Origin of the sequence: Halomonas sp. AOP5-B2-8 (assembly GCF_052376475.1) — a bacterium.
Classification (GTDB): domain Bacteria; phylum Pseudomonadota; class Gammaproteobacteria; order Pseudomonadales; family Halomonadaceae; genus Vreelandella; species Vreelandella casei.
Genome location: NZ_JBQSVS010000008.1, coordinates 1 through 56,869, shown reverse-complemented (window position 1 = coordinate 56,869; position 56,869 = coordinate 1). Strand labels below are relative to the sequence as shown.

Sequence of the window (56,869 nt, the reverse complement as noted above, 5' to 3'; positions counted from 1 at the left end):
AGCAATCACGCTGGCCCAAGCGACGCCGTTGCTGGTCATGCCTAGTCCCATCACAAACCATATATCCAGCGTGATATTGACACTATTGGTGAGTAGCAAAATCATTAGGGTAACGCGCGAATTTTGCTGGCCGAGAAACCACCCTAAAATCGCATAGTTAGCGAGAACGGCTGGCGCCGACCAGAGGCGTATTTGGGCATATTCACGGGCTAGGTGGGTGGCCACGTCACTACCATCTAATAGCCATAACCCTAGTGAGATTAGCGGGGATGCAAATAGAATAAGCAGGACGCCGATCACCATTGCCATGATCAGCGACTGGCCCAGCAGGTTGCGCACGTCAGTGTCATTCGCGCGCCCCATGGCTTGAGCAACCAGCCCTGTGGTGCCCATGCGTAAAAAGCCAAACCCCCAGTAAAGGAAGCTAAATAGCATCGCGCCTAGCGTGACGCCTGCTAAATAGCGAGAGTCAGGCAGGTGTCCAACCACGGCGGTATCCACCAGGCCCAGCAATGGGACGGTGATATTAGATAAAATGATTGGCCAGGCGAGGGCCCAAATACGCACGTTAAGGGCTGAGCCGCTTAAGCGGCAGTGATGATGCGGTACTTCGTCATCAGCTGTTCTTGGCTTTCGTGGCGCTCAGGATCGAGTGGAATACAGTCTACCGGGCATACTTGCTGGCACTGCGGCTCGTCAAAATGACCGACGCACTCGGTGCACTGGCTAGGATTGATGACGTAAATCTCCTCGCCTGGGGAAATAGCGTCATTGGGACATTCGGGCTCGCAGACGTCGCAGTTAATGCACTCGTCGGTAATCATCAGGGCCATGGGCGTACCTCGCGGATGGCTGGCGCACTCAAGGGATCAATACCTGAGTGTTTTACTCAACAATGGCGTTGGCTAGTTAGTGTAATGCTTACGCAGCGCCTCGGCGACCTGCGGATGAACTAATGGTGAAATGTCGCCGCCGAGCTTGGCAATTTCCCGCACAATGGTCGAAGAAATATACGAATTTTCTACCGCAGGCGTGAGGAACACGCTTTCGAGCTCCGGATTTTGAGCGCGATTCATATTGGCAAGCTGCAGCTCGTACTCAAAATCGGATATCGCGCGCAGGCCGCGCAGTATGATCGATGCACCCTGTTCGTGCATCATGGTGGTGAGCAGGTTTGAAAAGCCAATTACCTCAACGTTAGGCAGCGCCTCACAAACCGTTTGCGCTAGGGCTATACGCGTTTCCAATGAGAGGTTCGGCCGTTTCCCTGGGCTTTCTGCGACCGCAATCACCACCTTATCGAACAGTCGTGCACCGCGCTCAATTAGGTCGAAATGGCCGTTGGTGATCGGGTCGAAGGTGCCTGGGTAAACGGCGATATTGGCATTGCCGATACTCATGACGACGTTTCCTCATCCAGCCGGCCAAACGGATTGTCGCTGGTTAACGAGATAGCGTGATCGTAGCCGGGAATGTGAATTCGGTCAGCATGGATATCCAGCTCTGGGCCTTCAAGCACCGCTTCGCCAAATTGATAGCGTGGGGCGTAATGGCCAGAATCAGCCTGGGCAAGATAGGCCGCCGCCGTTAGACGAGTTGTCTCGCGACGCTCTTTCCAGGCGCTCACTGCAGCGGCGCCATGGCGCTGAGTCAGCAGGCGCTCAGTCACCGCAGGGGAAAGCACCACGCCGGTGGCATTGTTGCCCCCGAAGCCTTTGGCATTGATAAAGGCGGCATCGGCATGAAATGCCTGCGTCGTTTGCGACAAGCGCAGCCGCTCGGCATAGACATCGTCGGCCACCGCGTCAAGCGTGGGGATTCCCGGTAGCAGGCCGTGGGCAAAGCTGCCTAAGGCGCTCGCTAGCTGGTCGCCTGCAGCTGAACCTTGCGAGTGGCCGATAAACGCTTTAATGGCGACCACGGGCCAATCGGTGATCCCGTTGGCGCGAGCAATTTCATCCAGGACATGAGATTCAGTGGTGCGATTTTTGGGCGTGCTGGTGCCATGGGCGTGCACAAAACTGCGTTCTTTCAGCGCTTTTTCACCAAGCATGTCGCGCACTAGCGCGGCCGCTTTACCCAGGGTGATGTAGTTGCCAATGCCCGGTGCGGAGATCGAGCGCTTATAGCCATCAGCATTGACGAATACATCGGGCACAGCGCCCAAAATGTCGGCGCCGACATCCATCGCTAACGTATCGTCCATTAACATTACGAACTGGCTGGCTTCTGCCATTGTAAAGCCGCAGTTGCGTGCAAACGGCCGACAGGCGCGCTGGTAGTCAGCATCAGTGAGCAGCTCCAGAGCATCTAGCGCTTTCAAGCCTGCATCGTCAGCCAGCGCGCCCATGGCCCGAAAGCCTTCAATAATTTCTGGCGTAATGGGGGCATCGGCGGTGCCTACCATCACTACCCGCCGGCGTCCGGAGCGAATGTCGTCAATGCCAAGGCGCAGGTTATAAAGGAAACTAGCGCAAGCGCCTAATGCTGCGCCGGTGCCGCCTACGCTGCCAAGCACGTAGGCGTTTAAAAAGTCGGCAGGCATTTGGCCATAGCCCAGCGGCATCTGCTTAGACGTAGCGCGTTGGCCGCTCACCAGGCTCTTCAGTAAGCCACCCCAGCCTTGATCGTCCAATTGACCAATAGAGTTCCCAGCGTACACGGCAATATGATCCGGGCTCAGCTGCTGTCGTAGTGCTTCCCAGGAAAGGCCGCTGGCGCCTAAGCAGTCGCTGGCGCCAAACACCGCTAGAGATAATCCGCGAGGGTGGTGCACGCTGCGGTAGAGGCTGGCGGGGTCAAAGCCGCTGGGTAGCTGGGCCGCTGCACGTACTTTAGGAACCTGTGCATCGGGCAGCAGCACCTCTAGCACGCCTGCGGGCACGCTGACCTCTACCTCTCGGGCATCAATGTCGCGCACCTGCCAGTCAGCCGGCAGGTGGTCGGGCAGTTGGCGTCGACGCAGCGTAAAGCGCATCGGCTCAGCAAGATGCATGCTGGCTTGCCGATTAGACGGCATCCCCGGGGCGAGAAAGCGCGGGTCTTCATTGCGGCGGATCAGGGTATGGTTAAGCACCTGTTCACGCAGCGACTCAGCAGGGGCATCTACAGACTGGCCAGACTGATCAAGCCATCCTTTGTCGGAGTGCTGAACAAGACGCATAAGCGCCGCTAAGCCTTCCAGTGTCTGGCGTTGCTGGTCAGCAGGAAGAGCATCAAGCACGGTGCGGCGGAAGGCCTGATGGCCAGATGTTCTGCCTGCGGGATTGATGCCACCCATGCCGACAATCACCGGTAAGTGTGACAAGCCGGGTTCCTCGTGGTGCGATGGTGGTAATAACGGTTTTTGGCAATACTCGGACCGTATAATGACCAGAGTCATGCGCTTCATAAGCAATTAAGGCGTGATGATAGCACCGGGCGCGCAATGGCGTCATGCCGCAAGCGTTCTAGACTGATAGAATCACTGCTTTTCAGCCGAGAGATGGCATGCAGCATAATTCTCGATCAGTGATTTCTAATCAACCTGGCCCTCATCACGATCTAGCGCGCCAAGTCAGCCGAGCGTTAGCGTATCCGCTGCGCAAGCCAATTGCCGACCATACCAAGCGCAGTTTTGCGCAGGCAGCCGAGTGGTTTCAGGCCCGCCAAACGCCGCTGATACTTGATTCAGGTTGCGGTGTGGGTATATCGACACGTCAACTGGCGCTCCAGTTCCCAACCAGAGCGGTGATTGGCGTTGATCGTAGTGAGCATCGGCTGGGTCGTGATCACGGTGACCTGCCGGCGAACGCTCTGCTGGTTCGGGCGGACCTTGTCGATTTCTGGCGACTCGCCCACCAGGCTGGCTGGGCACCCGAGCGTCACTATCTGCTTTACCCTAATCCTTACCCTAAGTCTGGCCACCTAAAAATGCGCTGGCATGGTCATCCTATTTTACCCACACTGTTGGCCCTTGGGGGATGCCTTGAGTTGCGCTCCAACTGGCCAATATATGTTGAGGAGTTTGCTTCAGCGGTGGCTCAGGTGACCGGTAAGCAGTCGAGCATTGCCGAAATTTTCCCCAATGGTGATTATTTAACCCCGTTTGAAGCTAAGTATTCGCAAAGCGGCCAGGCGCTGTGGCGTTTACGCGTTGATTTGGAGCGAACATGACGCATTTTTTTAACCTAGCTGCGCGTCTGCAGCGTGGTATTTCTGTTGTTAGCATCACCACCGCGGCACTGCTGGTCAGTTCCCCGCTGCTTGCCGACTTTAATCGTCTCGGGCAATTAGAAGATAAAGGATTCTCGATCAGCGCTGAGGCGCGACTACTTGACGCTGACTCAAACGCCAATGCGCTGCTGGGTAGTTTGAATCCTGACCGTCAGATGTCTCCAGCGTCGGTGACCAAAACGTATTTAGCCGCTGCGGCGCTGAATCGTTTTGGCCCCCAGCATCGCTTTACTAGCCAATTAGTGAGCTCTGGCCGGGTGGATAATGGCGTGCTGCATGGTGATTTAGTGTTTGAGGGCGGGGGAGACCCGGGCCTGACCACTGAAAATTTATGGCGCCTGGTGCAGCGTTTGCACCTAGCGGGGGTTCGCGACGTTGACGGTGCATTGGTGGTTAGCCAGTGGCGCTTTGGGCCTGTCGATTGCATTACCACTGATCGCTGCAATGCCCTGACCCAGGTCACTAACGCCTATAGCGCACCGCTTTCTTCGGCAGGCGTTGATTTCGGCACCTGGTGCGTTAATGTTGCCCCCGCCGCCGTTGCCGGTGAGCCTGCACGCGTTGGCCTGTGCGACAGCCAGGCACCGTTGATCACCATTGATAATCAGGTGACGACTCGCCCGGCGAACAGCGGCACAGAGATCAGTGCTGAGCGGGTGACGGATGAGCGCGGCGATGTCATGCGTCTCACCGGGCAGATTTCAACCAATGCCAACGCCCAGGATGTCTATCGCGGCGCGGGCGATGCTGCCGAAAAAACAGCACAAGTATTGCTGAGCATGCTCAATCAGGCGGGTATTCAAGTGCGTGAGCCGTGGCGGGTTAGCTCCACCCAGCCGCCCAGCACGGCCCAGCGATTGGCGGCGATCGACGGTCAGCCGCTACAAGAGATACTGCTGCGGATCATGAATTACTCCAATAATTATATGGCTGATGTGCTGGCGCTGGATCTAGTTGAGACGCCACAAGCGCAGCTGCGCCAAGCGGGCCAAGCGGTCGAAGCATACGCTCAGGGTCTGCCTGGGCACGGGCCGTTAACGCTATACAGCGGCAGTGGACTAACGACGGAAAATCGGACGTCTGCGCAAGGTGTGAACGTGATGCTAGAGGACATGTTTCGTCAGAGCGCTCTTTTTCCAAGTTTTGTAGCGGCGTTTCAATCGCCGGCTAATGGGGTGATGCGTTTTATTCGACGTGGCTCAGCGACGTTTCAAAACAATGTCATGTTAAAAACAGGCACGCTAAACCAACCGTTCGCAGTTCGCGCTGCCGCGGGTTACTTTCGTACGGCGGAAGGGCGCTGGGGAGTGTTTAGCGTCCTGGTCAACGGTAACGGCAGTACGCCTTACCTAAGCTGGCCCGAGGTGCTGGATCCGCTGTCTCTTGATCTAGATGCAATGATTTTAGCGAACTGATTCAACTTTACGCTCACAGGGTGAGGCAACGTGTATGAAACCAGGGCATACCGGCTTAACACATTTGGTTCACTCCATGCGTTATTCATGGAAAGGCCTTAAAGCTGCGTTTAGAAACGAATCGGCTTTTCGTCAGGAAGTTGGCATCACGGCGGTTATGCTGCCGTTTGCTTGGTGGATTGGTGAGGGCCCCGTTAGCTGGCTGCTGCTAGTGGGAAGCCTGTTTTTGGTGCTGATAGTAGAGCTGCTCAATAGTGCGATTGAAAATGTGGTCGATCGCATTGGCACCGAGCACCACGAGCTTTCTGGGCGGGCTAAGGACATTGGCTCTGCGGCGGTTATGCTGTCGCTGATTATGGCCGGACTTACCTGGGGGCTGTTAGGTTGGGAAAAATTCTATAGCTAAGTCGGGGTTGGAAGGCCAAGTTTAATAACTAGCTAACTAGGCGAACTTTTTCAACGCTGATAAACGTGCTTGGCAGCGAGGTGATTATGCAAGTGAACAACGATTTTTTACCGTTGTCGACGCTGCCAGCGTCGTTACAAACAGTGGCCCAATCTGCTTGGCAGCGCTTGGTTGAGGCGCTAGCCCAGGCGGATAATGTCGCCGAGCTGACTCAGCAGGAGCTGCCTTCAAGTAGCTGGCAGGGGCTTTCTGAAGCCCGCCGCGAGGCCCTGGCTAGAGTGCTGTCGATCTCAACCTTCTTTGTGGATAGCCTTGCCCGATACCCGCACTGGCTGACTGAGCTTGATGTCGCCGGCGAGCTAGACGCAAATCCAGGGCGCGAGGCGCTGGAAAACTGGCTGAATGAGTCGCTTGAGCGTATCGATGACGAAGAGGGTATGCAGCGAGTAATACGCCGTTTTCGCCGTCAGCGTATGCTGGGCATTATCTGGCGTGATCTTAACCGAGTGCCCAACCACGCCATGTGGGATACCGCCACGGCGGTGTCTGAACTTGCCGAGCTATGCCTTGAAGCTGCGTTAAGCTGGCTTGAGCAGTTTTACGCCACGCGTTGGGGCACGCCCGCTCCACGCAAAGACGGGACGCCCCAGCGTCTGGTGATTTTGGGGATGGGCAAGCTGGGGGCCGGGGAGCTTAATCTTTCCTCTGATATTGATCTTATCTTTGCTTTTCCCGAAAAAGGCGAAACCCAGGGCGGGCGCAAGCCGTTAGAGCATCAGGAGTATTTTACTAAGCTGGGCCAAAAGCTAATTGCCGCGCTGGATGCTATGACCGCCGATGGTTTTGCCTTCCGCGTTGATATGCGCCTGCGGCCACTAGGCGATGGAGGCCCGCTAGTAGGCAGTTTTGCGATGCTTTCCAGCTACTATCAAGATCAGGGCCGCGAGTGGGAACGTTATGCCATGCTGAAGGCACGCCCGGTGGCGGGCGGTGTAGACGCAGGGCGTGAGCTGCTAGCAGGGCTGCGTCCCTTTGTGTATCGCCGCTATCTGGATTTTGGCGCGATTGAGTCGCTGCGCGAGCTGAAAGCGATGATTAATCGCGAAGTAAAGCGCAAAGGTATGCAGAGCAATATCAAGCTTGGCCCTGGCGGCATTCGCGAGGTTGAGTTCGTAGTGCAGGCCTTTCAGCTAATTCGCGGCGGTCGCGATACGGAGCTGCAGGTGACGTCGCTGAAAACCGCGCTCAACCGATTGCCCGAGCTAGGCTTGTTGCCTCAAGCTGTGGTTGATGAGCTACTGCCCGATTACGCTTTTTTACGCGATATTGAGCACGCACTTCAAGCGCTGGAAGATCGCCAGACACAGACCTTGCCTAGCGATGATAGTGATCGTGAGCGGGTGGCCTTTGCCATGGGCCATGAAGATTGGTCTGGCTTGATGGCGCAGCTTGATGAAGTGCGTGAACGGGTGCGCCAGCACTTTGATGCGGTGATCGCGGACCCCGAAGACGATGTCGACGAGGCAAATGATGCCAGCCAGTTGGGTTTGGCTCAGTGGCGGCTAATGTGGCGCGGCGAGTTAGACGCAGACGAGGCCATCGCGCATCTTACCGAGGCAGGTTTTCACGAACCCGAAAAAGCCCTGAAGCGGCTGCAGAGCCTGTATCACTCGCGCCAAGTACAAAGCATGCAGCGGATTGGCTTTGAGCGGCTGGACGCACTAATGCCGCTCTTACTGGATGCCGTGGCGAGTAACGATGCGCCGGACACGGCCCTTGTACGCGTGCAGCCGTTGATAGAAGCCGTCCTACGGCGTACCGCTTACCTTGCGCTATTGCGTGAAAATCCGCATGCGCTTGAGCACCTTATGCACCTGTGCGCTGCCAGCCCCTGGATTGCCGAACAGCTGTCGCGCTACCCCATTTTGCTCGACGAGCTGTTGACGCCGGAGACGCTATATACGCCTGCCGATAAGGCACGCTTGGCGGACGAGCTGCGCCAAACGCTGAACCGCTTGCCCGAAGATGATGAAGAGGCGCAGCTGGAGGCGCTGCGGGTCTTTAAGCATGCCAAAACGCTGCACGTCGCTGCCTCCGATGTTGCGGGTACTCGGCATTTGATGAAAGTAAGTGATTACTTAACCTTTATTGCCGAAGTGATTCTTGACGCGGTGCTGGCGATGGCGTGGAAGCACATTACGCGTAAGCACGGCGTGCCTGAGGGGGTCAATGCCAGTGAGGCCGAGTTTTTAATTATTGGCTACGGCAAGCTGGGTGGCATTGAGTTGGGCTACAGCTCCGATTTAGACCTGGTGTTTTTGCATGATAGCGACGGCAAAGGTGCGACTGACGGCCCCAGGCCCATTGATACAGCGATGTTTTTTACCCGCCTGGGTCAGCGCATTATTCACCTGCTGACGGCGGTGACGCCGGCGGGCAGTCTTTATGAGGTTGATATGCGCCTGCGACCTTCGGGCAATTCAGGGCTACTGGTCACATCATTGAAAGCCTTTGCCGATTACCAGCATCAGAATGCCTGGACCTGGGAGCATCAGGCATTAGTGCGCGCACGGGTCGTGGCAGGCAGCGGTTTACTCGCCGAAAAATTTGGCAGCCTTCGGGGCGACATTTTATCTCGTCAGCGTGATAACGCCGCGTTGCGAGACGAAGTCGTCAAAATGCGTCAGAAAATGCGCGATCATCTGGGCAGTAAAGCCACCAGCGATACGTTCAATGTTAAGCATGATGCGGGCGGGATGGTCGACATCGAGTTTCTTTGCCAGTACGCGGTATTAGCGCTTGCTAACCAAACTCCGGCGCTGCTGACCTACAGTGATAATATTCGGATTTTAGAGAGTCTGACAGAGAGTGGGTACTTACCTTTCGATGAAGCAGAGCGTCTTCGAGAAGCCTACCTTGCCTATCGTAGCGCTACTCATCGTGCAGCGCTGACCGGTGAAAAAACGCGTAGCGATGGTGAGGAATTTAGCCGTCAGCGTGAAATAGTGACGGCCCTTTGGCAGCGTTTTCTTGAGCCGCCCATGGCTAACGATCTCTAGCCAGCCGTCGCTATCAACATAATCTGGAAGAATAAATGATGCTAAGGCGCAAGGCAGGGCGAGCCACATGATTGGGCATATTCTGGGCACGCTGCTGCCGGTGTTTTTGATCGCCGGCTGTGGCGCTGTTTACGGGCGCTACCGCACGCCGGATATTCGCAGCCTCAATACGCTAAACATGGAGCTGTTCGTCCCTCTACTAGTGTTTGCCGTGCTGGCCGACCGCCAGGCGCCGCTAGCCGAATACGCTTGGCTCGCCACGGCGGCAGTTGCGGTGGTGCTAGGGTCGGGGCTGGTACTGTGGCCACTGGCTAAATGGCTATCGTTAGACATCAAAACCTTCCTGCCTCCGATGATGTTTAATAATGCAGGCAATATGGGCGTGCCGCTATTGGTGCTGGCCTTTGGTCCTGAGGCGCTGCCCGCGGCGGTCGTGGTATTTATTGTCGAAATGCTGCTGCATTTTTCGATAGGGATTTACATGCTCAATCCGCGCACGTCGCTGTGGCGCATGCTGCGCATGCCGATTGTCTTGGCGAGTGTGGCGGGCTTAGCCGTGAATATTGGTGATTTAGCGCTGCCGGGCTGGCTGCTAGAGGCCATGCATATGCTGGGCGGGGTATGTATTCCGCTCATGCTGTTTGCATTAGGGGTCCGGCTGCTGGAAATCGACTTTAGCGATTGGCGCACGGGCATGCTGGGGGCGGTGCTGTGTCCGCTTTCCGGATTAGTGATTGCCTTGCCGTTAATGTGGCTGCTGCCACTGAATGCGCTGCAAACGGCCGTGCTGCTAGTGTTTGCAACGTTGCCACCTGCAGTATTGAATTACTTGGTTGCAGAGCAATACCAGCTGGCACCGCAAAAGGTAGCTTCGCTGGTGCTGATTGGTAATTTAGGGAGTTTGGTCGTAATGCCGCTAACGTTAGCCGCGGCATTTACCTGGATATACGCACCCGTATCATAAGGCCTATCTCATAAGCCCCGTGTCATAAAGCATCGCTGCAAGCACGATAACCAATAACAGCGATGCCTGACGCTTAGATGCTTAAAGTGACAGGCTAATTAGCGATCATCTTTTACTTCATAACTACCGTCTAATGCGTCCTGGTGGCCTGGGCGCTGTGATGGCGCATGTGGGTTAGCATAGCCGCCACCGATGTCTTGCGCTTGTTCTGCGCGCATTTGCTCCATGCGCTTTTTCATCTTATGGCGCATAAACGGCATCATCGCCCAGCCAATCAATAAGAAAAACAGACCAAGCACCACGCCGACGATCATTAGCGCTCCAAACGCCAGCCATGTAAAGAGCAGCTTTAAACTGCCGGCTAAACCGGTGGGCTGAGTTTGCGTTGCGCGAGCACGCCATTGGTTAGCCGCTTGCCATGCAGCATTACGTTGGTCGCGATTCATCTGTGGCATTAGAGCCTCCATCATTGACTTGCACAATTGAGTGCACAGTACGCTTTGGAGGCCAGCTTAGCGAATAAGTTCACCTCGGTATGTTGGGCGTATACACAGAGACGTTGCGTTTTACTGAGAGCGCAACTTTGCCAAAAGTTAGCCATTGCTATGTTTGTTTCCATGTGTGAATATAAATTGCTTGAGCTTATCTTGTTGCGAGTTGTTGACTAGCCTCAACGTTCTGGTTTCAGCATCGAGAGCTTTATCGATGTGTTGTGAACATAAGATTTGGACATTCTTGGGGGAAGAGAGCGATGAAGCGAGTAGTAGCTTTACTGGGGATGATGTCCTTTGCACCCTTAATTTCAGCCAATGAGTCACCGCTAAACGTGGTGACAACTATTGGCATGATTGCCGATGTTGCCCAAGAAGTGGGTGGCCAATGCGTTGAAGTAGAAGCGATGATGGGCCCTGGCGTTGATCCCCATCTGTATCAAGCGAATGCCAGCGATGTCGCCATGCTGAGACAAGCAGAGCAAATTCTCTATGCAGGCTATTCCTTGGAAGGCCAGTTAGGCGCTGTGCTGGAAAACTTTTCGCACAGTAAACCGACGCTAGCGGTAGGGCCCTCAGGTATTGATCCCGCTGAGCTTATGACGTCTCAAGATGTGTACGGCATTGACCCCCACTTGTGGATGGACGTTTCGCTTTGGGCGCAAACAATACCTGCAATCAGCGACGCTTTTACGACGGCAAGGCCTGAGTGCCAAGCATCTATCGAAGCCAATGCCACGAAATACGAAGAACAGTTGAACGCGCTGCACGCGTGGGTGGCTGAAAGTATTGAAAGCATTCCAGAGCGTCGGCGCATTTTGGTAACCGCCCACGATGCCTTTGGCTATTATGGGCGCGCTTACGGTATTGAGGTGGAAGGTATTCAGGGGATTAGCACTGAAACCGAAACCGGTATCGCAGATATTCGGAGCATGACCGATGTGGTGGTGGAGCGTGAAGTCCCCGCTATCTTTGTAGAAAGCACGATTAATCCGCGTACCATTCAAGCGGTCATTGATGCAGCTCGCCAGCGCGGGCATGAGGTTGCTATCGGCGGCGAGCTGTATTCCGATGCAATGGGCGATGCCAATACCGCAGACGGTACTTATATCGGCATGATCTACGCCAACACTCGACATATTGTAGACGCGCTGGGAGGCACCTTAGCGCCCATGCCAGACGCGCTTTCTGAATGGGCAAAGCGTTGGGAGATAGCCGAGTGAGGGCACGCAACAGTTTAGCTGCGGAGAGCGTTTATGGTGCGTGATGAGCGTGTCGCGTTAAGTGTTAATGATTTGACTGTCAGCTATCACAGCCAGCCCGTGCTGTGGGATATCAATATCGATATTCCATCAGGTGTTATGGCCGGTATTGTCGGTCCTAACGGTGCGGGCAAAAGCACACTGATTAAAAGCCTGCTGGGATTGGTGCCTTCGCTTTCCGGGGAGGCCTTTATAGATGGAAAATCGTATAAGTCGCAGCGCAAGCGCGTGGGCTATGTGCCCCAGCGTTCAAGCGTTGACTGGGATTTTCCGACCACCGCACTCGATGTAGTGACGATGGGCCTATATGGTCGGCTGGGGTGGTTTAAACGGCCCGGACGCAAGGAACGCGAAGAGTCGCTTGAGGCGCTCGATATGGTGGGGATGCGCGCGTTAGCGGATCGTCAAATCAGTCAGCTATCCGGTGGCCAGCAGCAGCGGGTTTTTCTCGCTCGCGCCCTGGTTCAGAAGGCTGATGTTTATTTTCTTGATGAGCCAATGGCCGGCGTTGATGCGACCACCGAGCGTGCCATTATCGATATCTTGCGGCGTTTACGTGATGAAGGTAAGACCTTGATTGTGGTTCATCACGACCTGCAGACAGTGCGCCGTTATTTTGACTGGCTGCTGCTGTTAAATGTTAGCGTTGTGGCGATGGGTAATGTTGATGACGTCTTTACCGCCGATAACTTACGCAAAGCCTATGGCGGGCAGATTGCCCTGCTAGATGACAGCAATTCACTGATGTTTGCTGCCTCAAAAAGGGATAATTGACAGTGCAGTGGCTAAGCATTTTGCACGACTATACGTTTCAAAACGTGGTGATTGGGGCTGCGTTGTTAGGCCTGATTAGCGGACCGCTGGGAAGTTTTGCAGTGCTGCGACGCCAAAGCCTGCTAGGCGATGCTATTTCTCACGCGGCACTGCCGGGGGTTTGCCTGGGTTTTATTATCGCGGGCAGCCGCGAGATGGGCAGCATTATTGTAGGCGCAATGGTGACGGGCGCGTTAGCCGCGCTATTGATGCTCGTTTTAACGCGTATGAGCAGGCTTAAAACGGATGCCAGTATCGGTATCTGTTTGAGCATTTTTTTTGCGATCGGTCTGGTGCTGCTTACCTATATTCAGGGCAGCAATAACGCATCGCAAGGCGGGTTAGAGTCCTTTCTTTTTGGCCAGGCTGCCGCGACGCTGCGCTCAGATTTATGGCTGATGGGGGGCATTACGTTGTTTTCATTGACGCTGCTTGGCGCTCTATGGAAACAAGCCAAGCTGGTGACGTTTGACCCTGAGTTTGCGCATACCGTAGGGCTGCCAGTGTCGTTGATAGAAGTGCTACTGACCACCATGGTGACGTTGGCCGTGGTGGTCGGGCTACAAATGGTAGGCGTGGTGCTAATGGCCGCCATGATTGTGGCGCCAGCCGTTGCTGCTCGTCAGTGGAGTCGTCATTTGGGAGCCATGGTGTTTATTGCCGCCGGTGTCGGCGTGGTAAGCGGTGTTTCTGGGGCATCGATTAGCGCGCTGTCTCGCGGGCTAGCAACAGGGCCGCTAATTATCCTATCGGCGTCTATTATTGTGCTAATTTCGCTGGCGATAGCGCCACAGCGTGGATTGTTATGGGGGCTGCTTCAGCATCTTCGCCAAGTGTCTCAGCTGCGTCGGCGCCAAATTCTTTATACCCTCTATAAAACCCAGTCAACGCGTGATCAAGAGGTTCACAACTTGCCGTTTAGGCTGAATTTTTCCGCCGCGATAGCGCTTTGGCAGTTACGTCGAAAGGGGTTTTTGGTTAGTCAAAAAACGCCCTGCCTGCCAATGTCGGCAGGGAATCGGTGGCTGTTAACGTCATTGGGCGTTCGCGAAGCACAAAGCGTGATGGCTGAATTGAATGGGAAGACCACCTGATGCTGGACGTGTTTTTCAGTAGCATTGAGCTACAGATAATGGCCGTTGGCGCACTGGTGGGCATTGCATCATCCGCCGTTGGAACGTTTTTAGTGCTCCGCGGGAATAGCATGCTAACCGATGCGATCAGTCACTCCATTGTCTTTGGGATCGTCATTGTGTGGCTGCTGACGCATCAGCAAAGTGGCTGGTTTCAACTGGTGGGAGCTGCGCTGACAGGCCTACTCACGGTGTTTTTAACGGAACTTTTGGCCAATACTAAGCGCGTTAAACAAGATGCGGCCATTGGCCTTGTCTTTCCTGCGCTATTTTCGATCGGCGTGCTGCTGTTAAATCTGTATGCCAACGATGTTCATATCGATACACACACGGTTTTGCTCGGTGAGATTGGCTTCATATGGCTGGATACCACCACGATAGCTGGCTACAACGTGCCGCAAGCCTTGGTGTCGATGGGTATAGTGACGGCTATTAATTACCTGTTTATTATATTGTTTTATAAAGAGCTAAAGCTGGCAACGTTTGACCCTGCATTGGCTAAAACACTGGGCTTTGCCCCGAGTATTCTTTTTTACGTTCTACTGATGCTGACCAGTACCACTGCCGTCGCGGCTTTTGATGCGGTAGGTGCCGTGCTCTTTATTGCCTTTGCCATCGTTCCACCTTCTGCCGCATATCTTCTAACCGACCGTCTGTGGCTAATGTTTCTAATCGGAGCCTTTATCTCGATTGCCTCGAGCGTTACCGGCTACTATCTCGCGGTGCGCTGGAACGTTTCGATTGGAGGCATGATGGCGGTAATGACCGGTGCTTTCTTTGTGTTGGCGTTTATTGGCGGCCCACGCTACGGCATTGTGAGTCAAAAAATTCGCCTCATGCACGCACGTCGCGCGAATGCTCTTTGATACAGGGCGTATCGCGTTACTAAGAAAATAGTGGAGCACGCCTCTTATAGAATGATTTCAGCTTGCCTTGCCTTGAAATGCGCCTGCCATCCTAAAATGTTAGCATTTAACTGTACAAGCACTCTCTTTGTGCACAATGCTTATCTAACAGGAAGGTTATATGGCCAATCATGGAGGCAAGTCGGTTTTCATCGCATCAGTGGTGATTATCTTGGGCTTGGTAATTGTGGGAGCGTCGTTTCCTGAAGGTTTTGCAAGCCTCGCAGAAAGGGCGTTATCCACGGTTACCGAGATTTTTGGTTGGTTTTATTTATTTTCTGTCTTCGGTTTTGTGATTTTTTTGTTCGGCTTGGCGCTGAGTAAATATGGCAAGGTCCGCTTAGGGCCTCAGGACAGTCGACCCAGCTATAGCTTTTTCTCATGGATTAGCATGCTGCTGGCCGCGGGGTTTGGCGTAGGTTTGGTTTTTTATGGTATGGCCGAGCCAATGTCTCACTACATTGAGCCACCTTATGGTGATGTCACTGCGGAGACTGAAGCAGCGGCACGTTACGCCATCCAGTACAGTTACTTTAACTGGGGGATCCACCAGTGGGCGGCGTTCTCGATCGTGGGTTTAATCATCGCCTACTTTCAGTTTCGTAAAGGCCAGGCTGGGCTTGTTTCTTCAGTACTTTCGTCGGTCACCGCCAAAAACCCTAAGATACGCCCCTATGCCTCATGGCTAGACGTATTTGCGGTAGTTGCCACGGTAATGGGCGTTGCTACCTCACTGGGGCTAGGCGTGCTGCAGATGAACGGTGGCTTAAACGCCGTATTTGGCTTGCCTGAAAACGGCTTATGGCAGTTTGTTATTCTCTTCGTTATGTTCTGCGCCTATATGGCATCCACTTGGTCGGGTTTGGATAAGGGCATTAAGCGTCTATCTAACCTCAATATGATCTTGTGCATCGGGTTGATGCTGTATGTGCTCATTACTGGCCCTACGCTTGCGATATTGGAAACGATTACCGTCGGTATCGGCGATTATCTGCAGAATTTTATTGGCATGAGCCTGCGTATTTCTCCCTATAGCGATAATGAGTGGGCGAGCTCTTGGACAATTTTCTATTGGGCATGGGTTATCGCCTGGTCGCCCTTTGTGGGAACCTTTGTCGCCCGTGTATCCCGTGGTCGTACTATCAAAGAGTATGTGTTTGGGGTGTTGCTAGTACCGCCGCTGCTTGCCTGTTTATGGATTGGCGTATTTGGCGGTGCGGCGCTGCATATGGAACTTAATGGTACTAATATCGGCCTAGCCGCCGCGACGCAGAATAATATCACCGCCGCACTGTTTGAAATGTTTGATTTAATGCCATTTTCCGGCGTGCTGTCCGTTGTGGCAATGATGCTGATCTTTATTTTCTTGGTGACATCCGCTGATTCGGCCTCGTATATTGTGGCGCAAATGACGGATAATGGTTCCATTAATCCGCCGTTGTACAAGCGCGTGGTTTGGGGTGTATTGATTGCCGCTATCTGTTTCACCTTGATTGCGTCGGGAGGGTTAGCCGGGCTTCAGTCTGCTGCTGTGCTGTCAGCGCTGCCGTTTACCTTTATTTTGTATATGATGATCTTTGTATTGGTGAAAGAGCTGCGAGCAGATCGTAAAGCCATGTTGATGCAACTATACCGTCGCCATGGAGATACGCCAGTGGGTGCCGATGCCTTTGAAGCGGAGCTATTAGGTGAAGAGGAGCGGCTGCGTCGCGCGCCCAATGTGGTCAATCGGCGCATTAAATAGTCAGCATCAATAGAGATAAGAAAGCTTTCTATTGCGGGAGCTAGCGTTTAAAGCGCTAGCTATTCTAGGAGCAAACCCACATGCGGCAAAGATGCTAATGGCTCGGCAAGGACGCCACGGGGCGACTAGAAGGCAGCCTAAAGGGGCTGCCTTCTCTAAAGGAATAGCCTTTGATCGCTGGCTTGATCGGGTAGTGACCATTGCGGTCGTTACGGCGATGGCCATTGGTTTTGCCGCGGTTATTGCGCACTGGTTGCTCTAACGTTAGCGATAGAGCTTGTTCTCTTTGCCCATGCTTTTCGTGACGCCCAGCGATGCTGGGCGTTTGCGTAGCGCTGAAGAATGTTAATCAAACACCTGCTAGGCTTACGATTCCCCCTGCGAGAGAGACCCAATGCTGTCAGCTAACACTGCTAAGGTGACCGGTGCCTATGCGTCGCGCCGAGAAATATTCGGCTGGGCGATGTTTGATTTTGCTAACCAGGCCTACACGCTGCTGATTATTACGGTGGTATTTGGCGAGCTTTTTACCACCGTGATTGTCGGGGATCGTGGCGACAACTTCAGGCTGGCTAATTTTTTATGGAGTCTTGGCCTGGCGATCAGCTATTTGATGGTAGTGGTGACGGCACCACTGTGCGGCGCGATTATGGACTATCGGGCGGAGAAAAAGCGTTTTCTGCTGGTGAGCTACCTAGCCACCGTGGTGACCACGGCGATGCTTTACTTCGTTGAGCCAGGCTACGTCATTATGGGGCTGCTATTAATTGTGCTGTCTAACTACGCCTATTCTATGGGCGAATCATTTATTGCCGCCTTTTTGCCCGAATTAGGGCCACCTGAAGCGCTGGGCAAAATTTCCGGATTTGGCTGGTCGTTAGGGTACATTGGCGGGCTATTTGCCGCGGGATTTACGTTGGTGGTACTGGGTGAGGCCAGCGCAGAGAACTTTGAGCGCATCCGCTGGGTGGGTCCCTTTGCTGCAGGGTTTTTTCTGATTACCGCAATTCCTACCTTCCTCTGGCTGAAAGAGCGCGGCACGCCTCAGCCATGTGGCGTGTCTTATCGCCACATTGCCCTGAACCGCGTGACGGTGACGTTTCACGAGTTACGCCATTTTAAAGACCTGACGACCTTTTTGATTTCACTGCTTTTCTCAATGGCCGGTGTGTACATCATCATTGCGTTCGCTTTCATCTATGGCGCTCAAGTGATTGGTTGGGAAGAAAGCGTGCGCAACATCATGTTCATTATTGTTCAGATCACCGCCGCCGCAGGGGCATTAGGGTTTGGCTGGCTGCAGGATCGGCTAGGCGCCAAGCGCACCTATCAAATCACGCTGGCGCTGTGGGTGCTGGCGATTATTGCTATTTGGGCAACGCCTGAGGTAACGCAATGGGTGAACGGGCATTTTGAGGTGCAGTGGCAGGCTCAATACGTCTTCCTGGTCGTCGGTTGCTTAGCGGGAGCGAGTCTAGGCTCTAGCCAATCGGCAAGTCGGGCGCTGGTAGGCTTATTTTCACCGCTGGAAAAGTCAGCGGAATTCTTTGGATTTTGGGGGCTGGCGAATAAATTAGCGGGCGTGCTGGGCATCGTAATGCTGGGCGTGCTGCAAGCGCTGATTGGCCTACAGGCATCTATTTTATTATGCGTTGCCTTGTTCGTTATCGCGATGTTGATTTGTGCCAGAGTCAACGAGCGCCGTGGCCGTGAAGCTGCGCTGGCTTGGGGAAAATAGCGGTAATGCCCATAACGACCAAGCCTATAAAGGAGCCCTTATTTCAGTGAGGAGGCATATGGTCTCGCAGTCGGCACAGCGCGGCGGCATTGGAATGATGCTGCTCTTTTGGATACTGTTAATGGCGGTTGGCACCTGGTGGATACACGGTGGTCTGGATGCAATGATGCGTCCTAATGCCAACATTGTGCACACGCTGCCTGCGGGTGAGCCTGTCACGTTAAAGCGAAATCGCGCAGGGCATTTCGAGTCCCCTGGGCGCATTAACGGCTCGCCCGTCACTTTTTTACTTGATACTGGTGCCACTTACGTAGCAGTGCCCGCCGACTTAGCGGCAGAGCTAGGTTTGGAGCCAGGGCGTAGCGCTTGGTTTAATACCGCCAATGGCAGAGTTGAAGGAGCGTTAACGGAGTTGGACGAGGTGTCGCTGGGAGGGCTCACCGTACAAAATGTTCAAGGCTCGATTAGCTCGGGCATGGAGCGCGATACCGTATTGCTTGGAATGAGTTTTTTGAACCTTTTCTCGATTGAAATGCATGCAGGTGAGATGAGGCTGAGCCTTCCAGAGTAATGATTTCCACTTTATTAGGTAACGTTAATATGCGCTATAGTGTTACTATTTTTCCCGATGGTTGGCTTAATCTCGTGACTAAGTAAAAAGGCAGGCCTGTGATGGCCTGCCTTTTTAGTATTATGAGTATTCGTTACTCAATGGCGTCGCTTGCATCGCCCGGTGGTGATTTGTAATGCCCGGGAGTTTTTAATTTTTCCCCGTTGGGCAGATCGCGTACCTGGGCAGGCACATACACACGCTTAATGACACTTTTCGTATTATTACTTTTCATGGCAGGATCCTCCTGTCAGATTGTCGACAGTTAGCGCTTCTACATTAGCCCTCGTGGGTAGGGGAATCAAGTGCCCGGCCGCACGCATTCGCCAATAAGCGTAATGATTATGACATTAGAGGGCATTTTCATGGTTTTGAGTTATCCTTAGAGCCAACAATATATTATCTGTGCTGATGCTGGGTTAACCGGTGAAAACAGACAGCCTAAGTAGAGTGAGTAAAGAGGATGATTGATCACCTGGAACAGCAGTTCCAGGCGCTTGAGTCCCAAGCGCCTGTCGTGCCTGATTACCCCGATCAAGATCATGTTCTGATCATTGAAGATGATAAGCGCCTTGCCGAGCTAACCCGCGAATATCTGCAAGCGAACGGCTTCCAGGTCTCGTTGGAAGCCGACGGTGCTAAAGCGGTTGATCGTATTTTAACCTTGCAGCCAGACCTAGTTATTTTAGATTTAATGCTGCCTGGCGAAGATGGTTTAGCGATTTGTCGCCGCGTCAGGCCCAACTTTTATGGCCCTATCATGATGTTGACGGCACGCACCGATGACCTAGATCAAGTCTTGGGGCTTGAAATGGGAGCCGACGATTACGTACCCAAGCCCGTTCAGCCCAGGGTGCTGCTTGCCCGCATGCGGGCATTGCTACGCCGCGCTGAAGGCCCTGCGCCCAATGGCGAAATACGGCTACGTTTCGAAAATCTGGAAATAGACAATGCGACGCGTGAAGCGTGGCTCTCCGGTGAACGTATTGATTTAACCAGCGCTGAGTTTGATCTACTTTGGCTGCTAGGCCGCAACGCAGGTCGTGTCCTTACCCGCGAAGAGATATTCAGCGATTTGCGGGGAATTAAGTACGACGGCCAAGATCGGTCGATTGATGTGCGTGTATCACGAATCCGGCCCAAAATTGGTGATGATCCTCACCATCCACATCGCATCAAAACGGTACGCAGTAAAGGCTATCTCTTCGTTAAAGACAGTTAATTTTAGAGGCGGTGTCATGCGGCGGGTGTTCAGCAGCGGGTCGTTTTTGCGCTTCTATGTGCTGCTGGGCCTCGCGCTACTGGTGATGTTGGCGATGGTATTGGCCGGGTGCTCGTTTATCGAACAGGTGCGCCGCGAGGACTATCGCGAGCAGCTCGCCGCGCTGCCGATGTCACTGATGACGCGCCGGCTAGCCGACACGCCTGTAGAGCAACGCGGTGGCCTGCTGGATCGCTTTTCAGAGCGGCTGGATTTACAGCTTACGCTATTGCCCATCGCCGATGCTGATCTTGGCTACTTTGAACGCTCCCGCTTAGAACAGGGCAAAATACTGGTTGCAGAGGATCCTTGGCGGTTGCAGCAGCGTTTGCCGGAAAGTAACCAGCTGTTACAGGCTTGGCTGGCGGACGACTGGAGCGAGCACCAGTGGCACGGCAGCATTTCATTGCTAGGCGACTGGCTTGCGGTAACCCCCTTGAATGAGCGTGAAAGTCTTATAGAAGAGCTGCGTTCGGGGAGCTGGCCGCTGCAGCTACTGGCCACCGTGCCGGACCGGCTAACTGCTGAGCAGAAAACGCTGTTGGTTAGCGGTGGTATCGTGACGCAATTAGTGTCCGACAAGCTATCGATTACGCTGCTTTATCAACTGCCCGGTGAATCGGCGTGGCTACAGGCGGGCCCCATTTCCCGTGGCGATACCTTACCGCTGAATTTACACCTTCCCCTATTAGTTGGGCTGATGATCGTACTCAGCCTTATCATCTATTTAATTATGCGTAGCATTGAAGAGCGCATGGCAAGGCTTGAGCTGGCCGCTACACGGATTGCTAGCGGGCGATTAGAAACCCGAGTAAAAGTTGAAAGCGGTGATTTTCTAGGCCGGTTGGGAATGGCCTTTAATGGCATGGCTAATCAGGTGCAGAGCCTGCTGCGGGGGCAGCAAGAAATGATTCGCGCGGTTTCTCATGAACTGCGCACCCCGGTGGCGCGCATTCGTTTTGCCGTCCAAATGGTCGAAGATATGACTGACCAGCCCGCTATCCGGCGCCAACTACAGGGTATTGATGCTGATATTACGGAGCTTGATGAGCTGGTCGATGAAATTCTGACCTATGCAAGATTAGGCGGCGAAACGATTAACGGCGCCGAGCTTGAAACCGGGCTGGTCGAGTGCCGGGCCATGGCAGAGCGCGTGATTGATACACTCTCGCCATTGCACGAAGGCTTAACATTCACACTACTGCAAGGTGACGAAGTCGAGCTTCTGGCGGAGCCTCGCTATTTACAGCGTGCGCTGCAAAACTTAGTGGGTAATGCCTGCCGTCATGCCACGGCTCAGGTGGTCGTCCGGCTATGGGATGAGCCCAGGCTCGTCCGCATTGATGTAGAGGATGACGGTCCGGGTATTCCACCTGAAGCGCGTGCCGATATTTTCAAGCCATTTGCCCGGTTGGATGACAGCAGGGCCAGGAGCTCCGGCGGCTACGGGCTGGGGCTTTCGATTGTGCAGAAAGTTATGGCTAGCCACGGCGGTAGCGTTACCGTCGATAATAGCCCCCACTTGGGCGGGGCGCGTTTTACGCTGCTGATTCCGCGTCGAGATCCGCCGGCTTAATCCCTGAGAGCACCGCAAAAGATGTCTCGCGAGCAGTGCGTAAGAAATCCTGCATCCAGGGTGCTTCCCGCGTTTCTTCGCGAATCGCCGCGTAAAGTGTGCTCCATACTCCGTGCTCGCCCAGTTTCACCGCGCTAACATAATCACGCTCCAGGTACTCGGTTAGCGCCCAGCTAGGCAGTGCGCATACGCCGCGTCCGCTCGCAACCAGCTGCATCATCATAATGGTTAATTCTGCTGTACGGATTTCACGCGGGCGGACGTTGGCTGGATGTAAAAATTGGCTGAAAATATCCAGACGCGACTGCTCGACGGGATACGTGATCAGCGTTTCATCCGCGAGCGCCTGAGGTTCAATAAACCCTTGGCCCGCAAAAGCATGCTGTCGAGCGATAGCCAGTAATCCTTCATAGCGGAACAGCGGGGCATAGTGAATGCCGTCAAGCGGCTGAGGATCAGCGGTGATGACGAGGTCTAGCTGCTCCCGGGCGAGCGCCGGTAGCGGGTCGAAATGATGGCCACTGGGGATGTCGATTTCAACTTCTGGCCAATGGTTGCGAAAGTAGTCCACCGTCGGCATCAGCCATTGGAAACAGCTGTGGCACTCGATTGCCATATGCAGCCGGCCCTGCTCGGTACCCGCTAAGCGCGCTAAGTCCCGTTCTGCCTTACGTACCTCAGGCAATAACTGATCAGCCAAGGCGAGCAGGCGCAGTCCCGCGCGCGTAAATTCCACCGGGCGCGTTTTTCGTATAAATAACGCGCTGTCGACACGGCCCTCTAAATCTTTGAGCTGGTGAGACAGCGCCGATTGAGTCAGATGGACGCGTTCGGCAGCATCGACCAGCGAGCCAGTTTCGCGCAGAGCAAGCAGCGTGCGAAGGTGGCGCAGTTCAATCATGGCTTAACCTGTTTGTGTGAATAGATTTCATCTTTGTCATTAAAAGCGTTAGTTTAGTTCATTTTTGTCTGGCGACCAGACTATGTGAAATTATTCACGTTGGCAGGTATCATCATGACAGCTTCTCATGTTCTCGGCTATCCCCGCATGGGGGCCTAGCGGCGAGCCCGCTGCGGCTGGGTGCAAAGCTATGGGGCACGGTGCGTAAGGCCGCCGGTTATCTTTGATGATGTGCCACGCACTACGCCAATGCGTTCGTTATCTAGCTTTTGACGCATAGGCGTAAAGCAGCGTTTCTTGAGCACTGATGGGGTTACTCTCGCCAGGGTTTTGGAGCTGGTAGCTGCCGTCGGTTTGTAGTAGCCAGCTCTGGCAGTTGTCGACCAGATAGGTTTCAAGGTCTTTGCGCACGCGGATAGCGAGTTTTTTATCTAGCAGCGGAAAGCAGGTTTCCACTCGATGAAACATGTTGCGTGACATAAAGTCGGCGCTTGAACACCATGTTTCTGATTTGCCGTCATTGTGAAAATGAAATACGCGGGTGTGTTCCAGCAACCGGCCAATAATGGAACGCACGCGGATATTGTCTGACACGCCGGGCACGCCGGGTTTCAGGCAGCACATGCCACGAATAATCAGGTCGCACTCTACGCCCGCTTGGGAGGCGCGATAGAGTGCTTTAATTAATTTAGGCTCGGTTAACGAGTTGCATTTGATAATGATGTGTCCGCGTTCTCCTTGACGCGCAATGTGCGCTTCACGGTCAATCATTTCGACTAACCGCTCGTGCAGCGTAAAGGGGGCGTGGAGCAGCGTATCAATTTTACGCGCGCGGCCCATTCCCGAAAGCTGCTGGAACACTTTATGTACGTCAGCGCACAGCAATTTGTTCGCGGTCAGCAGGCTATAGTCGGTATAGAGCTTGGCCGTTTTGGAGTGATAGTTGCCGGTGCCAAGGTGCGCGTAGTAGCACAGTTCGCCCTTTTCACGGCGCACGATATGCAGCATTTTAGCGTGGGTTTTATAGGCCATAATGCCGTAAACGACGATGGCGCCGGCTTCTTGAAGGCGTGAAGCAAGCTGCAGGTTGTCGGCTTCATCAAAGCGTGCTCGCAGCTCAATCACCACGGTGACCTCTTTACCTTGGCTGGCCGCCTCCACTAGTGCACTCACAATAGGCGAGTCTGCCCCGGTGCGGTAAAGGGTCTGCTTTACCGCCAACACATGGGGGTCGCGAGCCGCTTCGCGCAGCAGGTCTTCAATCGGTGAAAATGACTGAAAGGGATGATGCAGCAGAATGTCGTTCTTCGCGATGGCATCAAAAAGACTGCCTGCCTTGAGTGCTTTGGGAATGCTGGGAATGAACGGGCGATAAAGCAGCTCAGGGCGGTCAACGTCGCCTAAGGCTGACATCATGCGCGTTAAGTTGACCGGACCTTTAACGCGGTACAAATCATCATTTTCAAGCTCAAACTGGCGCAGCAGAAAATTGGCTAAGCCATCCGGACAGTTGTCGGCTACTTCCAGCCGTACGCCACTGCCATAGCGCCGCGCCAGCAGCTCACCGCGCAGCGCTGAGGCTAAGTCAGACACTTCTTCGGGGTCGACGCTCATATCGGCATTGCGGGTCAGGCGGAATTGATAGCAGCCGCGTACGCGCATGCCGGGAAATAGCTCATCGGCGTGGGCATGAATCATCGATGATAAAAACACATACTCTGAAAAGCCTTCTTCGCATAGCTCCTTGGGCAGTGCCATTAGCCTTGGTAGCGAGCGCGGAGCAGGCAAAATCGCCATGCCGCCTACGCGGCCAAAGGCATCCTTGCCTTCCAGTTCAACAATGAAGTTGAGGCTTTTATTTACCAGCCGTGGGAAAGGGTGCGACGGGTCAAGGCCAATCGGGCTGATGACCGGCATAATCTCGTTATCAAAAAAGGCTCTGCCCCAGGCTTGTTGCGCTCTGGTCCACTGATCTCGCCGGCGAAAACGTAGCCCCTGAGCTTCCAGTGCGGGCAGCAGCATTTCGTTGAGAATTTGATATTGTCGGACAATTTGCGCATGGGCGAGCTGGGATATTTCCGCTAGTACTGCTTTGGGCAACCGGCCATCGGCTGCCGTGGTTGTATCGCCCAAGGCAATTTGATGTTTGAGGCCTGCGACGCGAATTTCGAAGAACTCATCCATATTAGAGGAAAAAATAAGCAGGAACATCAGCCGGTTGAGTAACGGATGCGCATCGTCTAGCGCCTGTTCCAATACGCGGATATTAAACTGTAAATGCGACAGCTCGCGGTTGAAGTAGAGTTGGGTGTCGTCAAGATCGGTTTCAGGCAGCGCTTCACGCGCCTGGACGCCGGTGGGCGTACGATTTATACGTAGCGGCATATCGCCGTCGCTGCTGGTTTGATCGGTAGGTGATAATGGTGGACTGGAAACGTGCTCGTCCATGGTGGATCTCCCCGCGTCGATGGCTCGAACGTATCATAGCCTGATACTGATAGATCAGCGCAGTATGCGGGGAGAAGATGACAAATACGTGTCACTGGATTGTCATCTTGTTCAACATCATGCCAATAAGCGGCTTAGCGACGCTGTACTTCATTAGCCTTGCTGCAATAGCCGGGCCGCCTCAAGTGCGAAATAGGTCAAAATGCCGTCTGCCCCGGCGCGCTTAAAGCACATCAGTGACTCTAGTATGACGGGTTCTGCTTCCAGCCAACCGTTGTCGAAGGCTGCGCGATGCATGGCGTACTCACCGCTGACTTGATAAGCAAAGGTGGGAACCTTGAGTTCATCCTTTACCCGGCGCACCACGTCTAAATAGGGCATGCCTGGTTTGACCATGACCATGTCGGCGCCTTCGCTGATGTCCATGGCCACTTCATGCAGCGCTTCATCGCTATTGGCGGGGTCCATTTGATAGGTGCGCTTGTCCGCTTTGCCCAGATTAGTGGCCGACCCAACCGCATCCCGAAATGGCCCATAGTAGTGCGATGCATACTTCGCGCTGTACGCCATGATCCGCACGTTGTGTAAGTTTTCTTGCTCCAGTACTTGGCGAATTGCGCCAATGCGTCCATCCATCATGTCAGAGGGCGCCACCACGTCGGCACCGGCTTCTGCATGGGAAAGCGCCTGTTTCAACAGCGTTTCTACGGTGCGGTCGTTTTGCACGTAGCCTTGCTCATCTAAAATGCCGTCTTGACCATGAATGGTATAGGGATCAAGCGCCACATCCGTAATAATACCAAGCTCAGGCAGCGCTTCTTTTAGCGCGCGCACGCTACGCTGCACCAGTCCGCTGGCGCTATAGGCCTCTTCGGCTAGCTCACTTTTTTGCTCAGGGCCGACGACCGGAAACAGTGCCAGAGCGGGAATGCCCAATGCAAACGCTTCGCGAGCTTGCTCAATGAGTAGGTCGATTGAAAGCCGTTCCACGCCGGGCATCGAAGCTATGGGTTCACGCTGATTTTTACCTTCAAGAACAAAGACCGGCAGTATGAGATCGGAGGGCGTCAGCGTTTTTTCTTGCATTAAGCGGCGTGAAAAATCATCACGGCGCATGCGGCGCATGCGCGTGGCAGGAAAGTGGCGGGGAGTAAGTGCACTCAAAGGTTGTCTCCATTAAGGATCGCAAATGAGGGTGTTAAATAAGAGTGCCCGAAGGCCTGCCGGCAGTATATCAGCCATACCCTGCGGCGAAAGACGCCTTGTGGCAAACAACCACACTGACTAAAGTGGGCAACAGCTTTGCGGTAGTGCGTTCGGCAAACTCTACGTGGTTTCGGATAATAAGGAGATAGGCATGGCCAAACAGGTGGCAGTCATTTTAGCCGGATGCGGCGTTTACGATGGTTCTGAAATTTATGAGACCACGCTGACGCTGCTGCGCTTAGACCAGTTGGGTATTGAGTATCGCTGCTTTGCCCCCGATATCGATCAGCAGCATGTTGTTAATCATCTTACGCAAGAGGTTGTTGAAGGCGAGCAGCGTAACGTGCTGCTAGAGTCTGCTCGCCTAGCGCGGGGGGAAATAAGCCCCCTAGAGGCGTTGGATGCGGATAACTTCGATGCGGTGATTGTGCCCGGTGGTTTTGGCGTCGCCAAAAATCTTTCAGACTTTGCCAGTGCCAGCGATAATATGCAGGTGCTAGACGCGCTGAAAGAGGCGCTGGCGGGCTTTCGTCAAGAAGCCAAGCCTATCGGCCTGATGTGTATTGCTCCGGTACTGGTGCCCCGCCTGCTGGGGGATGGTATTGCCGTCACGGTGGGGAATGACCCGGCGGTATCCGGTGCTATTAGCGCCATGGGCGGGCTGCACCGCACCTGTAGCGTAGAAGATATCGTGGTTGATTTTGAGCACAGCGTGGTAACGACACCCGCGTACATGCTGGCAACGCGCATCAGTGAAGCTGCCACCGGCATCTTTAAGCTCGTCGATCGTATCGCAGAAATGATGGATTAAGGACTATTGCGAGGTTGTTAACGGTAGATATAAAAAGCCGCCGCCATGATTAATGGCGGCGGCTTTTCGATATCTACGTCATTAGTGCCTTCGCTATAGCATGTCTTCTTGCTCTTCCGCCGCCTCTTTCTCCGCTTTGCGCTTGCGTACTAGGCGACCAAACAGCAGACCAACCTCGTAAAGCAGGTACATCGGAATCGCCAGCAGGCTCTGTGAAATAACATCCGGTGGCGTAAGCAGCATGCCCACCACGAAGCAGCCCAGCAGGATATAAGGACGCTTCTTGGACAGGCTTTCTACTGTGGTGGCGCCAGAAAGAATTAGCAAAAAAGTCGCGATAGGAATTTCAAACGCTACGCCGAAGGCAAAAAATAGTTTAAGAACGAAGTTCAAATACTGGTTGATATCGGTCATCACTGCGACGTTTTCCGGCCCTGTCTGGGTGAAAAACTCAAACAGCAGCGGGAACACCACGTAATAAGCAAACGCCGCACCGCCATAGAAGAGCGCAATGCTTGAGACCAGGATAGGAATAGCGAGGGCTTTCTCATTATCGTAAAGCCCCGGTGCAATAAACGCCCACGCCTGATGCAGTACAAAAGGAATGGCAATAAACACGGCCACGACTAAGGTCAGCTTAAACGGTGCTAAGAAGGGTGAAGCCACTTCAGTCGCGATCATCTGCGAGCCTTCGGGCAGCAGCGCCATCAATGGCTCAGCGACAAAGGTATAAATGTCGTTGGCAAAGGCATAGAGGCCCAAAAAAATCACCAAAATAAGAGCCACGGCGCGTATTAAGCGTGAACGTAGTTCGATTAGATGCTCAATAAGAGGGGCTTGTGGTTGATCTTGCTGAGGCTCCTTTGAATCGCCAAACATACTCATTGGTGATTACTATCCTTATTAAATGCAGCCCGCTCAGCTTCAGTGGCGTCTGTTTTGACTGAGGATGCGGCCGGGGGAGGCGCTGGGGAGGATGCAGGTGCCTCTTCGCGCACCGTTTCCAGCGCGTCATCTAAGTGAGAGTTGGCCTGGGCAGCGCGCTGCTGCATCTCGCTCTGCGGTGTTTCAGGCTGTGATGTTTCGCGTGGCGTTGCTGCGCTAGTCGGTTTAGCCCGGGTTGTCGTGGGTTTATCGACAATGCTTTCTACATCCAGCTTCGCTTTGTGCAAGCTGTCGTTGAGCTTTTTCTGCTGATCGTTAAGCTTTTGACGCAGCTCTTCCGCTTCCAACTGGGCGCTGATTTCGCGCTGCATACCAGATACCGTGCGCTTGATTCTGCCGATCCATAGACCCGTCGTACGGGCAGCGCGTGGCAGGCGCTCTGGGCCAAGCACCAGCAGCGCGACAATGCCAATAAGCATGAGCTCAAGAAAGCCGATATCTAGCATGCGTTACTTGCGCTCTTCGTTGCGTTCAGCGGCACGCTTCTCTTCAGCCTGCACATCGTACGTATTGCCAGGCTCTTCGTGGCTGACTTTGGCATTCGGCTGATGGGGATCTTCGCTATCAGCCTCTTTGTTTTTTTCTTCGTCGTGCATGGCTTTCTTGAAGCCTTTGACCGCCCCGCCGAGGTCGGTGCCTACATTGCGCAGCTTTTTGGTGCCGAAAATTAGGATGATGATGCCCAGAACAATCAGCAACTGCCAAATACTGATACCACCTAACATATGCGTTTCCTCATGGGTACAGGTTAACTTTCTTAGTCACTATATGCTTAGGCGACTGAATGCTCAGTAGCTACATGCTTCCTGACTACTGGTGCCGGTAAGCTAAGCCTACGCCAAGCGTAGCCATAACGTCGATATTATTGCTAGCGAGAGGCTTTTTCATCGTGGCCTGAAATGCCAAAGCGTCTTGCCAACTCGTCTAAAACGGCTTGATGATCAAGATCCAAATGAGACAGCATCACCAAGCTATGAAACCATAGGTCGGCCGTTTCAGAAATCAGCGCTTGGCGCTCAGCCTCACCGCCGTGCTCTGCATCTTTGGCCGCCAGCACAGTTTCAGTGGCTTCTTCGCCCACTTTTTCAAGTATCTTGTTCAAACCCTTGTGATGCAAGGACGCAACATAAGATTCTTCTGCTGCTGCATAACGTCGCTGCTTGAGTACCCCATTGAGAGTATCCAGCACATACGCATTGCTAGTCGATGATGCGTCGGTGTCCATGAAAATCCTTATAATCGTTGAGTCACGCCGCTTTATTGCCAGACTAACAGCAATAGGCCGATACCGGCGGCGGCCAAGACCGGCCACTCCTGGAGCTCAATCCAACCGCTTAACGGCTGCCAGGCGAGCGCCAGCGCCAGCACTATTAAACCTAACCGTAAGCGATACAGGCGCTTGCCTTGACGAGCCATGTGCTGGCGCATGGCGCTAATGGCATCGACCTGCTGATGCCGCTGGCGATGCTCATGCTCCATGCGGCTGAGCGCCTGATGGGCGAGTACGGGTAATTCAGGTAGCTGGCGCGAAAGCTCCGGCGCCTGGCGCTTTAACGACTCCCACAAGCCGCCGACGCCCGCGCGCTCTTTCATCCACTGCTCTAAATAAGGCTTAGCGGTGCTCCATAAATCTAAGTCAGGATAAAGTTGGCGACCTAGTCCTTCAATATTCAGCAAGGTTTTCTGCAGTAGGACGAGTTGCGGCTGCACTTCCATATTGAAGCGACGCGCGGTTTGAAACAGCCCTAGCAGCACCTGGCCGAAAGAAATATCTTTTAGCGGTTTCTCTAAAATAGGTTCACACACCGTCCGAATCGCGGCGGCAAACTCATTAGCACGCGTGTTTTCGCCCACCCAGCCAGACTCAATATGCAGGGCAGCGACTTCGTAATAATCCTGATGAAAAAACGCCAGCAGATTGCGCGCCAAATAGTCTTGATCTTCGCGTGTTAGGCTGCCGACAATGCCGCAGTCGATGGCGATGTACTGGGGGTCTTCGGGATTGTCACAATTAACAAAAATATTGCCCGGATGCATGTCGGCATGAAAGAAGTTATCGCGAAATACTTGCGTGAAGAACAGCTCAACGCCACGCTCGGCCAGCTTTTTCAAGTTGGTGCCGCGGGCGATTAGGCTGTCCAGGTCGGCGACCGGAATGCCACGAATGCGTTCTTGTACCATGACGTGTCGGCGCGTAAAAGGCCAATAAATGGTCGGTACAAACAGCAATGGTGAGTCTTTAAAATTACGCTTCAATTGCGAGGTGTTGGCGGCTTCTTTATACAGGTCAAGCTCATCAAACAGCGTCGCTTCGTAGTCACGAATGACTTCTACCGGACGCAAGCGGCGCGCATCAGGCACCTTGGACAGCAGTTTGGCGACTTGATACATCAGCGCCATATCTTGGCGCATCACGCGGTCTATGCTCGGCCGAATGATTTTAACCACCACGTCTTCGCCGCTATGCAGCCGGGCAGCATGCACTTGAGCAATAGATGCTGAGGCCAGCGGCACATGGTCAAATTCAGCAAACGCTTCCGCCAGCGACATTTCCAGCTCTTTCTCGACGCGAGCAGCAGCCTGGTCACCCGGGAAGGGGGGCACCTGATCCTGAAGGCGTTTGAGCTCATCGGCGATATCCGCCGGCAGTAAATCGCGGCGGGTCGAGAGCATTTGCCCAAATTTAATGAAAATTGGCCCTAAGGCTTCTAAAGCGAGGCGTAAACGCTCGCCGCGTGAGCGTTTGCCGATAGGCACTAAGCGTAGCGGCGAAAACCAAAGCAGCGCCCGCAGCCACCAAGGGAGACGCTCTAGCGGGAGTAATGTATCTAGCCGATGACGGCTTATCACCCAGCTAATTCGCAGCAGGCGCAGGCTCATGGGTGCGGCTCCTGCACCAGTGTCTGGCGCTGTGTCAGTAGTCGTTCTAAGCGTTTAAAGCGTGCTTCCAGGCGATCTGTTGCCACTTCTAGTTCGGTGAGGTGCTCGCGCAAAACGTTGCGCTGCTGTCGCCCTGGCAGTAGGCGCGCCTCTTCAAAGACGTACTCAGAAACGTCCTGGATCAGCTCATCTTTGGCGCGCAGCCCCCAGCGAGCCATGCGCCGCAAGCCCTCCGCTAGCGAGTGTGCGGGCATATCGCCCAGCCAATGGGCGAGTTCGTTTTCCCAATCAATATCCAGATCGAAAAGAAGCTCGCGGGTGGCTTCTAGCAGATGAATATGACCACGCACAGCAAGCTTACCGTCAAACATTAGCCGCTCAATTGAGGCGCCACTAATCCATTCGGACAATGTTTCGGGAGTAAGTTCAACCACCGCATTAGCGTCGGCTTCTTCAGTGTCGTCGCCCCGCAGTAGATCTACCCCGGCATGATGATAGTGGATAACCACGGCCAGATGCGGCTGCTCGAAGCGTACCAGCAGGCGGCTGCCCGCAAGCTTCGCCAAGCGGCCAGGGGCTGCCGGGTCACGGGCAAGAAGAGCATTGAGCGTGCGTTCACAACCGGCCAGCAGCAAGGTTGGGGTTACCAGCATGCTGACCCCTTGATGGAAAACGCCACGGGAGAGAGCGTCATAACTTAATGCCGCGGTGCAGTGCAACAATGCCGCCGGTCAGGTTGGTGTACTCAACGCGTTCAAGGCCTGCGGATTCCATCATCGCTTTGAGCGTTTCCTGATCTGGGTGCATACGAATGGATTCTGCCAAATAGCGGTAGCTTTCGCCATCGCCGGCTACCAGTTCGCCCATTTTGGGCAGCAGGCGGAAAGAGTACTCGTCGTAAGCTTTTGAAAGAAGGGGATTATTTGGCTTGGAAAACTCCAGCACTAAGAGGCGACCGCCGGGCTTGAGTACGCGTGCCATGGAGCGCAGCGCGGCGTCTTTGTCGGTAACGTTGCGTAGGCCAAAGGCAATCGTAATGCAGTCGAAACTGTTATCGGGAAACGGCAGGCATTCGGCGTTGGCCTGAACATATTCAACGTTGCCGCCCACGCCGTTATCCATCAGCTTATCGCGGCCTACTTTCAGCATCGAGGCATTGATATCGGCCAACACCACTTTGCCTCGTGGCCCCACAAGACGGGAAAATTTTAGGGTTAAATCACCCGTGCCGCCGGCAATATCTAGTACATGATGGCCTGGGCGCACGCCTGCACGCTCAATCGTCATGCGCTTCCATACTCTGTGAATACCCATCGACATAAGGTCATTCATCACGTCGTAGCGGGCCGCAACGGAGTGGAATACATCGGCTACTCGCGAGGCTTTCTCGTCAACCGAGACTTGCTGAAAACCAAAGTGAGTCGTGCGTTTTTCTGTGGGGCTCATGGCGTAGTAGCTCCCGAATTCGAGGCGGTGGCGAATCGACCCTGAGTCTTTTGACTGAGTGGCCGGTGCGATTAAAAAGTTAGCGCCATTGTAGCCTTGTCCGCCCTGGCTTGTCTGCCCAGACTGATGAGTGCCTTGGGTTGAGTGACGGTCACAGCTGCTTGAATTGAATACCCGCAGGCTCACGTGAGGCGCCGACGTCCTGCAGGCGCTGCAAGTAGTTGTTCCAGTAGTCCTGTTGATGGAGGGCGAGATCATGCAGGTAGTTCCAGCTAAACAAACCGCTGTCGTGGCCATCGTCAAAATGCAGCTTAAGCGCGTAGTTGCCAGCTTGGCTAATGTTTTGCAGGCCGACGTCTTTTTTACCTACCTGAAGTACGGCGCTGTCGCCGCCATGACCACGCACCTCTGCAGAGGGAGAGTAGACGCGCAGCAGTTCCACCGGTAGGCGGAAGGTTTCGCCAGTGGCATAGCCAAGCTCTAACTCGCGGGCCTGCTTATGGTAGTGAACGCGGGTAGGCGTAGGAGCAGTCATAACAAACCTCTAAACAGGTGGGGCGCAGGCAGCCAATCGCCACCTACGCCCCGCTTCGGTTATGTAAAGATGCGGACGCTTATAAGATATAGCGCGATAAATCTTCGTCAACTGCCAACTCGCCAAGCTGTGCATTGACGTAGTCGCCGTCAATCACCAGCGGGCCTTCCATGTCGCCACCTTTGAAGGAGGCCTCTTCTAGCAGCCGCTCCATCACGGTGTGCAAACGGCGAGCGCCGATGTTTTCAGTGCCTTCGTTGACCTGCCAGGAGATCTGCGCGATGCGCTCGATACCGTCTGGCGTAAACTCAATGTCGAGACCCTCCGTCGCCAGCAGCGCTTTATATTGCTTAGTCAGCGAGGCGGAAGGCTCGGTCAGAATGCGTTTGAAATCATTGGGCGTGAGTGCATCGAGTTCAACGCGGATCGGCAGACGACCTTGAAGCTCCGGAATCAGGTCCGACGGACGCGCCAGATGGAAAGCCCCCGAGGCGATAAACAGAATGTGATCGGTTTTAACCATGCCGTATTTGGTTGAAACGGTTGAGCCCTCAATGAGCGGCAACAGATCACGCTGCACGCCTTCGCGAGACACTTCACCACCGCTAGACTGGCCGCTGCCTTTGGCAACTTTGTCGATCTCATCTAAAAACACGATGCCGTGCTGCTCAACTGAATACACCGCACGCGCCTTGATCTCTTCTTCATTGACCAGCTTGCCGGCTTCTTCGTCGCGCAGCAGTACGAGCGCTTCTTTTACCGTCACACGACGGTTTTCGCGCTTTTGCTGGCCCATGTTGGAGAACATGCTTTGTAGCTGATTGGTCATCTCTTCCATGCCCGGCGGGGTCATGATGTCGACGCCTTGGCTTTGAGCCGATACTTCGATATCGATCTCTTTTTCGTCTAACTGCCCTTCACGGAGCTTCTTGCGGAAGGTCTGGCGAGTGCCGTTATCTTCACGGGGCTTGTCTTCCTGACCACGCGGCGGCGGTAACAGGGCATCGAGTACCCGGTCTTCAGCAGCATCGGCGGCACGGTGGCCTACGTCTTCTTTGGCCTGCTCGCGCACCATTTTGATGGCGTTTTCCATTAAGTCGCGAATAATCGACTCAACGTCGCGGCCAACGTAGCCCACTTCGGTAAATTTAGTGGCTTCGACTTTAATAAACGGTGCTTTGGCCAGCTTAGCAAGGCGGCGTGCAATCTCGGTTTTACCCACGCCGGTGGGGCCGATCATCAGGATGTTTTTGGGCGTGACTTCCGGGCGTAAATCATCGTCCAGCTGCATGCGGCGCCAGCGATTGCGTAGGGCAATGGCAACAGCACGCTTAGCATCCTGTTGGCCAATAATGTACTGATCGAGAGCGTGAACGATTTCGCGGGGTGTCATCTGAGTCATAACGGTAACCTTTGTGTTCTTTGAGCGGCGTGAAGAGGACGCGTGGGGCTATGAGCGCCCATCGATCGACAGCTCTTCGAGCGTCACGTGGTGGTTGGTGAACACACAGATATCACCAGCGATAGCCAGCGATTTTTCGGTGATTTCACGTGCCGACAGCTCGGTGTTTTCTAGCAGCGCTCGGGCGCTGGCCTCGGCGAAGTTGCCTCCGGAACCAATGGCAATAACGCCGTGTTCGGGCTCCACCACGTCGCCGTTGCCGGTAATGATCAGCGAGGTGGTGTGGTCGGCGACGACGAGCAATGCTTCCAGGCGGCGCAGCGCGCGCTCGGTCCGCCAATCTTTTGCTAGCTCAACAGCGGCTTTAGTCAGATGCCCCTGATATTTTTCTAGCTGCGCTTCAAAGCGCTCAAACAGCGTAAATGCGTCTGCAGTGCCGCCCGCGAACCCGGCAAGTACCTTGCCACGGTAGAGGCGACGGACTTTGCTGGCGTTACCCTTCATTACGGTATTGCCCAGCGATACTTGACCATCGCCAGCGAGGGCGACCTGATTACCACGACGAACGGAAACAATGGTGGTCATGGAGATAACTCCTTGGGGGAGACACGCTCCCGATGACTGGCTGGTCGCTTAGCAAGCGACCGTTGTGTAGGCGTTCACAACAAAATGCGGGCGGCTGATGAAAAATCAACCACCCGCAGGACATCGGGGGGTGGGTTTGTCAGTTTTGTAGCTGAATAAGTAGTGGCTCAATGCCTTGCGTAGCCATCAAATCCTGCGCGCGATTAAGCTCGCGGGTATCTTCATAGGGGCCAACCTGGACGCGGTGCCACGTGTTGCCATCGGCCTGTACTTCGCTAATTTGTGCCAGCAGGCTGAGATTGCGCAGCCGGCCGCGCAGCTGTTCGGCATCGCTTAGCTGGCGAAACGAGGCTGCTTGAAGCATGTAGCGGCTGGGCGTGCTACTGCTAGCAGCACTCTCCTGGGCAGCCGATACTTGATCCTCAGGGCGCGTGTTGGCGGCAATCACTTGCGCAATAGGGTCATCGCCCGCAGCTGCATCGGATGCGGTGCTGCTCTCGGTTGTCTGCTCCGTCACTTCGGGGCGGACAACGCTTGACGGCAGCGTAACGCCAGGCGCAATAACTTCGGTTTCAGGCAGCAGCGTATAAAACTCGAAGGTGGGCATTGAGGGCTCGGCTGGGCCTTCGGTTGCTCGTGCAGCGTCGCGCTCCTCGCTACCGGAAGGCTTCGGTAGCACGGTTGCCTGAGGAGGCTCACTCTGCTCCTGCCACGGCGCAGTGCCGTGTTGGTGCTGAGCAAGAAAGAAGCCAATGGCCATGCCTGCAAGGCCCCATAGCCAACCGGGAATGCGAAAGCCGCCGCCGCTGGCGCCTGAGGAAGACTTGCGCTGTGAGGTGGCGCCTTGGCGGGTAGGCTTTTTGCGCGGGGTGGCCATGCGTTACATCTCCTCTGGGGCGCTAACACCCATTAAATCGAGACCGTTGCGCAGCACTTGGCGGGTCGCAAGACCTAGCGCCAGGCGCGTGTTGCGCAAGGTGTCGTCGGCTACCATCACTTTGACGGCGTTATAACAGGTGTGGAAATCGCCAGACAGATCGAGCAGATACTGCGCAACCTGTTGCGGTTCACGGTTCTTAGCCGCGGTTTCGACGACGTCAGGGAAGCGTGCCAAACGGTTCAGAACGGCTTTCTCCTGGTCGCTATCCAATAGCGCTAAATTGGCCAGCGCTAGCGGATGATCGAATGGCTGGTCGGCATCGTGTGCTTTGCGCAACATGCTGCATACCCGGGCATGGGCGTACTGAATGTAATACACCGGGTTGTCGTTAGACTGCGAGCGGGCCAGGTCGATATCAAACGTGAGCTGGGAATCAGCGCGGCGAGCCGCGAGGAAAAAGCGCGTGGCGTCGCGGCCGACTTCATCGATCAAATCGCGCACGGTGACGTAGCTGCCAGCGCGCTTGGAGAGTTTTACCTCGACGCCAGAGCGGGTCACCATCACCATTTGGTGAAGCACGTAGTCGGGCCAGCCTTTGGGGATGCCTACTTCTAACGCTTGTAAGCCAGCGCGTACGCGGGTCACGGTGGAGTGGTGGTCGGCACCCTGCTCATTAATCACGGTTTTAAAGCCGCGCTGCCACTTGTCTAAGTGGTAGGCCACATCGGGTAGGAAGTAGGTATAGCCGCCGTCACGTTTACGCATCACGCGGTCTTTGTCATCACCAAAGTCCGTGGTGCGCAGCCACATCGCGCCGTCGTCTTCATAGGTGTGGCCCGCCGCTATCAGTTTCTCAACCGTGGCGGCTACCTTGCCATCGTTATAGAGCGAAGACTCAAGAAAATAAACGTCAAACTCAACGCCGAAGGCTTTTAAATCTAAATCCTGTTCGCGGCGCAGCCAGGCCACAGCGAACGCTTGAATCGCCTCTAAATCTTCTGGATCAGCTTTTGCGGTCACTTCGCGATCATCCGCGCTCACCGTTTCGCCGGCCAAGTAATCCTTGGCGACATCGGCAATATATTCACCGCGATAGCTGTCTCCCGGCCAGTTGGGATCGTCGGGGCCTAAGCCTTTAGCGCGTGCCTGAACAGAGCGTGCAAGGTTGGCGATTTGCGCGCCTGCGTCGTTATAGTAGAACTCGCGAGTGACGTCATAGCCGGTCGCTTCTAGCAGGCGGCATAGGCAGTCTCCAATCGCAGCGCCACGCCCATGCCCGACGTGCAGAGGCCCGGTGGGGTTGGCGGAAACGAACTCCACCTGCACTTTTTCACCTTTGCCGATCAGACTGCGGCCAAAGGTATCGCCGCAGTTGAGCACCTGAGCAACAATTTGTGCCGCCGCATCGGCCGCTGCAAAAAAGTTGATAAAACCGGGGCCGGCAATGTCAGTTTTTTGAATAGCGTCGCTTTCAGGCAGCGCCGATACCAGCATGTTGGCCAGTTCACGCGGATTTTTGCCAGCGGGTTTGGCCAGCATAAGTGCTAGGTTGGTGGCGTAATCGCCGTGCGCCTTATCTTTCGTGGGGTCCACTTTGATGCTGGGCTGAAGGTCGTTCGGCAACACGCCTTGGTGCTTGAGCGCGGTAACGGCGCCTTCGAGCAAAGAAATTATGGTGTCTTTCATTTCGGTATCCAGTTACGTCCATGGCGGCGTGTGCTAATGCGCACCTGATTAGATTTTTGAAATCGCTAGTTACTTGAGATCGTTAGGTGTTTGAGATCGACAGGTAATTGAGATCGATAGATGCGCAGCTTAAGCGGCCATTATCAGCAATTGCGCCGCAGTTTCAAAGCCGTGTCACGGTGAAGGCCTCATTGTTAATGCTGTGAGTGCTCATTACGCGAGCGTTTGGGGGTCGATATCAATCGACCAGCGGACCTTGCGCGCATCTCGATTAGCTTCCAGCCATTGCACCAGCCAGCTAGCGGCAGGATGCAGCTGGCTGCGTTTATCGGCTGTCAGCATGACATGTAAATGATAGCGATTTTGGCGTCGCTCCATGGGGGCGGGCACGGGGCCTAAGCATCGTGTTGCCACACTTGTTTGTTTTAACCACTCGCGCAGTGCCTGGGCCGCCTGCTGTGCCATTGCTAACGCGGCTTGTTCATTGGGGCTTTCAATACGCAGCAGTGCCATAAAACAAAACGGCGGAAGCTTCGCGATGCGCCGCTCTTCCAGCATGTTGCGAGCCAGTGCCCCATAGCCGTGCTCAGAAAGCTGGCCTAAATGAGGGTCGTCAGGGTGCAGCGTTTGCACCAAGACACGGCCAGGGTGAGCGGCACGCCCCGCACGTCCCGCGACTTGTTCAAGCAGCTGAGCGCTATGTTCAAGGGCTCGAAAATCAGCGGCGTAAAGGCCGCCGTCAGCATTAACCACCACCACTAGCGTGACGTGGGGCAGGTGATGCCCTTTAGCGAGCATTTGGGTGCCGACTAACACGCAGGGTTCGCCGCGCTGAATTTCTTTCAGTACCTGCTCAAAGCTATCCTTGCGCCGGGTGCTGTCTCGGTCTATGCGATGAATCGTCGTTTTGGGGAGTAGTGTTTGCAGTGTCTCTTCTGTGCGCTCAGTGCCACTGCCGAGCGCGCGCAGGTCGCCGCTACTGCATTCTGGGCAGGCATCCGGCAGTGCTCGGCGGCTGTCGCAATGGTGGCAGGCGAGCAAGGCGGGCTGGCGATGTAGCGTCATACGTGCGTCACACTGGCCGCACTCGGCCATCCAGCCGCAGGCGTGGCAGGCTAACGTGGGGGCGAAGCCGCGCCGATTAATAAAAATCAGCACCTGTTTGCCCGCACTTAAGGTGCTTTTAATTGCCTTGATGGCATCGGGCAGCAGGCCGCCTTGGCGACGCTGGTGGCGTAGGTCAATCAGCTCTAACTTGGCCGGCGGGTGACGGCTCGGACGCTGGGTTAGCCGCAAATGGCGGTAGCTGCCGGAAAGCGCTTGATGCAGGCTCTCTAGCGACGGCGTCGCACTGCCCATCAGCAGCGGAATTTTATGGTAGTGGGCGCGCGTCACCGCTAAATCACGGGCGTGGTAGCGTAAGCCGTCGTGCTGTTTGTAGGAGCCGTCGTGCTCTTCATCGACAATGATTGCGCCCGGGTTAGCCAGCGGGGTGAAAATGGCTGAACGGGTGCCAATAATGATCAGCGCCCGGCCACTGGCAGCGGCTTCCCATACGTCCAGACGCTCAGGATCAGTGAGGCCTGAATGCAGTGCCACCACGGGGACGCGAAAGCGGCTTCTAAAGCGAGCAAGCGTCTGGGGCGTTAGGCCAATTTCCGGTACCAGCACTAGCGACTGCTTACCTTTACTGGCGACGGCTTCAATAAGCTGTAGATAGACTTCCGTTTTACCGCTGCCCGTGATGCCTTCCAGCAGGCAAGGGTGATAGCCGTCTAGTTTTTCATGTAGCGCCGCCAGCGCAGTGGCCTGCTCACGGTTAAGCGGCAGGCTGGGCGTTGCCAGTAGGCTGCCCGTAGGCGCGCTGGGGGCGGTGAGAATGACTTCACGGCTGATGGCTAGTGCTTTCTTTTCTAGCGCTAACAGCTGATCGCGGCCGAAACCGTGGGCGCTGACCGCTCGGCTGGGCAAGCCATGGGGGTGCTGGCGCAGTAGGGCGTGCAGCTCTGCTTGCTTGGGCGCACGGCTAAGCGTGTCCTCTGTGCCTTCGCCTTTCGCTAGCCACAGTGTTTGCGTGCGGCCTGCCATGGTGTGGCCCTGTCGTAGTCGGGCAGGCATGGCATGGTGCAGCGTGTCGCCCAGGCTGTGCTGGTAGTAGCGGGCGGCAAACCGGCATAGCCATAGCCAGTCTTCCGGCAGCGGGCTTTCGTCCAGCGTTTCGCTAACAGCGCGCAGCTGGCTGAACGGTAAATCGCTATGATCAGCCAGCTCTACGATGACGCCGACGACCTCACGCCGCCCAAAAGGTACCCGCACTCGAAGCCCCGGCTGCCAGCCGCAGGCGGGCACAGTGCTAGCAGGCAAGTAGTCAAATAGCCGGCGCAGCGGCGAGGGCAGCGCCACTTTGAGCACTTGAACGGGTATCTGACCGGGCACTTGCAAGGGCTCTTGAGTAGGCTCTTGAGAAAGCACGTGAGACGGTGCCCGTAAAGAAACAGGATCAGGCAATTGGCCTCCGGCATTAGTTTTGCTAGAATATGCGACCGCTCTCAATCTTAACGAGTTATCTTGAAGCTTGCTTTAAGGATATATCGTACCGACAGAGCGAATAACCGGTTAGTCATTTTTCCAAACCCGTATGCGGTGCCTGGCAAAAGATCAGGTGGCGGCATATAGCTTAGTGAGGCTCGAGATGAGACAAGGTATTCACCCGAATTACAACATGGTCACCGCCAACTGTTCTTGTGGCGCTACCTTCCAGGTCGGTTCTACCTCTGGTCAGGACTTTTCTCTGGACGTGTGTTCCAACTGCCACCCGTTCTACACTGGTAAGCAGAAGCAAGCGACCACTGGTGGCCGCGTAGAGCGCTTCAACAAGCGTTTCGGCGCTGCTGTTAAGCGCGGCTAATCCATACCGGATAGCCACATCGCCGGCACGAAGGTGCTTGTGAAAAAAAACCCACGCTTAGGCGTGGGTTTTTTGTTTTGTTTTTATGGAAAGTATTTTCAAAAATGCTGCGCTACAACATTGGAGCAACGTACTGTATGCGCATCATTTTTTGATAAGTGTCATTAAATATCGACGAAAATCGACGAAAGTGAAGGTAAAATTCAGTTAAACGAGCGTTTTTATTTGAGTTGACGACGCGCTTGAGACGCATAGGTTTTTTCTATATTCTCAAATGACTTATCTACTTTATGTTAACTGGACGCTGACCATGACGGATTCACTTAAGCAGGCTGCTTTGGATTATCACGCTAAACCGATTCCCGGTAAGCTGTCAGTGGAGTTGACTAAGCCCACCGCGACTGCGCGAGATTTGGCGTTGGCGTATAGCCCCGGCGTGGCTGAGCCAGTACTTGAAATCGCTAGGGATGCGGAAAATGCTTACCGCTATACCGGCAAGGGGAACCTGGTCGCCGTCATTACCGACGGCAGCGCTATTCTTGGTCTGGGTAATCTTGGCCCGCTGGCGAGTAAGCCGGTGATGGAAGGCAAGGGCGTGCTGTTCAAGTGCTTCGCTGGGATCAACTCGGTCGACATTGAAGTTGATGCGGAAAGCCCGCAGGCGTTTATTGATACCGTTGCGCGCATTGCCGATACGTGGGGCGGTATTAACCTTGAGGATATAAAAGCGCCGGAGTGTTTTGAAATTGAGAAGGCGCTCATTGAGCGTTGCAGCATTCCGGTTTTTCACGATGATCAGCACGGTACGGCTATTGTTACCGCAGCGGGCATGCTGAACGCACTGGATATTGCCGGCAAGCGCATTGAAGATGTGAAAATTGTGTGCATGGGCGCCGGCGCTGCCGCTATTGCTTGCATGCGTTTACTCGTCTCCTGTGGCGCTAAGAAAGAAAACCTGGTGATGCTGGACCGCCGTGGCGTTATCCACACTGATCGCGAAGGCATTAACGAATATAAAGCCGAGTTTGCCCGCGATACTGAGATGCGCACTCTGGATGATGCGATCGACGGTGCTGACGTATTTATTGGTCTTTCCGGCCCAGGCCTGCTCTCTGCCGAGCAGGTCAAGAAAATGGCGCCTGATCCGGTGGTGTTTGCCTGTACCAACCCAGACCCCGAGATTCATCCTGACGTTGCCCGTGCGGCGCGCCCGGATGTGATTATGGCAACCGGCCGCTCGGATTTCCCCAATCAGGTCAATAACGTACTCGGCTTTCCGTTTATCTTCCGCGGGGCGCTGGATGTACGTGCCACCCGAATTAATGAAGAAATGAAGCTGGCTGCAGTGCATGCATTGAAGGACTTGGCTCGCGAGCCTGTGCCAGAAGAAGTGCTGAGCGCTTATGAGCTCACTGAGATGAGCTTTGGCCGCGAATACATTATCCCAACGCCTGTGGATATCCGTTTGTTGGCGCGAGTGACATCGGCGGTCGCTCAAGCCGCGGTTGATTCGGGCGTGGCGCGTAAGCCGTTTCCTGCGCATTACCCGCTAACGTCAATCAATGATGTCTATGGCGGCTAAGGTCTGTACCTAAGTTCGGTAGCTAAGTAGTTCTTACCTGCTCACTTACGCCCGCCTCGCAGCGGGCGTAAGTGTTTCTGAACAGTATCAATTTAGCTTGGCGAGTAGCGCGTTAGGCCTTCTTGAGCCGTGGAGGCGATTAGGCGGCCATCGCGGCTGTAAATATGCCCCCGTGCTAGCGCGCGAGCCCCGTCTGCCCATGGCGAGTCGATGACGTAAAGCAGCCAGTCGTCTAAACGGGTGTCCTGGTGTAGCCACAGAGCGTGGTCGAGGCTGGCGATGCGCAGTTTGGGGTCTTTGAATTGGATGCCGTGAGGCGCTAGGCTCGTGGTCAGTAGGTTAAAGTCCGAGGCATAAGACAGTAAGTGGCGATGTAATGCTGTGTCGTTTGGCAGCGTGCCGGCTAGGCGAAACCAAAGGCATTGACCTACCGGCGTGGCGTTGTCGGGGTTGCCGGGGAGGTGCAAAAATTCAATCGGGTGGCCTGGGAAACGGTCGTGCTTAGCCTCGCCGTTGGCAATCAGCGTTTCGGGCGACGGTACATTTGGCATGTTGCGCTGATGGCTGAAGCTTGCTTCTTCGCTTTGAAATGAGGCGCTACAGAAAAAAATCGGCCGCCCTTTCTGTATGGCGGTGACTCGCCGCGTCGTAAAGCTGCCGCCGTCGCGAATAGTATCAACCTGGTAAACAACTGGGCGATGAGGGTCGCCGGGGCGCAGAAAATAGCCGTGCTGAGAGTGCGGGCGGCGCTCGTCTGGCACCGTACGCGCCGCTGCTGCTAGCGCTTGTCCCAGCACTTGGCCGCCATACAGTTGCGGCAAGCCTAGGTCTTGGCTCTGGCCGCGAAATAGCGTTTCTTCAAGGGGCTCAAGCTCTAATAACTCCACAAGTTTGTTCAGTGCGTCTGTCATTCTCGGTATCCTTGATGCTATTTCAATGTGGTGCTAACTGACTATGATGCTGGCGATGATGGCGAGCTACCGCTGCGGTGGGTAAGCCTTTCATACGAACGTTTTGCTACCTTAGCGGAGTTTAGCTTTATGCGCAGCGATGAATTTTACATGCACCGAGCGCTTGACCAAGCACATCTAGCCGCCGCGGCAGGCGAAGTGCCGGTGGGTGCAATGGTGGTGGATACGCAGGGCGAGATTATCGGCGTCGGCTACAATGCGCCTATCGCTAGCTGCGACCCTAGCGGTCATGCTGAGGTTCGAGCGCTGCGCGAGGCCGCCAAGCAGTTGGGTAACTATCGCCTTGAAGGTTGCACGCTGTTTGTCACCTTAGAGCCCTGCATGATGTGCGCGGGTGCCATGATTCATGCGCGCCTAAGCCGCCTGGTTTATGGCGCCGCGGAGCCCCGGGCAGGCATGGTGGAGTCTAAAGCTAACTTGTTGGCGCAGCCTTGGTTCAACCATTCTATTGCGGTGTCTGGCGGTGTGTTAGCGCCAGCCTCGCAAAAGCTGTTGAAGCATTTTTTTGCCGCGCGAAGAGAAGTGCCCAGCGAATGAACGGCGGTTAATCAAGCGGTGGGACGAGCTCAAACAGTAGCAGCGGGTCATCATTCACCACCGTTTGTTCTAGTTGGAAAAACTGCTGCCGGCTACGCTCTACATATTGAATCATTTCGTAGTAACGCCGAATGTTGCGCACGTAGATAACCGGTTCGCCGCCGCGGGCGTAGCCATGCCTCGTTTGGCTGTGCCATTCACGCTGCTGTAAAAGCGGCAGCGCGGCGCGTACATCGTCCCAGCGATCAGAATTGCCGCCGCGCATTTCGACAATTTTTCGAGCGTCATACAAGTGACCCAGGCCCACATTGTAGGCGGCCATGGCCATGAATAGGCGGTCATCACCGGTAATGCTTTCCGGCAAGCGGTCTTTAATGCTGCGCAGATAGCGGGCGCCGCCATCAATACTTTGTGCCGGGTCGGTGCGATCACTTACGCCCATCTCGCTGGCGGTAGGGTTGGTGAGCATCATTAAGCCTTTTACGCCCGTCGGCGAGACGGCTTCTCGGTCCCAGTGAGATTCCTGATAGCCAACGGCGGCCAGCAGCTTCCAGTCAAATTCCGTCTCCTGAGCAGCCTGCTGAAAGAGTGCGGTGTACTGTGGTAGACGAGAATCTAAATGGTCGAGAAACGTGCGCGTACCGACATACTCTAAATAGTCGTCATGACCAAAGTAGCGGCTGATCAGCCTATCTAACGTGCCGTCTTCTTGCAGACCCTGTAGGAAGCTATTAGCAGCTTCAAGTAAGCCTAGCCCGCGCCCGCTCGGCACGGCCCATGCCATAGAAAGCGGGTCGCCCAGCGTAAAGCCGCGCTCGACATTGGGGAAAAAAAGCCTATTTAAACGAAACTGATGCTCAAAAATCACCGCGGCATCCAGCGTGCCGTTCTCTACGCGTGCCAGCAGTTCCGCGACTTCTAGCTCATGGGACTCTTTCCAGCTCAGCGTCGGGTAGCGGCGCTGCAGATCGCGTAGCGCATCGCTAGTGCCCGCTTCACTGAGCGTGCCTAGCTCCAAGCCAACAAGGTCGCCGGGTTCTCTAATGCCATTTAGGCCACGTCGATAAACCACCAGCGGCTGCATTTGAATAATCGGGCGGCTGTAGTGAATACCCGGTGTGTTGGGAAATAGCGGCAGTGTCGCTGCGCCTAAATCGCCGTTTTCACGCACGGCTGGCAGCACGCTTTCCGGGTGGTGGCTTGCATTTAGGTTAAGGCTTACCCCTAGGTAGTCGGCGAAGCGGTGCATCAGCTCATACTCAAAGCCAGTTGGCCCTTGGCGGCCTTCGTAGTACGTCGTAGGGGTATTACGGGTATGGGCGGTAATAAATTCTTTGGCAGTGATTTGCGTCAAATGCTCGCCAGGAGGAACCCTGGGCAGGGTGGGAACCATGACCAAAAATATAATGGTGATTAACGCAAAATAAGCGCTGGCACGGGTTACGAAATGTCGGCAAATCAACGTCAGCATGGCGTCTTGTCGGCATGGAACAAGCGGCCACGATACCCAGCCAGACTCATGCTGTCACCTTGTTGATTTCGTGTGGCGGCTGGTTTCCAGTATCATAGGCGTTTTCCGGTGACACAACTTAGGTTTTTCGATGCCGCGATATGGGGTTTTTGATACCACTATCTAGGTTTTCCAATGCCCCTGCTGTGGCTGTCCGGCACCACATTAGTACGGTCGCCATGGCGACCCGGTGATTTCCCTGCTCGAATTCCCTGCTCTAGAGGCTTCAGGATATGCTCGAACTGCGAGGCGCGCCCGCCCTTTCTGCCTTCCGTCATGCTCGGCTGTTAACGGTGCTGCGTGAACGTGTTCCCGAGGTGGAAGCGCTGTCTGCCCACTATGTTCATTTTATCAATGTTCATTCGAATGACCGTCACGACGAAATGGATGACGCCACTCTTGAGCGCTTAACGCAGCTGCTGGACTATGGCACTCACTCAAGCGTAGAAGTTCCCGAACCTGCCCAGCGCTTTTTAGTGGTGCCGCGACTGGGCACTCAGTCGCCCTGGTCCTCGAAAGCGACCGATATTGCTCACAACTGTGGGCTGCGCCAAATCAACCGCATCGAGCGCGGCATTGATTATCGCGTAAGCTTCACCGCTTCGCCGGACCGCGACAGCATGGCCGCCATTGCGGCACTTTTGCATGACCGCATGACGGAAACCGTGCTGGCCGATGCTGCTGCTGCGACCCAGCTTTTTGCCCAGCACGACCCGGCGCCGCTGGGCAGTGTGGATATTTTAGACGGCGGCCGCGAAGCGCTGGCGACGGCTAACCAAGCGTTAGGGCTGGCGCTGGCTGACGATGAAATCGATTACCTGGTGGATGCTTTCAATGAGCTGGGGCGTAATCCCAGCGACGTTGAGCTTATGATGTTTGCGCAAGCTAACTCAGAGCACTGCCGTCACAAAATTTTTAACGCAGACTGGGTCATCGACGGCGAGCCGCAGAGCCACTCACTGTTCAAAATGATTAAGAACACGTTTGCGTCATCGCCAGACAACGTCCTTTCAGCGTATAGCGACAACGCCGCCGTTATTAAGGGCAGCCAAGCGGGGCGGTTCTTTGCAACGCCGCTAACGGGCGCTGATCAAGAGCGTGCGCTGTACGCCACTCATCAGGAACCGATTCATATCCTGATGAAAGTGGAAACGCACAATCACCCAACGGCAATTGCGCCTTTTCCCGGTGCGGCAACGGGCTCGGGCGGTGAGATCCGTGACGAAGGCGCCACCGGTATCGGCGGGAAACCTAAAGCCGGTCTGTCGGGCTTTACCGTTTCCAACCTGCGGATTCCAGAGTTCGTGCAGCCCTGGGAGGCGTTTGATTACGGCAAGCCCGAACGGATGCAGTCGGCGCTGAATATCATGCTAGAAGGCCCCATTGGCGGGGCGGCGTTTAACAATGAGTTTGGTCGGCCAAACTTGACCGGTTATTTCCGTACTTACGAGCAAGAGTCGCTGAACGACGGCGGCATTGAGCGGCGCGGCTTCCATAAGCCGATTATGCTGGCCGGTGGCTACGGCAATATTCGCGCGCATCACGTGCAGAAAGGCGATATTCCCGTTGGCGGTAAGCTGATTGTCATGGGCGGCCCTGCGATGCTAATTGGCTTGGGCGGGGGCGCTGCGTCTAGCATGGCCTCAGGCGTTTCCAGCGCCGACCTGGACTTTGCTTCTGTGCAGCGCGAAAACCCTGAGATTGAACGACGTGCACAGGAAGTTATCGACCGCTGCTGGGCGCTAGGCGACCACAACCCGATTCGCTTTATTCATGACGTTGGCGCCGGTGGGCTTTCTAATGCACTGCCTGAACTGGTAAAAGACGGCAATCGAGGTGGTCGTTTTGATTTACGTGCGGTGCCCAATGCCGAACCGGGTATGAGCCCGCTGGAAATTTGGTGTAACGAAGCGCAGGAGCGCTACGTGCTCGCGGTTGCGTCAGAGGACCTGGGCACCTTTGATGCGCTCTGCCAGCGCGAACGCTGCCCTTATGCGGTTGTTGGTGAGGCATTAGAAGCGCATCACCTTGAAGTGCGCGATGGCCACTTCGACAGCAAACCGGTTGATTTGCCGATGAGCGTGCTGTTCGGTAAAGCGCCTAAAATGCAGCGCGAATTTGAGCGCCATAACCCCGCGCTCTCGGGCATGATGCTGGATAATCTTGATCTGCGTGAGGCGTTAGACCGCGTGCTGCGCCTGCCCACGGTGGCCTCGAAAAACTTCCTGATTACCATTGGCGATCGCTCAATTACCGGCCAAGTGGCGCGTGATCAAATGGTCGGCCCATGGCAGGTGCCGGTGGCCGATGTGGCTGTCACCACGGCAAGCTTTGATAGCCATGTGGGTGAAGCCATGGCGATGGGGGAGCGCCCGCCGGTGGCGCTGATCAATCCCGCTGCCAGCGCCCGCTTAGCCGTTGCTGAAGCAATTACGAACCTTGCGGCCGCGCCGATTGCTAAACTCAGCGATATCAAGCTGTCTGCTAACTGGATGAGCGCTGCGGACCATCCGGGTGAAAATCAGGCGCTGTTTGATGCTGTTTACGCGGTCGGCATGGAAATGTGCCCGGCGCTGGGCATTGCCATTCCGGTGGGCAAAGACTCTATGTCCATGCGCACTTCCTGGCAGCATGAGAATGAGCAGGGCGAAGCCGAAGATCGCAGCGTAACCTCGCCGCTTGCGCTTGTCGTGACGGGCTTTGCACCGGTAACAGACGCGCTGGCGACCCTAACGCCGCAGATTAATTTAGATCAAGACGAGTCTGATTTGATTTTGATTGACCTGGGCAACGGCCAAAATCGTTTGGGTGGCTCTGCTTTGGCGCAGGTTTACGGCCAGGTGGGCAACGACTGCCCCGATGTCGACGATCCGGAAGATATTAAGGCCTTCTTCGAGGTTATTCAGGGGCTCAACCGTGACGGTAAGCTCTTGGCTTACCACGACCGCAGCGATGGTGGCTTGATCGTAACGCTGTTAGAAATGGCGTTTGCGGCGCATGCCGGCCTTGAAATCAAGCTTGACTGGATGATCGATGAGCCGGTAGAGGCGCTGAACGCACTGTTCTCTGAAGAGCTGGGGGCAGTCATCCAGGTCAATCGTCAGCATACGGAAGAAGTGCTGGCGCAGTTTGCCGTTGCCGGTATCGAAACGTGCGGCGTCATTGCGCGCCCTCGTTACGATGATCAGGTACGCGTGACGTTGTTTGAAGAGCCGCTGCTGGAAACCACTCGCCAGCTTACCCAGCGCACCTGGGCGGAAACCAGCTATCGTATGCAGGCGCTGCGGGATAATCCTGAGTGCGCCAAAAATGAATTCGATAACCTGCTCGATAGCCGCGATCCTGGGCTTTCCGCTGCGCCTACCTTTGATATCAATGATGACATTAGCGCGCCGTTTGTAAATACCGCCAAACCCGCCATGGCCGTGCTGCGTGAGCAGGGCGTTAATGGTCAGGTCGAGATGGCCTGGGCCTTTGATAAAGCTGGGTTCGATGCGGTGGATGTGCACATGAGCGACATCCTTGAAGGGCGGGTCTCGCTAGATGAATTCAAAGGGCTTGTCGCCTGTGGCGGCTTCTCTTACGGCGATGTTCTCGGCGCTGGGGGCGGCTGGGCAAAATCAGTACTGTTTAACGAGCGTGCACGTGAGCAGTTTGCGGCGTTCTTTGCTCGTGACGATAGCTTCTCGCTTGGCGTGTGCAACGGCTGCCAGATGCTTTCGCAGTTGAAAGCGTTAATTCCGGGTGCCGAAAATTGGCCAACCTTTGTGCGCAATGAGTCTGAGCAGTTTGAAGCGCGTGTCTCGATGGTGCGGGTTGAGAAAAGCCCTTCAATTCTGCTGGCCGGTATGGAGGGCTCGAAGCTTCCAATCGCCGTGGCCCATGGGGAAGGGCGTGCGGAGTTCCGTGACAGCGCCCACCTTCGCAGCATGCAGTCGAGCAGCCAAATCGCGCTGCGCTATATCGACAACTACGGCCAGTCGACGACGCGTTATCCGGCTAACCCTAACGGCTCGCCCTCTGGGATTACCGGCCTGACCACGCCTGATGGTCGGGTGACTATTATGATGCCGCACCCTGAGCGCGTTGCTCGTGCGGTCACCAACTCTTGGCGCCCGACTGAATGGGTAGACGATGGCGCATGGCTGCGCTTGTTCCGCAATGCACGGGTTTGGCTTGGCTAACGTTTAAGTAGCCTATCCTGTAGCATCAAACATAACGGCGGCCTTAAGCCGCCGTTATGCGTTAAACGTAACGTTAATTAACAAACTGTTTGAAAAAGATGTTTTAAAAAGCTGTTCAGCAATAGTCGTTCAAGAAATAGTTAATTGCTGCAACGTGCTAAGAGCGCTGCTCGTTAGCGGCTATCGGCGCTTCATCGGCTGTCGCCGGTGGCAGGCCAAGCTTGGCCTCAAGCGTTTCAAGCTCGCTACGATAGCGCTCTACCATGTATTCATAGCGGCCAAAATCATGCCCACAATCCATGCAGTAGACGTGGGTTTGGTCACGTCGCGTAGCTGGCAGGCGTTTTAGTCGGCTATTACATTCTGGGCATTCTGGGCTGAAATGGTTGGCGGTCATGGAAGATTCTCTTTGTTTCAGGGGCTCGCTTAGTGGCGGGCAAAGCCCAGCATGAATTAAACATCGTCAATGATAAGATGGGACGAAAGTAGGAATAGTTCACTAGCGGACTAATTAATTTGTCGAACCCTGATTCTTCAACAACACCTCAGCTGCGTCCTTATCAAAAAGAGGCCGTTAGGCGTGTGGTTGTGCACTTTCGCAGCTCTAGCGATCCTGCTTTATTAGTGCTGCCTACCGGCAGCGGCAAATCGCTGGTGATTGCTGAGCTTGCTCGCCTGGCGCGGGGGCGGGTGCTAGTGCTTGCGCATGTTCGTGAACTGGTCGAGCAGAACCATGCCAAGTACCAAGCCTATGGCTTAAAAGCGGCTATTTTTAGCGCCGGATTAAAACGCAAAGAGGCTGATCGGCAGGTGGTGTTTGGGTCGGTACAGTCGGTGGTGCGCAACTTGGAGCGCTTTAGCGACGCTAATTTTACGCTGCTGGTCATTGACGAAAGCCATCGCGTATCGCTCAACGAGGATGCAAGCTACCGTCAGGTAATTGAACATCTGCGTCAGCACAACACCGAGCTTAAAATCCTTGGTCTAACCGCCACGCCGTATCGGTTGGGGCAGGGGTTTATCTATTATCGCCATCATCACGGCATGGTGCGCGGTAGTGAGGACAGCTTTTTTCGTGACTGCGTCTTTGAGCAGCCGCTTCGTCTGATGGTAAAACAAGGCTATCTTGCTGCGCCTAAGCGCCTGGATATGGCGGTGGAAGGGTACGACTTTTCAGCCCTCAGCCCGTCAGCAAGCGGGATTTTTCCGGAAGAAGCCCTCAATAGGGTCGTTGCCGGCAGCCGTGCAACGCCCGGTATTATTAACGAAGTGGTTCAACGCGCCCATGACCGCCAAGGGGTGATGATATTTGCAGCGACAGTGGCGCACGCTGAAGAAATTATGGGTTATTTGCCTCGCTTAGAGGCTGCGCTGATCACTGGTTCCACGCATTCTCAAGACCGGGCTGCGCGAATCAATGCGTTCAAAGCGCGTGAGCTAAAATACCTGGTTAACGTGGCCGTGCTCACCACGGGTTTCGATGCGCCTCATGTCGATCTGATCGCCATTTTGCGGCCGACCGAATCGGTTAGCCTCTATCAGCAGATGGTGGGCAGGGGGTTACGTTTGTCGCCGGGTAAAGAAGATTGTCTCATTCTGGATTACGCTGGCAACCCCTGGGATGTTTTCGCTCCTGAGGTGGGGGAGGCGAAACCAGACAGTGACAGCGAGCCTGTTCAAGTAGAGTGTCCGGCCTGTGGTCATGCCAATCTATATTGGGGTAAGCGTGATGGCGAGGTGGTTATTGAGCACTTTGGCCGTCGCTGCCAAGGGCTTATTGATAATCCTGAGGGGGGGCGCCACCAGTGCGAATTTCGTTTTCGTTTTAAGGTCTGTGATGAGTGCGGTGCTGAGAATGACATCGCTGCCCGTCGCTGCCACGGCTGTGAAAGACTCTTGGTGGATGCCGATGATAAACTCAAAGATGCTCTAAAGCTGAAAGATGCCAAGGTGCTGCGGGTGAGCGGCATGCAGTTGGAGTCGACGACTAACGGCCGTGGCTTGCCGCGCTTAAAAGTTACCTATCACGATGAGGATGGCGCCCATTTGGCCGAATGGTTTGCGTTGGAAACGGCTGCGCAACGACGTGCTTTTTATGCCGCATTTTTGCGCTACCACCTGCGTGCGCCGGGCAATCAATGGCAGCCTGTGAGTGCTGATGAAGTCGTCACTGAGAAGCACCGCTTACGCCATCCTGATTTTGTCGTCGGGCGCAAAGTTGGTCGCCATTTCCAGGTGCGCGAGAAGCTGTTTGACTATGCCGGTCGTTATCGCAAAGCGAGCGATGCGGGCTAATACGCTTGCCTTTACCTCTAATAGAGCGACGCGAATGCTGCCAACTTTGCTAAACTGTGCATTGATACTAATACCCCTTTTTCAAGAGACCCGACCCGCGTGAGCGAGACGCCAAGTGCACCTGACGATCTAAACAAGCTTGATGCACCGCCTATTGAGCCAGCGGAGCCCTCGCTTGGGCGCCTGTTTGATGAGCAGATCACCCAGCTGCCAGAAGATCTGTATATTCCTCCTGAAGCGTTACGGGTCTTTTTAGAGACCTTTGAAGGCCCACTAGATTTACTGCTCTATCTCATTCGGCGTCAGAACCTCGATATTCTGACCATCAATGTGGCGACCATCACCCACCAGTACATTGAGTACGTTGAGCTGATGAAGGCCATGGAGATTGAGCTGGCCGGTGAGTATCTATTGATGGCCGCCATGCTGGCTGAGATTAAATCGCGTACGCTTCTGCCGCGCCCGCCCAAGGCTGAAGGTGACGACGAAGAAGATCCGCGCGCGGAACTCATCCGTCGCCTGCAGGAGTATGAGCGCCTCAAAGAGGCAGCAGAAACGCTAGATACGTTGCCGCGTATGGGCCGCGATTGGTTCAGCGTGCAGGCTGGACTCCCGCCGCTTGAAGCCCGCGTGATTCATCCTGAGGTCGAGTTGGACGAGTTGCTCAGTGCTCTGTCCGATATCCTTAAGCGTGCCGAGCTAGTTCAGGCTCATCAGATTAGCCGTGAGGTATTGTCTACTCGCGAGCGAATGCTGAAGATTATGGCGCAGCTAAGCCAAGATGCCGCCAGCCAGCGCTATACCCCTTTTGAAGCGCTATTTGCCCTGGAAGAAGGGCGCCCCGGCGTGGTGGTGACCTTTATGGCGATTTTGGAGCTAGCCAAAGAAGCCATGATTGAAATTGTTCAGAATGCGCCACTTTCGCCGATTCATGTGCGTGCTCGGCTTGCCGCCCTGGCTGATGGCGAGGAGAGTGCCTTTGAAGAGGGCGATATAGCGATAGAAGACAGCGTCTATTCAGAGTCTGCCTTTGAATCTGACGAGGAGCCACCATGAGTAACGCGCCCACCGGGCTAGACGAGATAGTAGAAGCGGCGCTTTTAGCCGCTGGCGAGCCGTTACCGCTAGAACGTTTACAAACACTTTTTGTTAGCGGCGAATGCCCATCTCCGCGCGAGTTTCGTCAAGTGCTCGAACGGCTTCAACAGCGCCATTCGCAAGGTGCACTGGAGTTGTTAGAAACGGTTTCGGGTTATCAGCTGCGTATTCGTCCACGCCTGTCGCAGTGGGTGTCGCGACTTTGGGATGAGCGCCCTCAGCGTTATTCACGTGCCTTGCTGGAAACGCTGGCGTTGATTGCTTATCGTCAGCCGGTCACCCGAGGCGATATTGAAGAGATCCGCGGGGTCAGCGTGAGTAGTTCTATCATGCGGACCTTGATGGAGCGCGGTTGGATTCGAGTGGTTGGCCACAGAGACGTGCCAGGGCGACCGGCTGTTTACGCCACCACACGCAGCTTTTTAGATGATTTTGGTTTGAAAACACTCGATGCCTTGCCACCGATGCACACTCTGGCTAATTGGGATGATAGCGAGCTGCCTGAAAAGTCTTCTGACGTCGCTCCTGCAGGGCTAGACGAAACGCTTAAAACGGTGCAGGATGCGCCACCCAAAGTGGATGAGATAGCCACTGCTGAGATCACCAAGGCTGAAATAGCCGATACGCACGCCGAGACGGCGTTAACCCAGCCGCTGAGCTTTGCCGATCTTGAAGCCCGGCTAGCGGCACGTGCGCAACGCGTTAACGACGATGATAGCGCGCGCACGCAGACTAACGATGTGAGGTCAGATGACCATGAGTCAGAATGATACGACGACGCCCCCAGCTGGCGAAAAGCTGCAAAAAGTTTTAGCCCGCGCAGGCCTTGGCTCGCGGCGTGAAATGGAAACGGCGATTTCCGATGGCCGCGTTAAAGTGAATGGCAAGGTGGCTAAGCTGGGTGATCGCGTTGAAGCGCGAAATAGTGTCAGTTTTGACGATCGACCGGTAACGCTGCGCTCGGAAGAGGAAGTGCCGCGTCGAGTGATCATGTATAACAAGCCGGAAGGCGAGCTGTGCACTCGCAAAGACCCTGAGGGTCGACGTACCGTATTTGACCGCTTGCCGCGCTTAAAAGGCGAGCGTTGGGTAGCTGTTGGTCGCTTGGATATCAACACCAGCGGTTTACTGCTCTTTACGACGGATGGCGAACTAGCCAACCGGCTGATGCATCCCTCCACCCAGGTAGAGCGCGAATATGCGGTCCGCGTGATGGGTGAGGTGAAGCGCGAGCATATCTTGGCGATGGCCGATGGTGTCATGTTGGAAGATGGTCCCGCTCGCTTTACCGATATACAAGAGTTTGGCGGTGAGGGGATCAATACTTGGTTCCACGTCGTCATTCTTGAGGGGCGTAACCGCGAAGTGCGTCGTTTGTGGGAGTCCCAGGCGCTGACGGTTAGCCGTCTGAAGCGTGTGCGCTATGGCAACATTTTTATTGATAAGCGCGCCAAAGCCGGCGAATGGATTGAGCTTACTCAGGGTGAGGTAGATGACTTATCCACCTTAGCCGGTTTGGAAACCCGTAAAGTACCCGTGTTAACGCCGGACGAGAAGAATCGCTGGAATCGCGATAAGCATAAGCGCAAACCGGTACAAACAATGCGTAAACAGCAACGTCGCTAATACGTCTGCTCGATTTTGGGCTGTAAATGGATATTTACAGCCTATTTTTCTTACCTTACTTGACGTTACCCGCTCTTACGTAGCAGTTGGATTTAGCATCTGAACTTACTATGACGACTTTGATAGTTAGCTTCTTGGCATAGGCTGAAGGCGTTAATCCACCAAATCCTTTTTTAGCCCTTTCTTCGTTGTTTTCTCGGCGCCATGCCTCGATAGCCGCTTTAGCGTGATACAAGCTGGTGAGCCGTTCATTCAGGCATTCGTGGCGAAAGAGTCCGTTAAACGATTCTATATAGGAGTTTTGATTGAGCGGTTTCCTGATTCGGTCACAAGTAACGCTATGCCTACGGATATGAACTCACATCAAGATGGCGCGTATCGGCCAATGCCCACATGGCCTCATGGCGAGCGCTAACAATAACAGTGGCGCATCCTTCAATCGTAAGATCAAACACAATATCCATTTATCAGACCTGATTGGTGGCATAAGGGCGGTTCAGTGATTTTCGCTTAGGCACTGAGATGCGTTTACGTTTGCGTTGTTTTGCTTACCGTCGGGCCTCTGTGGGCAGGCGATTGACGCGCTTGTTATTTACCTTTTAACCCGCCTGACGCAGTCTCAGATAAATCATGTCAACTCCATAGTAGCCAAGGCCAAGGTTCATTCATGCGATCTGGCATCGGCTGTTCGCACTCATGCATATAATGAGTAGTGTGCGATGCTCACTCAGGCCACGTGACATCATGAAACGTACCATTTCGCGGCGTGAGGACACGTTCACTACTTGCGTCTCAATATTTCGCAGGTCCTCTCCATCTCCAACAGAGATACGGCAATAAGTTTCTTTAATCTCGTGTTTTGGGTTTTGAACTCTTAAATTCGCTAGGCATTCGGTACGCTCATCCCTCCAAACGTGCTGTGCCAGAGGTAATTACTAGCTTCCAATTAACCGTGCTAACGATATAGCTCCTTAGGGGGCGGTAGCACTGCTTTTGCTTCGCTTTCGCCAAGGCAATAAGTGGTTTTTTCTTGCTGCTACGCTTCTTCATATCAGTTTTTCTGGCTAGCAGAGCCGGACTCTATAGTGTAGCGCTACTCAAGCAGAAAAACGTCGAACTTGAGGTGCATTATTTGATGAATAGCTTATTGCGATTGTCATATAAATGCTCTAATTTGAATGAAGTTCACAATAAATATGTATTAGTATGGCGATTAATTTTATTTTTCCTAAAGGTTTGATTTTTAAATAATAAATAATTTTAGTGACGGGTTGATATGGGAGTGTGAGTAATGGTAAGTGTTCGTCACATTTCTGTTATCTATGGTAATAATAATTAGGGGTGGGCTATGAAGAATCTTAAAAAGTGGAGCGCTGTATTTTCAGTTGCAGGGTTAACCGTGGCAGGCATCAGTCTTGCTACCACAGTTGTTGCTGATGATTTTGCGAATGTAGAAGTGCCAGCATCTGGCCTAAATGAACGCTTTCAAAGATATGGGGCTGTTGTGCCTGTCAACAGCCTGCAGCTAGTAGGATATGGTGCAGGTAAACTCACTAAACAAGATGTCACAGAGTTGCTTGGAGTTCCAAATGACTCATTGGCTACCGAGCAAGATAATAGCTGGCAATATAACGTCAACCTACCTTTGAACGATGAAGACTATCTTGTTTGCCAGTACCAAGTTTCATTTACTCAGCAGATACTTGTGTCTTCAGAATGGCGGCGGCCACAGTGTAATCGCCTGTTCTCCGAGCTTTCTCAGCATGCCCCGCCTCAGATATTAAGTTTTTCAGCAGATTTTCTATTTGAGTTTGATAGTTATGCTCTTTCTTCACAAGGTAGAAGGGAGCTTCAGCAGGCTGTCCAAGATGCACAGGCTAGTTTAGGGGGGCGTTCTGTACTGGTGACGGGCCATGCTGATCAGATTGGCTCGGCAGAATACAACATGCACCTTTCCGAGCAGCGCGCGAAAGCGGTAGTCGAAGCGCTGATACAGGGAGGGGGCAACCCTGAGAAAATTACCTATGTCGGCCGTGGTGAGAATGATTCGATTGTCAGTTGCCCTGGTCTCGTAGGAGTTAGTTTGAAAGAGTGCTTAGCTCCTAATCGTCGAGTCGACATTTTATTTAATAGAAACACTTGAAGTAAAACGATGAGTACCTGGAAACGTTAGCGGGCGAATGATGCTGCGTGATAATAAAAGTTACTGAAGTCACAAAGCTTTAGGAGCCCGAAAAGAGCAAGTTGGGTCGATCATTGAGCCAATTTTTCATTACGTTAGCTGTGTCTAGCTAAGAAGTTTTTAAGGAGATTTAAAAGGCATTAAAAGAAATGCTAAGGGAGCATCAAAGCATAGGGCATTAAAACTAAAAACTGAAAGTGACAAAAAAATAGGTGAAGCATGGACAATGCATTCATAGCCGTCACTGCTAAAGCAGGCGGCGATACGGTAGAAATACCTTCAGGAAGTGCTGTAGATCTGCAGGTGCCCAGTGTAGTTAAGGTTTCTGTCGGGCCTGAAGACATCGCATCTTTCGATAGGTCGGGAATGGACTTGATTATCACCCTGAAGTCAGGTGAGCAGATAACCATTGCCGGCTTTTTTAATGTTTCGGAAGGGGAACGCAGCGAGCTGCTGCTCGAAGATTCTGATGGTGTCATTTGGTGGGGGCAGTATGAAACTCCTTGGTCAGGGTTTTCGTTTGCAGAAATCCAAGAGGCTAGCGAGCTGTCTGGAGGAGGGATTCCACCCTGGGCCCTTGCCTTGGGATTGATAGGCTTAGGTGGCGTAGCAATTGCGGCGGCTGACTCTTCTTCGGATAATGATAGCGACAGCAACGC

51 protein-coding genes and 2 pseudogenes (1 of these 53 cut by a window edge) are annotated in these 56,869 nt (G+C 54.4%); 27 read left to right on the top strand and 26 right to left on the bottom strand.

All coding sequences use genetic code 11. The features are described 5' to 3' along the window. The 4 genes from ACT3RP_RS17295 to ACT3RP_RS17280 all read right to left on the bottom strand — a co-directional run. On the bottom strand, positions 1-567 hold the 5' portion of the coding sequence (locus tag ACT3RP_RS17295) for an MATE family efflux transporter (RefSeq protein ID WP_441684165.1). 738 nt of this gene lie to the left of the window's left edge; only the first 567 of its 1,305 coding nucleotides appear in the window; the start codon lies at positions 565-567; its stop codon lies off the left edge, out of view. A 17-nt stretch (positions 568-584) separates the two neighbouring features. Then, entirely contained in the window at positions 585-833 is a 249-nt protein-coding gene (locus ACT3RP_RS17290; RefSeq protein WP_096278128.1) for a YfhL family 4Fe-4S dicluster ferredoxin, read from the bottom strand. 72 nt (positions 834-905) lie between these two features. Continuing rightward, positions 906-1,400 carry a pantetheine-phosphate adenylyltransferase gene (gene coaD, locus ACT3RP_RS17285; protein ID WP_441684166.1) on the bottom strand — a complete coding sequence of 165 codons (495 nt, stop codon included), beginning with the start codon at positions 1,398-1,400 and terminating at the stop codon, positions 906-908. Further along, on the bottom strand, positions 1,397-3,280 hold the full coding sequence (locus ACT3RP_RS17280; RefSeq protein WP_441684193.1) for a beta-ketoacyl synthase: 1,884 nt from the start codon (positions 3,278-3,280) through the stop codon (positions 1,397-1,399). The genes coaD and ACT3RP_RS17280 overlap by 4 nt, the downstream gene beginning before the upstream one ends. Positions 3,281-3,489: 209 nt before the next feature. On the opposite strand from ACT3RP_RS17280, the gene trmB reads away from it, so the two are divergent. From trmB to ACT3RP_RS17255, 5 genes are all read left to right on the top strand, one after another. Beyond that, the gene (gene trmB, locus ACT3RP_RS17275) at positions 3,490-4,155 is read left to right on the top strand and encodes a tRNA (guanine(46)-N(7))-methyltransferase TrmB (RefSeq protein WP_096278132.1); all 666 of its coding nucleotides are present in this window, start codon (positions 3,490-3,492) and stop codon (positions 4,153-4,155) included. Then, positions 4,152-5,630: a D-alanyl-D-alanine carboxypeptidase/D-alanyl-D-alanine endopeptidase gene (gene dacB / locus ACT3RP_RS17270; protein ID WP_096278134.1), complete on the top strand. Its 1,479-nt coding sequence runs from the start codon at positions 4,152-4,154 to the stop codon at positions 5,628-5,630. Before trmB ends, dacB begins: the two co-directional genes overlap by 4 nt. A gap of 34 nt (positions 5,631-5,664) precedes the next feature. Then, the gene (locus tag ACT3RP_RS17265) at positions 5,665-6,036 is read left to right on the top strand and encodes a diacylglycerol kinase (RefSeq protein ID WP_441684168.1); all 372 of its coding nucleotides are present in this window, start codon (positions 5,665-5,667) and stop codon (positions 6,034-6,036) included. Between the two features lie 86 nt (positions 6,037-6,122). After that, the gene (glnE, locus tag ACT3RP_RS17260; protein WP_483394224.1) at positions 6,123-9,095 is read left to right on the top strand and encodes a bifunctional [glutamate--ammonia ligase]-adenylyl-L-tyrosine phosphorylase/[glutamate--ammonia-ligase] adenylyltransferase; all 2,973 of its coding nucleotides are present in this window, start codon (positions 6,123-6,125) and stop codon (positions 9,093-9,095) included. Positions 9,096-9,162: 67 nt separating this feature from the next. Then, positions 9,163-10,059 carry an AEC family transporter gene (locus tag ACT3RP_RS17255; RefSeq protein WP_096278138.1) on the top strand — a complete coding sequence of 299 codons (897 nt, stop codon included), beginning with the start codon at positions 9,163-9,165 and terminating at the stop codon, positions 10,057-10,059. 98 nt (positions 10,060-10,157) lie between these two features. Here the strand turns inward: ACT3RP_RS17255 and ACT3RP_RS17250 are convergent, their stop codons facing one another. Then, positions 10,158-10,514 carry a hypothetical protein gene (locus tag ACT3RP_RS17250; RefSeq protein WP_096278140.1) on the bottom strand — a complete coding sequence of 119 codons (357 nt, stop codon included), beginning with the start codon at positions 10,512-10,514 and terminating at the stop codon, positions 10,158-10,160. Positions 10,515-10,810: 296 nt separating this feature from the next. Between ACT3RP_RS17250 and ACT3RP_RS17245 the strand changes: the two genes are divergently transcribed. The 8 genes from ACT3RP_RS17245 (at position 10,811) to ACT3RP_RS17210 (ending at position 18,716) form a co-directional block, all read left to right on the top strand. Next, positions 10,811-11,773 carry a metal ABC transporter solute-binding protein, Zn/Mn family gene (locus ACT3RP_RS17245; RefSeq protein ID WP_483394223.1) on the top strand — a complete coding sequence of 321 codons (963 nt, stop codon included), beginning with the start codon at positions 10,811-10,813 and terminating at the stop codon, positions 11,771-11,773. Between the two features lie 33 nt (positions 11,774-11,806). Then, entirely contained in the window at positions 11,807-12,586 is a 780-nt protein-coding gene (locus ACT3RP_RS17240) for a metal ABC transporter ATP-binding protein (protein WP_096278144.1), read from the top strand. Positions 12,587-12,588: 2 nt separating this feature from the next. Next, positions 12,589-13,719 carry a metal ABC transporter permease gene (locus ACT3RP_RS17235; RefSeq protein ID WP_096278146.1) on the top strand — a complete coding sequence of 377 codons (1,131 nt, stop codon included), beginning with the start codon at positions 12,589-12,591 and terminating at the stop codon, positions 13,717-13,719. Then, complete coding sequence (locus ACT3RP_RS17230) at positions 13,719-14,624, top strand: metal ABC transporter permease (RefSeq protein WP_444625089.1); 906 nt, start codon at positions 13,719-13,721, stop codon at positions 14,622-14,624. The genes ACT3RP_RS17235 and ACT3RP_RS17230 overlap by 1 nt, the downstream gene beginning before the upstream one ends. Positions 14,625-14,784: 160 nt before the next feature. After that, positions 14,785-16,407, top strand: a complete 1,623-nt coding sequence (locus ACT3RP_RS17225) for a BCCT family transporter (RefSeq protein ID WP_096278150.1) — start codon at positions 14,785-14,787, stop codon at positions 16,405-16,407. Between the two features lie 97 nt (positions 16,408-16,504). Next, positions 16,505-16,669, top strand: coding sequence for a hypothetical protein (locus ACT3RP_RS17220; RefSeq protein ID WP_176483371.1), 165 nt, complete (start codon positions 16,505-16,507; stop codon positions 16,667-16,669). Between the two features lie 132 nt (positions 16,670-16,801). Further along, entirely contained in the window at positions 16,802-18,145 is a 1,344-nt protein-coding gene (locus ACT3RP_RS17215) for an MFS transporter (RefSeq protein ID WP_483394222.1), read from the top strand. Between the two features lie 58 nt (positions 18,146-18,203). Further along, positions 18,204-18,716: a retropepsin-like aspartic protease family protein gene (locus ACT3RP_RS17210; protein WP_483394229.1), complete on the top strand. Its 513-nt coding sequence runs from the start codon at positions 18,204-18,206 to the stop codon at positions 18,714-18,716. A 133-nt stretch (positions 18,717-18,849) separates the two neighbouring features. Here the strand turns inward: ACT3RP_RS17210 and ACT3RP_RS17205 are convergent, their stop codons facing one another. Beyond that, entirely contained in the window at positions 18,850-18,990 is a 141-nt protein-coding gene (locus tag ACT3RP_RS17205) for a hypothetical protein (protein ID WP_176483372.1), read from the bottom strand. Between the two features lie 228 nt (positions 18,991-19,218). Between ACT3RP_RS17205 and ACT3RP_RS17200 the strand changes: the two genes are divergently transcribed. Continuing rightward, positions 19,219-19,977, top strand: coding sequence for a response regulator (locus ACT3RP_RS17200; protein ID WP_096278156.1), 759 nt, complete (start codon positions 19,219-19,221; stop codon positions 19,975-19,977). Between the two features lie 16 nt (positions 19,978-19,993). Continuing rightward, complete coding sequence (locus ACT3RP_RS17195; RefSeq protein ID WP_483394221.1) at positions 19,994-21,592, top strand: ATP-binding protein; 1,599 nt, start codon at positions 19,994-19,996, stop codon at positions 21,590-21,592. Here ACT3RP_RS17195 and ACT3RP_RS17190 read toward each other — a convergent pair. Then, positions 21,555-22,493, bottom strand: coding sequence for a LysR family transcriptional regulator (locus ACT3RP_RS17190; protein WP_096278160.1), 939 nt, complete (start codon positions 22,491-22,493; stop codon positions 21,555-21,557). The genes ACT3RP_RS17195 and ACT3RP_RS17190 overlap by 38 nt on opposite strands. Before the next feature lie 168 nt (positions 22,494-22,661). Between ACT3RP_RS17190 and ACT3RP_RS17185 the strand changes: the two are divergent. After that, positions 22,662-22,745, top strand: a pseudogene (locus ACT3RP_RS17185) (hypothetical protein); the annotation flags it as partial. 6 nt (positions 22,746-22,751) lie between these two features. Here ACT3RP_RS17185 and ppk1 read toward each other — a convergent pair. Continuing rightward, positions 22,752-24,941 carry a polyphosphate kinase 1 gene (gene ppk1 / locus ACT3RP_RS17180; RefSeq protein WP_441684174.1) on the bottom strand — a complete coding sequence of 730 codons (2,190 nt, stop codon included), beginning with the start codon at positions 24,939-24,941 and terminating at the stop codon, positions 22,752-22,754. A gap of 153 nt (positions 24,942-25,094) precedes the next feature. After that, a complete protein-coding gene (gene hemB, locus ACT3RP_RS17175) occupies positions 25,095-26,105 on the bottom strand; it encodes a porphobilinogen synthase (RefSeq protein ID WP_483394220.1) in 1,011 nt (336 codons plus the stop codon). A gap of 193 nt (positions 26,106-26,298) precedes the next feature. Here hemB and elbB point away from each other — a divergent pair, with 193 nt between their 5' ends. Continuing rightward, the gene (gene elbB, locus ACT3RP_RS17170) at positions 26,299-26,958 is read left to right on the top strand and encodes an isoprenoid biosynthesis glyoxalase ElbB (protein ID WP_192536094.1); all 660 of its coding nucleotides are present in this window, start codon (positions 26,299-26,301) and stop codon (positions 26,956-26,958) included. A gap of 93 nt (positions 26,959-27,051) precedes the next feature. Here elbB and tatC read toward each other — a convergent pair whose 3' ends face one another. From tatC to ACT3RP_RS17105, 13 genes are all read right to left on the bottom strand, one after another. Continuing rightward, complete coding sequence (gene tatC / locus ACT3RP_RS17165; RefSeq protein WP_096278168.1) at positions 27,052-27,843, bottom strand: twin-arginine translocase subunit TatC; 792 nt, start codon at positions 27,841-27,843, stop codon at positions 27,052-27,054. Beyond that, positions 27,840-28,349: a Sec-independent protein translocase protein TatB gene (gene tatB, locus ACT3RP_RS17160; protein WP_441684175.1), complete on the bottom strand. Its 510-nt coding sequence runs from the start codon at positions 28,347-28,349 to the stop codon at positions 27,840-27,842. Before tatB ends, tatC begins: the two co-directional genes overlap by 4 nt. A gap of 3 nt (positions 28,350-28,352) precedes the next feature. After that, on the bottom strand, positions 28,353-28,628 hold the full coding sequence (gene tatA / locus ACT3RP_RS17155) for a Sec-independent protein translocase subunit TatA (RefSeq protein WP_441684176.1): 276 nt from the start codon (positions 28,626-28,628) through the stop codon (positions 28,353-28,355). A 143-nt stretch (positions 28,629-28,771) separates the two neighbouring features. Then, positions 28,772-29,128, bottom strand: coding sequence for a phosphoribosyl-ATP diphosphatase (locus ACT3RP_RS17150; protein ID WP_441684177.1), 357 nt, complete (start codon positions 29,126-29,128; stop codon positions 28,772-28,774). Between the two features lie 32 nt (positions 29,129-29,160). Beyond that, positions 29,161-30,783 (bottom strand): ubiquinone biosynthesis regulatory protein kinase UbiB, encoded by a 1,623-nt coding sequence (ubiB, locus tag ACT3RP_RS17145; protein ID WP_441684178.1) that lies wholly within the window; start codon positions 30,781-30,783, stop codon positions 29,161-29,163. Continuing rightward, positions 30,780-31,436: a ubiquinone biosynthesis accessory factor UbiJ gene (locus ACT3RP_RS17140; RefSeq protein ID WP_483394219.1), complete on the bottom strand. Its 657-nt coding sequence runs from the start codon at positions 31,434-31,436 to the stop codon at positions 30,780-30,782. Before ACT3RP_RS17140 ends, ubiB begins: the two co-directional genes overlap by 4 nt. A gap of 37 nt (positions 31,437-31,473) precedes the next feature. Next, complete coding sequence (gene ubiE, locus ACT3RP_RS17135) at positions 31,474-32,229, bottom strand: bifunctional demethylmenaquinone methyltransferase/2-methoxy-6-polyprenyl-1,4-benzoquinol methylase UbiE (protein ID WP_441684180.1); 756 nt, start codon at positions 32,227-32,229, stop codon at positions 31,474-31,476. Positions 32,230-32,380: 151 nt separating this feature from the next. Next, positions 32,381-32,764, bottom strand: a complete 384-nt coding sequence (locus ACT3RP_RS17130; protein WP_483394218.1) for a gamma-butyrobetaine hydroxylase family protein — start codon at positions 32,762-32,764, stop codon at positions 32,381-32,383. 79 nt (positions 32,765-32,843) lie between these two features. Then, a complete protein-coding gene (gene hslU / locus ACT3RP_RS17125; RefSeq protein WP_235040260.1) occupies positions 32,844-34,166 on the bottom strand; it encodes an ATP-dependent protease ATPase subunit HslU in 1,323 nt (440 codons plus the stop codon). A 48-nt stretch (positions 34,167-34,214) separates the two neighbouring features. Then, positions 34,215-34,751, bottom strand: a complete 537-nt coding sequence (gene hslV, locus ACT3RP_RS17120) for an ATP-dependent protease subunit HslV (protein ID WP_096278186.1) — start codon at positions 34,749-34,751, stop codon at positions 34,215-34,217. A 139-nt stretch (positions 34,752-34,890) separates the two neighbouring features. Continuing rightward, positions 34,891-35,628 (bottom strand): SPOR domain-containing protein, encoded by a 738-nt coding sequence (locus ACT3RP_RS17115; RefSeq protein ID WP_441684182.1) that lies wholly within the window; start codon positions 35,626-35,628, stop codon positions 34,891-34,893. Positions 35,629-35,631: 3 nt separating this feature from the next. Continuing rightward, positions 35,632-37,317, bottom strand: a complete 1,686-nt coding sequence (gene argS, locus ACT3RP_RS17110) for an arginine--tRNA ligase (RefSeq protein WP_483394217.1) — start codon at positions 37,315-37,317, stop codon at positions 35,632-35,634. Positions 37,318-37,530: 213 nt separating this feature from the next. Continuing rightward, entirely contained in the window at positions 37,531-39,753 is a 2,223-nt protein-coding gene (locus ACT3RP_RS17105; RefSeq protein WP_483394228.1) for a primosomal protein N', read from the bottom strand. A gap of 256 nt (positions 39,754-40,009) precedes the next feature. Between ACT3RP_RS17105 and rpmE the strand changes: the two genes are divergently transcribed. Both rpmE and ACT3RP_RS17095 read left to right on the top strand, forming a co-directional pair. Further along, positions 40,010-40,225 carry a 50S ribosomal protein L31 gene (gene rpmE, locus ACT3RP_RS17100; protein ID WP_096282286.1) on the top strand — a complete coding sequence of 72 codons (216 nt, stop codon included), beginning with the start codon at positions 40,010-40,012 and terminating at the stop codon, positions 40,223-40,225. A gap of 310 nt (positions 40,226-40,535) precedes the next feature. Further along, entirely contained in the window at positions 40,536-41,807 is a 1,272-nt protein-coding gene (locus ACT3RP_RS17095; protein WP_301735976.1) for a malic enzyme-like NAD(P)-binding protein, read from the top strand. Between the two features lie 92 nt (positions 41,808-41,899). On the opposite strand, the gene ACT3RP_RS17090 is transcribed toward ACT3RP_RS17095, so the two are convergent. After that, a complete protein-coding gene (locus ACT3RP_RS17090) occupies positions 41,900-42,718 on the bottom strand; it encodes an acyl-CoA thioesterase (RefSeq protein WP_441684184.1) in 819 nt (272 codons plus the stop codon). A gap of 129 nt (positions 42,719-42,847) precedes the next feature. On the opposite strand from ACT3RP_RS17090, the gene tadA reads away from it, so the two are divergent. Next, the gene (tadA, locus tag ACT3RP_RS17085; protein ID WP_483394216.1) at positions 42,848-43,315 is read left to right on the top strand and encodes a tRNA adenosine(34) deaminase TadA; all 468 of its coding nucleotides are present in this window, start codon (positions 42,848-42,850) and stop codon (positions 43,313-43,315) included. A 7-nt stretch (positions 43,316-43,322) separates the two neighbouring features. Here the strand turns inward: tadA and mltF are convergent, their stop codons facing one another. Continuing rightward, positions 43,323-44,786 carry a membrane-bound lytic murein transglycosylase MltF gene (gene mltF, locus ACT3RP_RS17080; RefSeq protein ID WP_483394215.1) on the bottom strand — a complete coding sequence of 488 codons (1,464 nt, stop codon included), beginning with the start codon at positions 44,784-44,786 and terminating at the stop codon, positions 43,323-43,325. A gap of 272 nt (positions 44,787-45,058) precedes the next feature. Between mltF and purL the strand changes: the two genes are divergently transcribed. After that, positions 45,059-49,009, top strand: a complete 3,951-nt coding sequence (purL, locus tag ACT3RP_RS17075) for a phosphoribosylformylglycinamidine synthase (protein WP_483394214.1) — start codon at positions 45,059-45,061, stop codon at positions 49,007-49,009. 157 nt (positions 49,010-49,166) lie between these two features. Here purL and ACT3RP_RS17070 read toward each other — a convergent pair whose 3' ends face one another. After that, a complete protein-coding gene (locus tag ACT3RP_RS17070; protein ID WP_096278198.1) occupies positions 49,167-49,406 on the bottom strand; it encodes a hypothetical protein in 240 nt (79 codons plus the stop codon). Between the two features lie 119 nt (positions 49,407-49,525). On the opposite strand from ACT3RP_RS17070, the gene ACT3RP_RS17065 reads away from it, so the two are divergent. The 4 genes from ACT3RP_RS17065 (at position 49,526) to rluB (ending at position 54,028) form a co-directional block, all read left to right on the top strand. Further along, on the top strand, positions 49,526-51,304 hold the full coding sequence (locus tag ACT3RP_RS17065; RefSeq protein ID WP_483394213.1) for a DNA repair helicase RadD: 1,779 nt from the start codon (positions 49,526-49,528) through the stop codon (positions 51,302-51,304). Positions 51,305-51,403: 99 nt separating this feature from the next. Continuing rightward, positions 51,404-52,360 carry a segregation and condensation protein A gene (locus ACT3RP_RS17060; RefSeq protein ID WP_096278203.1) on the top strand — a complete coding sequence of 319 codons (957 nt, stop codon included), beginning with the start codon at positions 51,404-51,406 and terminating at the stop codon, positions 52,358-52,360. Then, positions 52,357-53,172: an SMC-Scp complex subunit ScpB gene (gene scpB / locus ACT3RP_RS17055; RefSeq protein WP_483394212.1), complete on the top strand. Its 816-nt coding sequence runs from the start codon at positions 52,357-52,359 to the stop codon at positions 53,170-53,172. The genes ACT3RP_RS17060 and scpB overlap by 4 nt, the downstream gene beginning before the upstream one ends. Beyond that, positions 53,159-54,028: a 23S rRNA pseudouridine(2605) synthase RluB gene (rluB, locus tag ACT3RP_RS17050; RefSeq protein WP_483394211.1), complete on the top strand. Its 870-nt coding sequence runs from the start codon at positions 53,159-53,161 to the stop codon at positions 54,026-54,028. The genes scpB and rluB overlap by 14 nt, the downstream gene beginning before the upstream one ends. A gap of 55 nt (positions 54,029-54,083) precedes the next feature. Here the strand turns inward: rluB and ACT3RP_RS17045 are convergent. Continuing rightward, a pseudogene (locus tag ACT3RP_RS17045) lies at positions 54,084-54,335 on the bottom strand (integrase core domain-containing protein); the annotation flags it as partial. A 1,041-nt stretch (positions 54,336-55,376) separates the two neighbouring features. On the opposite strand from ACT3RP_RS17045, the gene ACT3RP_RS17040 reads away from it, so the two are divergent. Both ACT3RP_RS17040 and ACT3RP_RS17035 read left to right on the top strand, forming a co-directional pair. Next, entirely contained in the window at positions 55,377-56,171 is a 795-nt protein-coding gene (locus tag ACT3RP_RS17040; RefSeq protein ID WP_192536107.1) for an OmpA family protein, read from the top strand. Positions 56,172-56,429: 258 nt separating this feature from the next. After that, positions 56,430-56,869: BapA/Bap/LapF family prefix-like domain-containing protein (locus ACT3RP_RS17035; protein ID WP_483394210.1), on the top strand; the 440-nt coding region annotated here is incomplete at its 3' end.

What these genes read in the sequence shown, in the direction of transcription:
- mltF (WP_483394215.1), bottom strand. Translation starts at nt 44,786, where the DNA reads ATGCTGACGTTGATTTGCCGACATTTCGTAACCCGTGCCAGCGCTTAT.
- ACT3RP_RS17095 (WP_301735976.1), top strand. Translation starts at nt 40,536, where the DNA reads ATGACGGATTCACTTAAGCAGGCTGCTTTGGATTATCACGCTAAACCG.
- purL (WP_483394214.1), top strand. Translation starts at nt 45,059, where the DNA reads ATGCTCGAACTGCGAGGCGCGCCCGCCCTTTCTGCCTTCCGTCATGCT.
- ACT3RP_RS17245 (WP_483394223.1), top strand. Translation starts at nt 10,811, where the DNA reads ATGAAGCGAGTAGTAGCTTTACTGGGGATGATGTCCTTTGCACCCTTA.
- ACT3RP_RS17215 (WP_483394222.1), top strand. Translation starts at nt 16,802, where the DNA reads ATGCTGTCAGCTAACACTGCTAAGGTGACCGGTGCCTATGCGTCGCGC.
- ACT3RP_RS17115 (WP_441684182.1), bottom strand. Translation starts at nt 35,628, where the DNA reads ATGGCCACCCCGCGCAAAAAGCCTACCCGCCAAGGCGCCACCTCACAG.
- ACT3RP_RS17225 (WP_096278150.1), top strand. Translation starts at nt 14,785, where the DNA reads ATGGCCAATCATGGAGGCAAGTCGGTTTTCATCGCATCAGTGGTGATT.
- ACT3RP_RS17220 (WP_176483371.1), top strand. Translation starts at nt 16,505, where the DNA reads ATGGCTCGGCAAGGACGCCACGGGGCGACTAGAAGGCAGCCTAAAGGG.
- ACT3RP_RS17240 (WP_096278144.1), top strand. Translation starts at nt 11,807, where the DNA reads ATGGTGCGTGATGAGCGTGTCGCGTTAAGTGTTAATGATTTGACTGTC.
- ACT3RP_RS17090 (WP_441684184.1), bottom strand. Translation starts at nt 42,718, where the DNA reads ATGACAGACGCACTGAACAAACTTGTGGAGTTATTAGAGCTTGAGCCC.
- glnE (WP_483394224.1), top strand. Translation starts at nt 6,123, where the DNA reads ATGCAAGTGAACAACGATTTTTTACCGTTGTCGACGCTGCCAGCGTCG.
- ACT3RP_RS17040 (WP_192536107.1), top strand. Translation starts at nt 55,377, where the DNA reads ATGAAGAATCTTAAAAAGTGGAGCGCTGTATTTTCAGTTGCAGGGTTA.
- ACT3RP_RS17205 (WP_176483372.1), bottom strand. Translation starts at nt 18,990, where the DNA reads ATGAAAAGTAATAATACGAAAAGTGTCATTAAGCGTGTGTATGTGCCT.
- ACT3RP_RS17190 (WP_096278160.1), bottom strand. Translation starts at nt 22,493, where the DNA reads ATGATTGAACTGCGCCACCTTCGCACGCTGCTTGCTCTGCGCGAAACT.
- argS (WP_483394217.1), bottom strand. Translation starts at nt 37,317, where the DNA reads ATGAAAGACACCATAATTTCTTTGCTCGAAGGCGCCGTTACCGCGCTC.
- scpB (WP_483394212.1), top strand. Translation starts at nt 52,357, where the DNA reads ATGAGTAACGCGCCCACCGGGCTAGACGAGATAGTAGAAGCGGCGCTT.
- ACT3RP_RS17150 (WP_441684177.1), bottom strand. Translation starts at nt 29,128, where the DNA reads ATGGACACCGACGCATCATCGACTAGCAATGCGTATGTGCTGGATACT.
- ACT3RP_RS17250 (WP_096278140.1), bottom strand. Translation starts at nt 10,514, where the DNA reads ATGCCACAGATGAATCGCGACCAACGTAATGCTGCATGGCAAGCGGCT.
- hslV (WP_096278186.1), bottom strand. Translation starts at nt 34,751, where the DNA reads ATGACCACCATTGTTTCCGTTCGTCGTGGTAATCAGGTCGCCCTCGCT.
- ACT3RP_RS17210 (WP_483394229.1), top strand. Translation starts at nt 18,204, where the DNA reads ATGGTCTCGCAGTCGGCACAGCGCGGCGGCATTGGAATGATGCTGCTC.
- ACT3RP_RS17195 (WP_483394221.1), top strand. Translation starts at nt 19,994, where the DNA reads ATGCGGCGGGTGTTCAGCAGCGGGTCGTTTTTGCGCTTCTATGTGCTG.
- elbB (WP_192536094.1), top strand. Translation starts at nt 26,299, where the DNA reads ATGGCCAAACAGGTGGCAGTCATTTTAGCCGGATGCGGCGTTTACGAT.
- coaD (WP_441684166.1), bottom strand. Translation starts at nt 1,400, where the DNA reads ATGAGTATCGGCAATGCCAATATCGCCGTTTACCCAGGCACCTTCGAC.
- rpmE (WP_096282286.1), top strand. Translation starts at nt 40,010, where the DNA reads ATGAGACAAGGTATTCACCCGAATTACAACATGGTCACCGCCAACTGT.
- ACT3RP_RS17265 (WP_441684168.1), top strand. Translation starts at nt 5,665, where the DNA reads ATGAAACCAGGGCATACCGGCTTAACACATTTGGTTCACTCCATGCGT.
- ppk1 (WP_441684174.1), bottom strand. Translation starts at nt 24,941, where the DNA reads ATGGACGAGCACGTTTCCAGTCCACCATTATCACCTACCGATCAAACC.
- ACT3RP_RS17290 (WP_096278128.1), bottom strand. Translation starts at nt 833, where the DNA reads ATGGCCCTGATGATTACCGACGAGTGCATTAACTGCGACGTCTGCGAG.
- ACT3RP_RS17200 (WP_096278156.1), top strand. Translation starts at nt 19,219, where the DNA reads ATGATTGATCACCTGGAACAGCAGTTCCAGGCGCTTGAGTCCCAAGCG.
- hslU (WP_235040260.1), bottom strand. Translation starts at nt 34,166, where the DNA reads ATGACTCAGATGACACCCCGCGAAATCGTTCACGCTCTCGATCAGTAC.
- dacB (WP_096278134.1), top strand. Translation starts at nt 4,152, where the DNA reads ATGACGCATTTTTTTAACCTAGCTGCGCGTCTGCAGCGTGGTATTTCT.
- rluB (WP_483394211.1), top strand. Translation starts at nt 53,159, where the DNA reads ATGAGTCAGAATGATACGACGACGCCCCCAGCTGGCGAAAAGCTGCAA.
- ACT3RP_RS17230 (WP_444625089.1), top strand. Translation starts at nt 13,719, where the DNA reads ATGCTGGACGTGTTTTTCAGTAGCATTGAGCTACAGATAATGGCCGTT.
- trmB (WP_096278132.1), top strand. Translation starts at nt 3,490, where the DNA reads ATGCAGCATAATTCTCGATCAGTGATTTCTAATCAACCTGGCCCTCAT.
- tatA (WP_441684176.1), bottom strand. Translation starts at nt 28,628, where the DNA reads ATGTTAGGTGGTATCAGTATTTGGCAGTTGCTGATTGTTCTGGGCATC.
- ACT3RP_RS17140 (WP_483394219.1), bottom strand. Translation starts at nt 31,436, where the DNA reads ATGCTGGTAACCCCAACCTTGCTGCTGGCCGGTTGTGAACGCACGCTC.
- ACT3RP_RS17130 (WP_483394218.1), bottom strand. Translation starts at nt 32,764, where the DNA reads ATGACTGCTCCTACGCCTACCCGCGTTCACTACCATAAGCAGGCCCGC.
- ACT3RP_RS17255 (WP_096278138.1), top strand. Translation starts at nt 9,163, where the DNA reads ATGATTGGGCATATTCTGGGCACGCTGCTGCCGGTGTTTTTGATCGCC.
- ubiE (WP_441684180.1), bottom strand. Translation starts at nt 32,229, where the DNA reads ATGAGCCCCACAGAAAAACGCACGACTCACTTTGGTTTTCAGCAAGTC.
- ACT3RP_RS17280 (WP_441684193.1), bottom strand. Translation starts at nt 3,280, where the DNA reads ATGGGTGGCATCAATCCCGCAGGCAGAACATCTGGCCATCAGGCCTTC.
- ACT3RP_RS17070 (WP_096278198.1), bottom strand. Translation starts at nt 49,406, where the DNA reads ATGACCGCCAACCATTTCAGCCCAGAATGCCCAGAATGTAATAGCCGA.
- tatC (WP_096278168.1), bottom strand. Translation starts at nt 27,843, where the DNA reads ATGAGTATGTTTGGCGATTCAAAGGAGCCTCAGCAAGATCAACCACAA.
- ubiB (WP_441684178.1), bottom strand. Translation starts at nt 30,783, where the DNA reads ATGAGCCTGCGCCTGCTGCGAATTAGCTGGGTGATAAGCCGTCATCGG.
- tadA (WP_483394216.1), top strand. Translation starts at nt 42,848, where the DNA reads ATGCGCAGCGATGAATTTTACATGCACCGAGCGCTTGACCAAGCACAT.
- tatB (WP_441684175.1), bottom strand. Translation starts at nt 28,349, where the DNA reads ATGCTAGATATCGGCTTTCTTGAGCTCATGCTTATTGGCATTGTCGCG.